This window comes from Corynebacterium sputi DSM 45148 (assembly GCF_000427865.1).
Lineage (GTDB): Bacteria > Actinomycetota > Actinomycetes > Mycobacteriales > Mycobacteriaceae > Corynebacterium > Corynebacterium sputi.
In genome coordinates this window covers 56,217-109,738 of the sequence record NZ_ATYV01000011.1, presented here as the reverse complement: position 1 = coordinate 109,738, position 53,522 = coordinate 56,217, and the positions used below count along the sequence as shown (strand labels likewise).

Sequence of the window (53,522 nt, the reverse complement as noted above, 5' to 3'; positions counted from 1 at the left end):
CTCCATTCGACGCGCCATTAAACGGCGTCGTATGCGGCATCATCAGTGCGATGTACGCGTCCATCAACGTGGATTTTCCGGAACCGGAACCACCACACAGCAGCGTGGCGCCCGGCGCGAACTTCACGCGGTGCGCTCCGTCGTAGCCGCCCCAGTTGATCAGCTGCAGGTCTTCGGCGAGCCATTGGTTGCCGCGGGAGTCCTCGGGGATAAGTCCGAAGAGGGTGTCGAGCATGGTCACTGGTGGTCAGCCTCCGAGGTGTGGACGAGGGCGTCGTCAAGCGGGTTGTTCTGCGCAGTAGCGCTGCGGTTTTGCTGCGTCAGCCAGTCAGTGAGCTCGCGCAGTTTGTCAGCGCTAAGGACGATCTCCACTAGGGAGCTGATCCGGAACCGGCCCTGGGATTCCTCGGTGACGATGCCTTCTCGGCGCAGGGTCTCCAGTGCCTTGTGGACCTTCGCCTGGCGCGCGGCAATATCGCCTTCGGTCTCAGGGAAGTAGGTGAGCACGTTCTGCTCGACCTCCTCCACATCCACGCGGGCGAAGGGCTCCCCGGCGGTGGATTCACGCTGATAGACGGTACGTAGGTAGAGCAGGACCAGCGTCTCGACGTCGTTGTACGGCGTATCACGCAGCAGCACCGGCACCTCAGCGTCGTCCGAGGTCACCTGCTGTTTGTAGGCAACGCCACGGGTGGTGTCCACCACCAAGTGCAGGAACAGGTCATGCAGCCGCGACTCCACGATCTGCTGATGCTCCATCAGCACCGCCCAGTCCCCTGGGTGCCGCTCGGCATCAAGGAACCGGCGCCGCAGGAGCTGGACCAGTACGCGGCGGACCTCCGCATCGAGAACTCCCCTATCCCCAGGGAAACACCCCGCATCATCGTTTTCGATGGCGACGGGCTCGACGAATGCCTCACTCATATCTGCTCCTTTTTGGTTGCTGTTCCATCTATGTCGTCCGGAATCTCCGGCGCTCCAGCGCGTACCTCGCCAAAGGCGAACCTTCGGGTGGTGCCGTCGGGTCGGGTCGTCTCAACCACGGAGACTTTCTCGCCTTCCACCAGACCGTTGCGGTTGGCGATTTCGAGGAGTCCGACGAGGTCGACTGGGCGTCGTAAAGCATCAGACGCAGAGGCGAATGCCTCGGCGACATCGAAGCCGGCGCCGAGACCTGCGACGTACTCTTCCAATTCCACGTACTGCGGTCCGCCCCAGGCGCGGGTATCAGCGTCGATGAATTCAGCGGAGTCACCGTCATCGGTGAGCGGTTCTGGCCGGCTGTGCGCATGCAGAGAATCGAGGCTCTGTCGCAGATGCCCCACGTTCGCGCGCGGGAAGTGCCGTACTGGCTCGACCTTGTCGCCCTCATGCGGGGCCTGCATCCGCGTCTGCATTCCGGCCATCGCTTGCCGCAGCAAATCGTCAATCTCCCTGTCGCGCGCCGGATCGTGGGTGCGGACCTGCGCAGTAATGACGTGCGATGCACGTCGCTGCGCAGTGAGAACCTCCTGCACACCCTGTTCAATCCGCTTTGCGACGGCCACCAGTTCCACCCTCTCCCCCACGCTCAACCGGCGTGCGAACGGGTGGTTCATGAGGGCGTAGAGCTGGTCGGTCAGATCGTCGATCTGATCGGGGTCGCCAATGAGCTTCAACGCGCCGGCGAAGGCGCGGCCCTCGGGCGTCGAGTTCATCACGTGCTGGCCGCGATGCAGATACTCCCGGAGCACCTCGCCAGTTGGCCGGACATCTCGGCGCAGGTCGGAGACCACGTCACGCTGCATTGCGTTGATCGACTCGGAGACCCGCGCGAAGTCGGCCGGTAGCTCGCGAGAGAGGTGCAGCACGTTCTCTGCCTCTTCGAGAAGTTCCTCGTCAGCGGGCAGTTCCAATTCACCGCGCTCAAGTGCCTCGATGCGTTCGTTGAGAGCGTCGCGTTCTGCAGTCAGAGCGTCGATCCTGCGAGCGGGGTCGGTCTCGGTGTTCTGAGCCAGTGTCTCGACTGAGTCGAGCAAGGTACGCACGCGCGATCCGGAGACCTTATTGCGCCCGCCTTCGACGCGGCCGGCGATCTCCAATGCGGACACTGCCTGCGCCGATAGGCGATACACCTCGGTGCCGTCCTCGATCTGCGGGACTAGCCAACCAACGCGGACCCAGTAGCGGCAGATCTCCCGGCCATTACCCGACGGGAGCTCCTCGTATCCTGCCTGCCGAAGCTCGCGGGCAGTGTCGCCTACTTCCAGGTGTACATCGGTGACCGGGGCCGTTGGGCGGTCCGCGGTGAACACCGACGACAAGGCTGCGACCACGAACGGAGCGAATTTTCCGTGCAGCAACGTGAGCGTCGGGCTCTTAAACGCCGCGACGGTTCTCCGGTAGGAAGCCTCTGCCCGCATATTCATCACCGGAACCACCATAGCGGCGAAAAACCCCACGCTTTACGACGCCCACCTCTCCACCAACCACCCCACAACCGACCCTGGCGCTGAACAGTTCCTGATAACTCGTTCAGAATGTGGGCGGTGGGAAACACCACAGAAATACTCTCCACGGCATCGAGTTGCTGTTCACCGGCCCAGAGAAATCACACACTTCCTGAGAAGTCTGAACCTCATTTCCGTACAGCCGCTGACGTGGTTGCCGACACCCAAGTGCGTGCGTTTACTGGGCGTCACGCCCGAACACCACGGGCAACGAACACAGAAGAACGATCGAGGAGGAACAAGCGCAATGACGAACCTGAACGGTAAGCGTGTAGCAATTCTCGCGACGAACGGCTTCGAGGATTCCGAACTGACCGACCCGGTGGAGGCACTTCGCTCCAACGGCGCTGAAGTGGACATTGTCTCCACTGAGAGCGGCTCCATCGAGGGCAAGAACGGGCACAAGGAGTCCGTCACGGTGGTTACCTCTGACGCAGACGCCTCCAACTATGACGGTCTGGTTCTGCCCGGTGGCGTCACCAACGGTGACACCATCCGACTCGACGAAAAGGCAGTCACCTTCACCCGCGACTTCTTCAAGCAGCACAAGCCCGTCGCTGCCATCTGCCACGGCGGCTGGATCCTCACAGATGCTGATGTTCTAGAGGGACGCACCGTCACCTCTTTCCGCAGCCTGAAGACGGACCTGCAGAATGCCGGAGCGACCTGGGTTGACGAGGAAGTTGTCGTCGACCAGGGCCTGGTTACCAGCCGGACCCCGGACGATCTGCCGGCGTTTAACTCCAAGCTCGTAGAGGAGCTCGCCGAAGGCAAGCACGAGGGGCAGACGACCTAGCCTCTGGTCCGCATTCCCCAAAAGCCCGACGACCCGACACACGGTTATCCCCGGACCTGACATCCGGCGGATGATTTCCGTGGGCAGGGACGTCGGGCTTTTGTCATGCCCGGACGGGTCTCGGAGCACCTCGTAACCTGCCCCTGTCAGTACTAGGCAACTCAGGGTTCTGGCTACCCCTTTCTTCCCCGGACATGGTGAATACCTGACCGGCCCGCCACCTGTGGGTGCGGTTCATCTCACCACAACCGATTGAGAAGAGAAGAGCCCGATGGAAACCATCACTCAGGCAGAACGACGTACGGAACAACCACCTGCCGTTGTATCTCGTCGCACAGCCACATTCGCGCTGCTGGCGCTTAGCGTCGGCGGATTCGGTATCGGATTGACCGAATTCGTCATTGCCGGACTTCTCACCGGGGTCGCTACTGACCTGGGAGTTAGCATCTCCCAAGCTGGCCATCTCGTCGGCGGATACGCGCTCGCCGTCGTACCCGGCGCGCTGCTCATCACTCCGGTGCTCATGCGACGTCCTCCCAAATATGCGTTGGCACTCTTGCTAGCTTTCTTCGTTGCCGGAAACCTGTTGTCCGCATGGGCGCCGAACTACGAGGTGATGTTCACAGGCAGGATCGTCGCGGCTCTCGCGCACGGCGGATACTTCGGTATTGGAGCTGTCCTCGCCTCGTCCCTGGTTCCGGCATCGAAGCGTGCCTCGGCGGTTGCTGCTCTGTTCGCCGGTCTCACCATCGCCAACGTGCTCGGGGTCCCGGCTGGCGCCCTTATCGGGCAGCAGTTCGGGTGGCGGATGGTCTTCTGGATCATCAGTGCCCTCGGTGTCGTCGCACTGGCGGGAATCATCACGCTCGTACCGAGGACCGAGCCTGAAGGGGACCAATTGCCGGTCGCCCAGCAGTTCCGTGCACTTGCGCGGCCGCAGGTTTTGGCATCATTGCTGACCACGGCGCTGGTATTTGGAGGCGTCTTCGGTGTGTTCACCTACATTGAACCAATGCTGCGAGAGGTCACCGGCTATTCCGCCGCTGCCGTCCCGTGGTTGCTTGTGATCTTTGGTGCCGGCCTGTTCGCTGGGAACATCCTAGGTGGCAAGGCCGCCGACAAGAACCCCGATACCGCCGTACTTGTTCTGGCAGCATTGCTTCCAGTCGTGATTCTGACGCTGGGCGCCGTTGCCAGTCATCCCGTCCCCGTGGCGATTGGTCTATTCGTCTTGGGTCTAGTCGGGTTCGCCACTGTGCCTGGTCTTCAGGCTCGGGTGATGCGGCACGCGACCGGTGCTTCAACGCTTGCGTCAGCTACGAACATCGCGGCCTTCAATCTGGGCAACACCATCGGGGTGAGCCTCGCAGGGGCAGCAATCGCCGCCGGCTTCGGACTGCGCAGTCCAACAGTCGTTGGAGCAGGACTGGCTCTCATCGGCCTTGCTCTGGTCATCGCAGCCCGCCTAACTGCGCGACGAAACAACTGAACCGTCTGTGCGATGCAGTGGACTGTCCGAATTAGATTGCGGGGAGATCCGCTAATAAGCGTGCGTGTCTCGCGAGAGCTCGGTTAACTCGCGGTGAGCAACCGGAGCGCGGATTCTGAGGCGCTGCCGGGCTCCGCGGTGTGCGGCAGGATCCGCTGACCATTGCCCTCGGGAAGATGTAGCACCTCGTACCCAAGTGTCATCTCACCAACTTCTGGGTGACGGAACCATTTGGTGCCGCTAGTGCACAACCGCACGTCGTGACCTGCCCACAGGCGAGCAAACTCTGGACTTTTCACCGACAACTCCCCCACAAGCTCCGCCAGTCGCTGGTCATCGGCGAACTGCGCGGCGATGTAGCGCAGGGAGGACACGGCAAGTGCCGCTTCACTCTCCCAATCTGCGTGAAGATCCCGGGTATGCCGATCAAGGAACAGAAGTTTGATCTGATTCGGCCGGTGCTCCGGCAGCGATGGCGACTCATAATCAAGGTGGCCGGCGAGCAGGAGGTGCCCGGCGCGATTCCACGCGAGAATGTCGTTGAATCTTCCGAAAAGCACAGCGGGAACGTCCCCCATCGAGTGCAACAGACGCACCGCACCTGGTTTCGCTACTTCAGCCATCGCCTCGACGGGGCATGGCGCCGGAGCGCCCTGCGCTAAAGCATGCTGATGGGCGTGCTCGTCCGTATCAAGCTGCAAGGCTCCGGCCAATGCATCGATGATCGCGTCCGACGCGTTTTGCGACTGTCCTTGCTCCAGCCGGGTCAGGTACGTCACCGACACCCCAGCGAGCTGAGCGAGTTCTTCACGCCGCAGGCCCGGTACCCGGCGACGTCCGTAACTGTTGATCCCCGCCGCTGCGGGCGTGATCCGGTCGCGGCACCAGCGTAAGAATTCTCCGAGCTCCGTAATTGGGCCCTCGGAATCAACAGAGTGTGCAGTTGCCATCAATCCATTGTTCCGCATTCAGATCTCACATAGCCTGCCACTGTCAGTGACAGGCAAGGCTGTACCGTCACGGAAATCATGATGTGTCTTTGTCGGTGACCTGCATTAGCAGCGCGTTCAACCCCGCTATGACAATCACTTCCGGTTCCACCGTGTGGTCACGGTGCAGGGATGAATAGATGGGGGCTATCTCCGCATTCGCTGGTGCGGATCGTTCATCGTTCGACATCGATGCGGTGGTCGCGCTGCCGATGACGAAATTCGACAGAGTGTAAGCAGCACCGAGTGGGTCAGCTGCGCCTGCTTCCGAGAGCAGCACTACCATGCGCTCTGACAATCGGAGATACGAGGGGCCTCGTGGGGCGCGCATTGCGATCACTTGGCACGCCCAGCGATGCCGCTCAAGATGGCGGAAATAACTGAGCATCAGACCCGACAACTGCTCCTCGGTCAGTGCTGCGGCCACTGCTTGGTCGCTGCCTAACGCTTCATCGAGCGCAAGGTCGTAGAGGTCATCGATCGAGTCCACCCTGGAGTACAGACTTGCAGCAGCTACGCCGAGTTTTCCGGCGACCGACCGGACCGTCAGCGCGCGGAGCCCGCCCTCGTCCAGTAATTCAACTGCGGCGCGAGCAATGCTGTTCTCGTCGATGGCACGAATCCTCTGGACGGGCTTGCGATGCTCCCAGTAGCTCATTGGCTCATTTTAACCGAACAAAGTTCGGCCACTATCCGTACTATGTTAGTTTTGTGAGCATGGCATCCATCCCATCACCGTCGTTTCCTCGAGACACTGCACGTCTTCGCTTGCGACTGCATGAACCAGCAGATTCTGTGTGGCCGCAGCACATCTACTCCCAACCGGAGGTCTGTCGCTACCTGCAGGAAGAGCCATGGACCACTACTGACGCTGTGAAGAACGTCTCCGACAGGATGAAGAAGACCGATCTCACTGGACCCTCAGCAGCGCTGGCGATTGTGATAGAACACGACAGAACCCCGATCGGAGATGTCGCACTATGGCTCACGAATAAGGACTATGCAGTCGCAGAGATTGGGTGGGTCCTCGACCCAGAATTTAGCGGGAAAGGGTTCGCACGCGAGGCTGTCTCTGAGGTGTTGCAATTCCCTTTCGAGACCCACGGACTCCACCGTGTCGCTGCGCAGATGGATGCACGAAATATCTCGTCGGCGAAACTAGCGGCAGCTGTGGGGATGCGGCAGGAGGCTCATCTGCGACAAGACTGGTGGAACAAAGGCGAATGGACCGACACCCTAGTCTTCGCAATGCTCAATTCAGATCGGACGTGAGATGACAGAGTTCTGGCGCAGCGAATCGCTGCCTCATCTCCAGATCAGACGGTCCTGTGGAGAAAATTCTTGCTACCAGATCCACACCCCTAATGCTCTCTCCATCGGAGTGATCGACGAGGGAACGTCGGTATTCACAGGTGTCATCGACCGCGTAAACCGGTGCTCTCGTGGTCCTCAATCATCTGGAGGTATGTCTGGATCGGGACTGCTGCACGGTGAGAGTCCCCGCCACTAGAGCGCCTCCGGCAACCCCCGCACCAAGCCGTCATCGACAGCGGCGTCTCGCGAACCAGCCACGGCACCACCAAGAAAAGTGACAGGGTGCCAGGAAGCCAGGCAGAGCCAAAGAGCAGCATCCCGACGTCCTGTCCCCACACCGGATGCATCACCGCAAACGACGCCCATCCCCCACCGAGCGAGGCGATTCCGGCACCCACCGTGGCGAGCGCAATCAGCCACGCCACCGGGTGACTGCGGCGGGAGAGAATTACTGCTGCGACGCAGCCGTATACAAGAGCGACCATGACGTCGACAAATAGGAACAGTACATCCGGAGATAGCGGAACCCGACTAGCAATCTGCAAGACCATACCGGCGATCGCAGGTACCGCGGCAGCGACGAGGACGGCTATGGCGGCCCTAGGTCGTGCCGGGAACCGGTCTGACGGCGGCAACATGGAATAACTGTACTGCCAGGTACGACCCAGCGGTATACCCCGTCCGGAGGTACCAGAAGGGGCAAATCGCGAAGCCCTGAGTCGGCTCATCACCTGCGGTCGCCGAAGGTGAAACCGAGCGCGACAATCAACACCCACACCGGGCCAACGAACCCGGCCAGGTACTACAGCGGGGAAGCCTCGGTGAGGAGAATCAGGATTCCGAAGACCAGTGACACGATGCCGATCCAGCGCGGCACTGCGCGATACTTCAGCGAAGGCACCGCCACTGCGATTGCCGCCAGGCCTGATGCCGCCCACACCCACGGGATGGTCGCCACCCAGTCGGTATAGAAAGCTGCGGATTCTGGAACGTACGCGGACTGCGCAGAAAGGCCCAATACGAATTGCGTATCCAAGCCGCTACCGAGCAGCAGTGCACCGGCAGTGAGCAGCAGACCAGCGAAAGCCACCTGTCCGTAGAGGGACGCCGAAGGGGTCCGCTCATCCAGCCTGCGCTTTAGCCCTGCCCCGAAAACAGTGAGGCTCAGCAACGCCAGGACCGCCAGAACGTGGAACGCGAGATAGGTGCTCTGTTTGCCGGAGGCATCCATGAGCATGGCTTCAGCATCGCCTTGAGTCAGCTCCCAGTTCACCGATGCCATCCTCGGTGCCTGACTCGCTGCAATGCTGAGAATTCCAGCGGCGACACCGGACCATGCCCAGAGTCGGTTGGTCCGAATAATAGGAACGAATGACGTCTCCGCAGCCGGGATCGTCTCGTTCGAGCGAATGTCGGTGGTGTGGTGAGACATGATCTCTCTCCTGGATCGGGGACCCTGGGCGGGTCCTTCTGGAAATCATGTTCCGCCCGACCGCGTCCCGGGCACTAGGGCGCCGGGCCCGACTATCCGGGCAGTTTCTTCTACTACTCCGAAACAGCCTCAGCGCCGGTCGCAACGACAGGAGCAATGTAGAGATCCGGACGCAACGTGTCCTCCGGGCGCACGAGCGTCCAGCCGAGGGCCTCCCAGAACTTCTCAGAGCGGTCGTCGGCCAAAGCGATTAGCTGATGGTCCGGGTATTCCTGCTCCAGGTGCTGCACTGCCAGCGCGCCGATGCCCGATCTACGGTGCTTCTCGCGCACATCGATGAACTGAATCTCCAGCAAAGGCTTGCCCTCTGCCTCCATCGGGTACGTGCTGTCGATAAATGCCGACCGCTCGACCTCCAGGTCAAGCTCCAGTCGCGCCACTTCCTCGCCATCTTCCTTCGAGATCATGAACTGCTGGTAGCCGTCATCATCGCGGACGATGTGAGAGTCACGCCAGAAGTCTACGAATGAGTAGTCATCCGGGACGTTGTCGGCCTCTGCGGGGTCCAAAACCAGTGCTTTGATGATCAATCTCATGCCCTCGAGCCTACGGCCCGGCTCGACCACTACGACGGGGAGCCCTCACCCACGGCGAGAGCTACGCGAATGAACTAGTGGTCATTCTCAGCCGCAGATTCGGTCCGGGTTGTAATCCTGCCTAGTTCTGCCTCGGTCAAGGGACGGATCGGATTCGGCGTTGCCGTGGTGCGTGCCGGCGGGAGCGCATCGAGGACAAGGTGCAACATTCGCCGATGCAGATCCGGGTGTTCGGGTCCTCCGAATACCACCGTCGCCTGCACCGCTGCCGCGAGAACTTGGGCATCTGTGAGACCGACATCCTCACGCAACTGGCCAGCTGTCTTCGCCCGATATAACAACACCCGCATAGGAGTCCCGACCCCTGCATCCATCCTCTGGAGCAGTGGCAGAAGCTCTCCACTAGTCGATGACCACGACCAGATGGGAGCCTCGCCGAGCCCTCCCAATATGAACTCCCGGATTCCTCGAATTCATTAGCTGTGAGCGCCAATTCGGCCGCCTCATCAACACTGTCCCGATAGACCGCAGCATTCACCTCGTCGGTACTCGCGAACCTTCGATTGAGAGTTGCCATGCTAAACCCCCACTTTTAGCCGAGGAGGCAGGCCGATGCCCTAGTGGCTGGTGATCTCCCCCTGACCTCAAGCCGCATGCCGAAATCGGTCGTGATGGTCGAAGTCGCATGGCATCAGTCCGCCGACCGAGGCTCAAGACTCAACGAACGACTGTATGGACAGCAGATTACCGTCGGGATCAAGGAACCAGGCGACCTGCACCCCCGAGGGCGCGGTCCAAACTCCCAGGTGATCTTGGTCGAAGCCGTTGTAATGTTCGAACTCGATTCCCACTGCCACAAGTTCGGCGACCTTGGCTTGTACGTCAGGGACTGCCCAACCGGCAATCGTGAAAGGATGCGGGTTCAACTCGCTCACAATGGTCAATCGGAGCATCGTGCCGGCTGCGTCGAGGACCAAAGCAAACGATGACTCTTCAATCACTGGCAACCCGAGCACGCTCTCGTAAAAAGCCCGAGCTTTGGCCACATCGCGAATGGGAATGAACCCGACGAATGGCGCTTCGGTAAGCATGTCTGGAGCATATCGCAGGCCCGGGGCGCACTCTGAAACTCTAGGCAGACCGCCGACGCCTCAGTCGACTTGGAAACAACTTTCAGTGCAGGCTGCCACACAGAGGTTGAAGTGTGCTGACAGTGCACAGAAATGACTCAGGGCCACTTCCCGGTTTCCCGGAAAGCGGCCCTGAACTGTGCATTTCCTTGTGGAGCTAAGGGGAATCGAACCCCTGACCTTCTCGATGCGAATTCGCCCGTCTGGGCAAACGGTAAAAACCGACACCGTTGGACAGGACTATCACCGCAGATCAGCAGCATTGGTACCGTTGGCACGTACCGGACAATACCGACCCTTGTGCGGGATAAGTGCGGGATGCAACTACAGCCAGATCCGACCGGCCGCCGAGACCTACGCGCGGGCTGGTTTACGCCGGAATCGGTGAGAACCTCCCGGCTCTACGCCCGGTCGCCATGACCGTGGTTGCGCGCCTGTTCGAAACCAAAATAACGACTGTCGGCCACGCCATTATTCTTCACACAAGTCTCGATGGTCGAGGCAGGAAGAAGGCGGCAGATGCCTAAGAGAGCGTTTTATCCCAGATTCAAGTACGACACCGTCGTATTGGCAGAACGCAGGGAAGATGGAACCTGGGACGTGGAGGGCGGTTACGATTCCCCGGACGCTTGCACTGATGAGTTCTTCCAGCAGAGGTACAGCGGCGAACCTGGACGTAAGTTCGTCCGTCGTCGAAACCAAGAGAAGATCGAAGAACCCAACGCGTTCATAGACAAAGGTGACTTCTCGCTGATCCTCGTCGAAGACAGGGAAACCCTAGCTCGACTCCGGGACGAGAATCCGGACGCACTCATTTTCGACACCGAATTTGGCAATGTTTTCGATCTCAGCGAACTGCCGAACATGTGGTGCGGATTTAGGAAAGATGGTGAAGAATTTTTCACTGAAGAGAACGAGGTTTACTTCTTTCCTTACGTCGCACTAGTGGAGGAAAAGTAGTTGCCTCAGCCGGCGATATCTCAGGGCGGTTACCCTTCCTGACTCCCCGCCGCTTGCACAGTCAGGATTTTCTTCAGGGTCGCTGAAACTTCCAGGCTTACCTGCACAGGGCCTCATGCTGGGGCCGAATGATCCATCGGAGAGAGAGAAAGCCTGACTGCAAGCGGCGGGGAGTCAGGATGGGGCACCCCGCTAAGATTTCGGCGGGGTGCCCGCAGGTCAGCGGACCCAGCCGGCCTTGGTGGTGTCGTCGTGGATGTCGGGGTCCTGGTCGTGGCCAATGGCTTGTACGGGGATCGTATTCTTCGGCGCGGAACCATAGAGTTCGCGTCCGACCTTCGGATCTCGTGCCATCGCTGCTACGGCTGTGGAGCGGTAGGCCGGGTTCAGTCGGCCTTCTTTGATCCAGGTGTCGACCTCGTTGGCTCGTTCGGTCGCTTGCTGAGCAGCTCGGGCTTCCATACCTGCCTTAGCGGTGGCCATCAACTCGTTGTAGGTGACCTCGGACATGTTGACGGTGCCCTCCTCAATCTCGGTGAGGGACTTCACGGCTGATACCGCCTCGTCGGCTCCGGCGGAGGCCGGGTCGAGGTCGAGGGCGGCGCAGAGGTCGGACCACTGCTGCTGGTTGAACTCCATGTTCGTCTCCAATTGTGGTGTTGGTGCTTCTGCCCGTGAGCGGTACTTGAAGGCGCTCAACATGGCGAAAGCATGTGCTTTAGGTTTCGTTCCTGCCTGTACTTGGTCAGCCAGTCCAGCGGTGACGGCTTCATCAGCGGTGAACCACGTTTCAGCAGCCATGAGAGCAGCCCAGTGCTCAGGCGTTCCTCCGGCCTTCTCCGCGTAGATCTTCGCGATCGTGGAGCCGAGTCGTTCCAGGTCTGATGCTGCCTTCACGAGCGTTGGTCCATCGCCTTCAAGGCTCATCCATGGCGCGTGAATCATCATCTCTGAGTGCTGGTTCATCACAATGTGATCTGCGCCGCCGATGATGAGGAAACTTGCGGCTGATGCGGCCAGGCCGTCGACAACAGCGGTGACGCGGCCGGGGTACCCCCGGAGGGTGTTCATGATCGCGATGCCCTCGTGGACTGACCCCCCGGGGCTATTAACCCTGAGGGTTACTGGGGTATCGCCCTGGGGTAGTTTTCCCCTTAGCCACGCTGCTGATAGGCCCCCGGGTTCAATGATCCCGTCGAGGTGGATATCCATCTGCTTATCCCAGTGCAATGAAAGCGTCATCACCGGAGTCTGCGGAGTCCACGGCGATACCGACGATGTACGCGGCGGAGTCTCCTTCTTCCCCGGCAACGGCGACGGCAGCGCCATCTTCTCCGACTGCGACCGGGGTCCCCGGGGTGAGTGCGGACCCGGCGGTGATGGTCAGGACACGGTGCCCGCGGGCAACACCGACCTTGTCTCCGGCGGAGGAGTCGTACTTAGACACACCGAGAGGCTTAGCCCCGGCGGCGGCGATACTCACGGTGATCTGCCCCTTGTCGGTCCCGGAGGCGGTGACGAACCGCTTACCGGCGATGTCTCCGGCGGCGATGACGGTCAGGTCTGTACCCGGGTTGAACAGGTCCCGGGAAGCGTTGGTGAAAGACATGATCTCTCCTTTTTTGATCGTTGGGTTAGGTACCGAGGATGGCCAGGGCGGAGGGCATTGTGGAGCCCATTACCGGCATGGCGTAAGCCTGCGTCCACGTCTGTCGGTGGTGCTCGTCGCGCCACGTGGTGACGGTCAGACCTTCCTCGTACTGGATGAATCCGAAACGGGTCGGATCGACCATGTACGCGGTGTCAGCGGGAAGATGGTTAGACACCTTCGCCTCCAGGCCGTAGTCGCTCAGCATCGTGCCCAGGTCCGGGCCGTAGCAGATCCGAAGGTTCGAGTAGGCGTTAGGGGAGAGCACCAGGCGGGTGTAGGCCACTCCGAGTTCGCGGCGCTGAGCATCAGCCTGCGCAGCGGCGAACAGTGCGTGCGGCAACTGTCGCGGGTCCGACATTGAGGTGGGGTTGCCGGTGGCGATCGCCTCATCCCACGGAAGACCTGAAACTTGAAACATGTCATCGCCGGCGGCGGTAACCGTCGCGGTGACAGTCTCGATGGCGCGCTGGTTGATCTTGCGCACGATGGTGTTGGACAGCGCCTGAACCTCCGAGTCAAAATCGATGCTCTTGTTGCGCCTGCGTGCCTCATCGCTGGTGGGGAACTTTCCGCCGAAGTCCTGCACTCGTGCGATCTGTGATTCCGGGCGGGTGCGGAAGACCACGGGGTACTCGTCACCGGGGTTGCGGTCCTGCACATCATTGTCGGTGTACAGGTGCTTTTCGGTGATGGGGGCGAAGATGACGGCGCCGCCGTCGACCTGGCCGCCTTCGGAGAACAGGTTCTCCACGATCAGGTTCGGCTCGATGAGCTCGGCGAGCTTCGATTCGATGATGGTGGGGTCATTCAGCGCCTGGTCGACGGTGATGCGACCGGCGTCAATATCTGCGGATCCGGGATAGAAACCCATGGCTTAGACCTCCTGCCGGGTGTCGAGCAGACCGTTGGCGATCAGCAGGTTGCGTAGGTGTTCGCGTCCGGCGAAGTAGCCGTCCATCCATGCAGCCAGAGCCGCCGGGTCTTCGAAGGCAGGCACGTCAGGGCCGAAGGCACCGGAGTCGAGGGTGAAGCCGAGGCGCTGGTTGTGCTCGATGTTCTTTAGATTGGTGGGGCAGTTACGCATCACGTCGGTGGATTCGAGGGTGATGATGCCGCCGAGGGCGGTGGCGAATGATCGGGTGATCGGCCGGGTGTCCTCGTGCGGGTCGAAATAATCAGACATTGGTGTCCTCCAGGTTGGTTGTGCGTCCGGCGGCATATAGTTCGATCTCTTCTCGGTCGAAGTACCACCGGCTGTTGATTAGGGTTCCGGGGAGTCGTCCCCGGGTGGCCAGGTCCGTGACGTTGCGGGTAGAGCAGTTGAGAATCAGTGATGCTTCCCGCGTGGTGATCTGGCCATGGTGCTGATCGTGGTGTGACGGCCTGGAGAGAACTTCCGATGCGGTCTGGTCGGCAGTTCCGACTTCCGGGGCTGGTTGGAGGACGTCGGCGGCCAGACGTACTGCATCCAGGTTCGGGCCCTTCATCCCCGGGATGCGGGAGCGGATGAGGCTGAACTGCTCCTGATACGTCAGAACCGCCTTGGCCAGCCGGTGGGCCTCTTGTTCAGTGAAGGTGAATGTGGTGCCGGTGTTCCGTCTCATGCAGGGTCCTGTCGGAAGAGATTCCCGGCCCAGATCCCGGCTCGGTCGGATGGTGCTAGTTCGGCGGCGATGGCGGAGCAGGAGGTATTCACTGGGCAGCGCTGGCAGATCAGGGCGGCGACGCGGTGCCGCTCATCCCGAGCGCCGGTGGCCTCCCCGTGGACACTCTCGTCCCACAACGGCAGTGGGTACCCGGCGCACGCCGCACCATCAAGACGATGATCCCTACCAATGCAGGACAACTCCGGCATGTCCTCAATCTTCGGAGCGGCAGCAGCCCGGCCGGTTCTACGGGCCATATCAACCTCTACCAAACGGGCCTGAATATCCGGCTGAAGAATACTCCGATGTTTCACGTGAAACATTTATCGCGGCTCCCAAGATTCGACGGCATCAACAATTTTGTCAGCCAATCTCATTGACTGATGCTCATTAATGAGAACTTCATTGTTGCCTACCCGAAGAGCAATTCCACGCTTGTCCGGTCGGCGCATTATTTCGACGCGTGCTTTTCTTTTTGACAGGGCCCAAATTGCCCGTGCTGATGGCATGGTGTTAACTCCAAAATTGTCTGTAGGTGTCCGATTGTCGGATGTGGGTGAAAGTTGGGGAGTGAAGTTGCTAAAAACGTGTTCCTGACGTTCCTGCTGGTCAGGCGTGTTCCGCCGGTGTTCCAGAACATGGGGAACATGTTCCGTTGTGTTCCGGAACATGCCCCTTAACGCTCTGGCCTGCATGAACATCAGGAACATGTTCCTGGCAGGTTCACGCAGACTTCACGTGCGCGGCGGAGGGAAACCCGGCAGGCTCCCTGATCCCGAATATGTATCGACTCTTTTTATCCTCCCCATTAATGCGAGTGTTTTTCGCTTTAATATTCGGGTCAATCGCTCCGATTTGGCGGAAGAATTCAATCTGAGACAATGGCTTCGTACCCATATCATCGCAGTGATTCCGGTACTTTCGATGCACCTCTGACACTGGAATAATGTCGTTCTCATCGCCCGTTACGTCGTATCGATCATTGACGAATACCTGAAGTGGCGATGCGCTATCGGCCATTATTTCTGTGACCTGATCGTGCGTTCCTGGGATTGTGAATCGGCCTTGCTCGTCTAGGCGCTGCAGGCCAGCCAAAGCCCAGTTGAAGATCCCTGGGAGCTCGGCGGTGAGTTTGTTTCCGAGCTCGACATCTTCTCGTCCTCGGAAGGTCTGGGTCAGTTGGACGGCGATGAATCGGCTTGCGATCGCGGCGGAGGTGTCTACGAAACGTGGGACCTCATTGGAGACGATCATCATGCGCGTGGGTAGCGTGCCGTTCCAGTACTCATGGTTCTTGCGGTTGATGCTGACCGCATCGTTGCCGATGATGTTCAGCAGTACTTCCACTGCGCGACTGGACCCGCGGGTGTCGTCCCTGCGGGCATCCTCGATGACAGCGAAGGGCATGCCGATTAACTCGGCCAGACCGAACTCGCTGCCTAGGGTGTGCAGCGATGGGCTAGCGGTGTTTTCCACGCCGACAAGTTGCTTGATGATCCGGGAGATGGTGCCTTTGCCGGCTCGTCCCGGCCCGATGATCGCAAAGCCTTTGTGCTGCTCCATTCGTCCGCTGATGAGGTACCCCATGAACTCTTGTAGGGACAGCGCTCCGTGGGCGTCGTGGGCGAAGATCTCGGAGATGAACCGCTGCCATACCGGACAGGTAGCGCTGTTGTCGTAGTCGAAGGGCAGTGCCCAGGTGGAGAAAAGCTCCGGGCTGTGCGGCTCCAGTGTCTTTGAGGGCAGGTGCAGCATTCCGTTGTTCATGACGACGTACTGATCGGCTGGGTCTTGGTCGTCGTAGGTGTTGATCCAGAACGGGGCATCAAGGCGGTCAGGAAGAAGGTCGTGCTCCAGTGACTCGATGCAGTCTAGGACGTTGGCGACTTTCGCCCTGGTGGGATTGAACGGCACTGGTACCTCATCCTTCGGATCGAAGTAGTTGGCCACTTCCAGTACGCGGTAGAGCACTGATTTGAGGTCTTTGCCTTTGGGGTGGGCGTCTTGCCAGTAGCGACCGTTGTAGCGGTATCGCCCGTCCCTCCAACTTCCGATGGTCTGGATCTTCCGGTCAGCGGCGGCATCGATCGTGATCGTCGCAGTGAAGGTGTCAGCGATGACACGACGTGCGACAGACATCGGGGTGTTCGGTGGCGGGTAGAATTTCTCGGTCATCGGTTAGCTCGCCTCCTTCATCTCGGTGTCGTAGACCTGACTGATTCCTTGGAAGGTTGGCCATGCTTCTCGGAGGATCTGATCGAGCTGGCGGATCGGTACGGTCCTCCAGGACTCCTCTAGGCGCTTCCCGAGATCTCGAGCTAAGTGGCGGTAGCGCTGTTCGATGACCATGCGAGAAAGGGACTGGGCTTCGGCGGCGCCGGTGGTGGCGTGGGTGATATCGGCCAGCCGGTCAATGACACCGCGTTTTTCAGGCCCGTCGAAGTGCCCGTTGTTTCGGAGCCAGTCTCCGACAGCGGTGAGGAAGTACTTCTTATCTCCCAGTTCGGGCATGTGGCTGATGCAGGATTGGTATCCGGTGATGATGGTTCGGTCGGCGTACGCTCGGAAGTCGGTGTTTGGGTGTTTTTCCAGAAGTGGTTTTAGTTCTCGGTGGCCGCAACCGGCCATGGCCTCCAGCAGTGTCGCTGCCGGATCAAATACAGTCATCGTGTCCCCCGTGCCTTTCTTTCGGGTACTCTGTGTGCCCCTGAGAAGCGTTTGGTCATCGTTGTGTGTGTCCCGGTGGGCGCTATTGCGTCTGCGGGCTTTCCCCTGGCCGTCGTGTACGGCCGCGTTTCTCAACCTCGGAGTTTCCGAGGTTGTCGTGCCTGGGAGAAGAGTTGAACTTCTCCTACGACCATCCAGGCGACCTAGCGTTAGATCTGGTCGAGGTCGAGTTCAGCGAGAAGGAGCACGCCGTCCATTTCTTCAAGCAAGGAATCGCAGATCATCGCTGGCCCTCCAACCTGTCGAGTGCGTCCAAGAGTGTGAGCATCTTGGCGGTGCCTGTGCTCATAGACTCTTTGAAGTGCCGTTCCCACTTAGCGAGGTCACACGAATCGCATCGCTTCGCGCCGATAGGTCCGGGGCCTGATCGTTCAGTACTAGATCCACCGCAGTAGTAGTAGACGGTGCCGTCTTCACTGGCAGCGCGGATAACATGCACCCGCCGGGAGTCGTCCGCAACAGCGGTGGCCTGGGTGTCGGGGTTGGGGGTAGGCTGGGTCATACAGATTCCTTCTTCCTTGGTCGGTGGTTGGTGCTGGGCCTCGGTGCGTTGCTGCGCACCGGGGCTGTTTTTGTTGGGGGTCATGACGCTGCGGGGAACGGCGTCGGCTCTTCGAGGGAGAGCGCGGCTCGATCAGTGATCGCTGCGGCGACCCGCACCGCTTGAGCAGCCGGGAGTACAACCGTCGCGCCGGTGCTGTCAGCGATGGTGACGTTGCCCTCAAACCAGGTGACCTCCCAAGCGGAATCCCCCTCAGGAATCTGCTCATGCATCTGGAGGAAGTCGACCAGGGCGCTGACACCGAACTCGGATAGCCAGCGGGTCAGGGAGAAGTCGGCCGGTGCGACACCCAGGTCCTTCAGATCGGATGCAAGTTCTTCAGCAATCGGCCGGTACGCGGTGTCCGGGACGTTGATGCCGTCTTCTTTTGCAATAGCCGGGTACAGGTCCTTAACGATCTGCTCGACACCAACGCGGTAACTATCGGTATCGGGGTGGATATGTGAAACGGACATGATGGGTCTCCTAGGTGAGGTTGGTTTAGGCGGCGGTGTCGCCGGTGACAGTTGCGTCGTACTGGGCTTGCATCCAGGCTTCGAGATCAGAGCGGCGGTACATCACCCGGCGAGCCCCAATACGAAAAGATGGCGGACCTTCATCGCGGGACCTCCAATAGCGCAGCGTCCCCTCGGGCACACCGGACTCTTTCGAGGCCTGAGAGGTGGTCAAATTTTCCATGTCGATGCCCTCCTATGGACAATTGAATGTTTCCGACACCGCAAACGCTAGCAACGTTGACAGCAAACGGCAACCCATAACAGACAATTGTCGATAGAGGTTAGCAAAGGTGCACGTCGGAGCACATTAAGGAACACTGGCGAATATGGACAACCAAGGGTTTACGACTGACATCAGGGCTCAGTTCCTCCGGCGCATGCGCATATCCCGTGAAGCGACAGGCATGAAACAGTCAGATGTCGTCAGTCACCTGAAGAAGTACGGCATCGAGATGGGGCCATCTACCTTCGCCAAGATCGAGCGCGGTGAGAGGAAGATCGACTTTGCAGAGGCACTTGCCATCGCACAAGTTCTCGGGATTCCCATTTCAGATATGACCCCAAAAATCATTGACCCAGCCCAGCAGCTGACCCGTGAAGCATCAAGGGTCTTCATGACCGCTCAAGATGCGCAGTCGACTTTGTTCGAGGGCATCATGAAGGTTGAATCCATCTGCCGGGGCCTAGATAAGCTGAAGTCTGTCTATGCAGCGAATGGCGACCATGTTGCAGACGCTGAAGACAGGTGGATGCTCGAAGAGTTGACCGACTCGAAAGTTCGAGACGCGGCCCTCCAGTGGTCCAAAGACCTTTACAAGGTTTTCGACCAGCTAGAGGAACTGAAAAATCTCGATTCTCTGCATCACCTGAAGAAGTCCAGCCCTGATTTATTCACCACTGATCCCGATGGCTCCGAATCGTAATCCGGGGGCTGCCAGGGTCCTGGACCGGTGGAAGAAGGCTGACGGCACCCCGTCGAAGCGTGACGGTATCGGCTTGCGATGGTTCGTCCGATGGAACGACACCGACGGCGTAGAGCGAGAGAAGAGCTTCCGGACCAAAGCGCTTGCTATCAAGTTTCGGGAAGAGGTCACCGCGCAGCTCGCCCGTGGTGAGTACGTCTCCCCTGAGCACGGGAAGACCACCGTGAAGGCGGTCTACGACCAGTGGGAGCCGACCCGTGTCCGAGTCAGCGAGAAGACGAAGAAGGATTACAAGTCCTCCTGGTCCAAGAATGTCGAACCGGTATGGGGGAACAAGCACGTCGGAAAGATCCGAAAACCCGATGTCGCCGCGTGGGTGGCGGATCTCGTTGAAGAGGGCAAGAAGGCGGCGACGATTGAGAAAGCGCTCGGAGTGCTCCGTCAGATCCTCGGGTACGCCGTCGACGCCGGGTACATCCGCTCCAACCCATGTGTCGGCGTGACTGCCCCGCGACGTGCCCAGCAGCCCCGTCATTACCTGACCGTGAAGCAGGTTGAGGCCCTGGCGTCGAAGGTCGAGCACGGCGGCGATGTAATCCGACTCCTTGCGTTCACCGGGCTGCGGTGGACGGAGATGGCGTCCCTGAAGGTGCGTGACGTCGAGCAGGGTCGTAGGCGGCTGTTGGTGGGCACTGAGCGGCACACAAAGACCTATAAGACACGCTCAGTCCCCTACCCCGCATATCTGGATGACGCGATCGAGAAGGCCACCGTCGACCGCAGATCGACCGAGTTCTTGTTCACCTCAATCGAGGGGAAATACCTCGACGGAGACAACTATCGGAAACGATATTTCGAGGACGCGCTGAAGGCCGTGAAATTCGATGCAGAAGAGGCCGGCACCGAGTTTCCCACGGTGACGCTGCACGATCTAAGACATACGGCTGCTTCTTTGGCGATCCGCTCGGGGGCGAACGTTAAGGCAGTCCAGGCGATGCTCGGACACAAGAAGGCCTCAATGACCCTGGACGTATACGCGGATCTGTTCCCCGATGACCTGGACGCCGTGGGGGTGGCGATGGACGCTCTAATTCAGGCGGACAAGTAGCCGTGCGGGATCAGTGCGGGATGAAATGACTCAGGGCCACTCCCCGACTTCCCGGAAAGCGGCCCTGACCTCGATCTTTAAGAGTGGAGCTAAGGGGAATCGAACCCCCGACCTTCTCGATGCGAACGAGACGCGCTACCAACTGCGCTATAGCCCCTCGGCACTTTTCCGATCATACGCCCGTGCTCTGGAAGGGTAAAAACCGGGCGATGAGCAGGAAAAGTGGATTTAGCCAACCGCGCGACGATCGAGTTCGTACTCGTCGTCGTAGACGGCGTAACCCAGGTCCGCGAACTCCGGATCCTCGTCGTCGAGTTCGACGACGATGGCACCGGGGCGACGCAGACGATCCGGGAGTGACTCATCGAAGTCGGAGGTCTTCACGCCGAGGCGTCGCCTCTTGAGCATCTGAATCCGCTTCGCACGCAGTTCACGCTCGACGACCACGGTACGGCGCAGCGTCAGCAGGTAACCGACCAGCGCGGAGACAGCAGCCACTGGTGCGAGCCAGACCCAGCCACCAAGCCAGATCGCCAAAGCAACGGCGACAACAGCCACAGCGGAGAGAACACGGACCCAACGGCGACGGCGAGCGAAACGAATACCCGTGTACTGGGCGTCGAGCTCCGGGTCATATCCGCCACGACCGCGGTGGGTGGCGGCGTACTCGAAATCGTCGTCGTCCATCTCAGTGCTCATTGATGTGCCCTCTGCTCCATTATCTGCAGCGACATCAGAAGTATCTGCTGCCTGTTCGGCGTAGATCTCGTCTGGATCCATACCTGCGGCGTAGAGGATCTCGAACTCTTCAACTTCGAGGTCGTCCTCGTCCAGATCGAAGACATCACCGAGCTGCTCAGTGAGTTCCTCCAGCTCGACGGTCGTCATGTTCGTGAGGTCAACGACATCCTCACTGAACTTCTCCCGGAGCTTGCCGATGGTCGTCCGCGAATCAGGCTCGACAGTCAGGGTCGAGCCGTAGCCGGCGGCGAAGACCGCTTCATCGTCGTGAAGTGAGTCCTCTCCGCTAGCAGAACGGATCGACACGACGTCCGCGCTTACTGCGGACTCAGACGAGCCAGTGCGGTCGATGATCTGTGTCAGATCACGTCCGCCGCCATCCGCGATGACGCGAGGGTTATCCGCCGACGCCTCGGGAATATCGGTCTCGTCTAGGTCGAACTCATCAACGAACTCGCCGTCAACGGCAGCGCCCTCTTCGAGTTCGAGAAGGAGCTCACCGTCAATGACGCCATCGAGGTGATTTACGGGAGCATCATCGATCAAGACGTCTTCGTCGACGCCGTCGGGCTCAAGTTCCGCCTGGACGGTTTCCACCGACAGGTCAGCGTCGATGTCCGCATGGCGGCGCACATCATCAGCGGTGAAACGTGGCCGGGGCCGCGCTTTGACACGCTGACCGCCAGAATGCAGAAGCCTTGTACGTCCGAGGGCTTCGGACGTTCGGCGGATGGGTTCTCTGTTTCGCACCACCAGTGGAGCGAGCACGAATGCCCACACCACGATGAGGAGCACGAAGAGAAGCGAACTAGGCATGCCGGATTCTCCTCCTGTTTTACGTACGAACCAGGTCCTTCCCCGACCTGACTACCTGCCATCACACTACTTGTGAATCCTGTTTGGTGGCGCACGGCACGCCGGTCCTTTAGCTCACATCCCTTGTCTGCGCAGCTCAAGTACCCTAAATACGGGTAACCCGAAGTTAATTTTTCACCCGTATTGCGTGCAACTGCGGTTCACATTGATGTTGAAGTTACGAAAGGTGCGATCGCGCCTCAAGTAGTTGATGTGACAGCTGGCCACTTGGCGGATCACAGTAACCACCATTGACCCACTCAGATGACAGGACGATAAACTGCGTTCACTAAAAATCGAATATGAGATACCATTATTCTCAATGATTTTCGATACCGGGTAGTTCTTCTCCACGCAGGATTGAGAGATGTCCACTTCGATCCAAATGAGCCACCGTCGGAGACGGCGGATCAGCCGCCAGACGCGCGACTAGGATGTGGTCTCGCCACCGGCCGTCGATGTTGAATAACGACCGCGCTACCCCTTCTTCCTGGAATCCACATCGCGCCAAGATCGCCCGGGAGGCCACGTTCTCCTCCAGAACCGTGGCCTCAATCCGATGAATGCCCATCGCCCGTGCGTAATCGACGGCCAGCGCTACCGCCGCCGTCCCCACTCCCCCACCTGCGTATTCCGACGAGACCCAGTAGCCGATCCAACAGGTGGAGGACGGGAACCCTCGGACCCCACCGAGGGTCAGCTCCCCGGCGAATCTGCCGTTGACTTCGATGACCGCCACTACAGCAGTGTGCTCCGCCTCCATCTTGCGGGCGGTCGACAACAACTTCCGATAGCGCCGCTTTGTGTTCGCCACCTCCCACGGATCGGAGATGGTCGGCTCTACCTTTTCCAGTGCGTCCCGATCGCGCAGGCGGGCGATGCTCCAGGCGGGGGCGTCGGAACGCTTCCCTGGGCGAAGCCTCACGACGCCCGCACCTACCTTCACCCGTTCGGTGCGCATGGTCTCAGTCAGCCGAGTCTGGACAGGAACAGGACGTCGACGGAGTCACCCGCACGGACCCCGGGAGAATCTTCGTCGATCACGATGAGGCAGTTGGCCTCAGACAATCCGGCGAGCAAATGGGTCTGCCGTCCGTCACTGCCGCTCAATGGCTGGACCAGGTAGTCGCGGGTCTCACGGTCACGCATCAGCCGGGCGCGAATATATCCACGACGGCCCTCAACGGAATCGAGGTTGGACATACACCTGGCGCTGACGGTGCGGCGCCGTGCATTTCTCTTGCCGAGGGCAATGCGAATCAGCGGACGGACCATCACCTCGAAGGCGACCAGCGCACCGATCGGGTTGCCGGTAAGCAGGAATGTAGGAACGCGGTCCTCGCCCAGGAAGCCGAAGCCCTGAACCGAACCTGGATGCATAGCTATGCGGTTGTACTCGATGGTCCCGAGCTCCTCGAGGACTTGTCGGAACTCCTGGCCTGCGTCGCCACCAACGGCGCCGGCGATGATGAGGACCTCGGAGCGACGCAACTGCTCTTTGAGCAAGTCTCGAATGTGCGCCGGCTCGCCTACAGTGATGCCGACACGAGTCACATCCGCACCGGCATCGCGGGCGGCCGCAGCAAGGGAATACGAGTTCACGTCATAGACCTGGCCCTGCTTCGGCGCGCCACCGAGATCAATGAGTTCCTGCCCGATCGACATCACCGACACCCGCGGGCGCGGATGCACCAGAACCTTGGCGCGACCCACCGACGCCAGCAAGCCGATCTGTGCCGGGGAGATGACCTGCCCAGCGGAGACCACGATGTCTCCGACCTGCACATCATCGCCTGGCCTGCGCACGAAATCACCTGAGGACACCGACCGGCTGACCGTGATCCGCGATCCGGCACGCTCAGTCCAGTCCAACGGCAGCACTGCGTCGGCCAATGTCGGCAAAGGCGCCCCGGTGTAAACCCGAACTGCCTGATTGGGCTGGAGCTTCAGCGGTTGAGCTGAGCCTGCAGGGACCTCACCGACGACAGGCAGTTCCACGGCACCGCGACGGGGCTCTTCCTCATCCCGCTGATCGCCACGCCTGGCGAAATCACCGTTGATGTCAACGGCGCGGACGGCGTAACCGTCGATGGCAGCCTGCGAGAACGCTGGCATCTGAATTTCGGACACGACATCTTCGGCACTCATTAAACCAAGCGCCGAGGAAATGTCGAGCCTCACCGGATCCGGCATCGCAGCCGCGGCGGTCACAGCAGAAAGCTGCTCCTCCACCGATCGCATCAAGCTTCCTCTCTCACGGACATTGAGCCCGGCAATGTCCTAGTGCTCGGGAATGACTGATTCGTCGGATTCCTTGATCCGAGCCTCGATGTAGCGACGCAGACCGGGGCCGTACTCATCATCACGCAGACCGAAGTCGATGCAGGCGCGGATGAAGCCGCCGGGGTTACCCAGGTCGTGGCGGAAGCCCTGGTGCACAACGATGTGGACTGGGTGACCTTCGCTGATCAGCAGCTCAATTGCGTCCGTGAGCTGGTACTCGCCACCCTTACCGCGGGGGATACGACGCAGCGCATCAAAGATCTTGCGGTCCAGCAGGTATCGGCCAATCGCCGCGAAGTTGGACGGAGCGTCCTCCGGGTCTGGCTTTTCCACCATTCCAAGGACACCGCGGGTGTCGTCCCACCCTTCCGGCAGCTGCTCAGACTCATCGAGAGTGAATACGCCGTAGCTGGAGACCTCTTCGCGCGGCAGCTCAATCGCACAGAGCACCGAGCCGCCGAATTCCTCACGGACCTGAATCATGCGCTCTAGGACACCCATGGGCATAACCATGTCGTCCGGAAGCAAAACTGCAACCGCATCTTCGTCGCCGCCGAGCAGCGGCTCAGCAACAAGCACCGCGTGGCCAAGGCCCAGCGGCTTTTCCTGAATCACGGACTCCACGTCAATAACCTCGACTGCACGGTTCACCTTGTCGGCGATAGAGTGCTTGCCGCGCTCACGCAGGGTCTCCTCCAGGTCCGGGCGTGCCTTGAAGTGATTGAGCACGCCATCCTTGTGGGGCGCGGTGACCACGGCTAGGCGCTCGGCGCCTGCAGCATGCGCCTCCTCCGCGATGAGCTCGATGCCCGGGGTATCAACGACGGGCAACAACTCCTTCGGCACGGTCTTCGTAGCCGGCAGGAATCGAGTTCCCATGCCGGCCGCGGGCACGATTGCCGTGCGGATCGCGTTGCGGGTGGGCTGGTCCGTGGAAGTTGTCGAGGAAGACATAGTGAAACTCTACCCTGTCGTCACATCAGTCACAGGAAGGTAACACTCGTGTCGAAGCTAGGCTTCTGACATGAAAGCCACCCTCCGCGCGCACGTGCTTGAGCGCCGACGTCAGTTGACCGTCGACGAGCGTTCGCTTTACGACGTTTCCCTCTCCCACCACCTCCACACCCTCCTCACGGACCTTGCCCGAGAGTCTGATTCGCTAACCGTGGCGGCACACGTGCCGATCGGCACAGAGCCCGGCGCGACTGTGGATTTCGTGGACGACATTTCTGCAATTGCCGACACGGTGTTGCTCCCGGTCTGTCCACCGGGCCTTCCCGCTCCGCTGTTATGGGGCACTTACAACGGTGCGCTAAGGACCGGGCGCTTCGGACTCGCAGAGCCAGCGGGAGAGACTCGACCACCTACTGCCTTGGCCGATGCGGACGTCGTGTTGCTCCCTGCGTTGGCCGCAGACGTCACCGGAATGCGCCTGGGCCGCGGCGCTGGCTATTACGACCGGAGCCTTCAGCACGCAACTGGCCTGCTGGTTGTGGTCGTGCACAGCGGCGAGGTGGTCGAGTCAGTGCCGTTCGACGACCACGACCGTCCAGCCGACATGATCGTCACCGCAGACGGAATTCTCACCGCCGGAGGAAATTCGGGAACCTGAGCCCCTGTCCGTCACGTCTAACTGAGTGAAGGGGCAGGTGGACGAAGGGGGAACAACGGTGGATATGTCGATGGTGACTGGGCCGGGTCCGCGTGCTCGGCAGCTACGTCGCAGAATCCTTGCCGGGGTGCTGCTGGCAGTGGCGGCGGGGGCATTGGTCGTTGATGCGATCGGACCTAGTCGAGGAATGACGCAAGTCGTCGTGGCATCGCGGTCTTTCGACGCCGGGACAGTGCTGGAGGACTCCGATGTAACCATTCGGGAGTTTCCGACGGAGTCTGTACCCGAGGGCGTGGTCGACCGAGAGGCCGCCACTGGCCGGTACGTAGCAGGACCGGTCGCAGCCGGGGAGATTCTCACCGAGCAGCGCCTGGCCGGTGGCCGGCTGGCGGAGCTCCTCACCGCAGACCCAGAGGCTGACGTCGTGGCGGTCACGCCACAGGACTCCGGATTGACCCCGATGCTCCGCACGGGCGACCGGGTGGACGTCCTCACTGCCGGTGAAGAACCCGGCTCCGTGCTGGCGATCGCACGGGGCGCCCGGGTGATCTCAACACCCACCGACGGGCGGCTCCTCCTAGCGACTGATCCCGACTCCGCAGCGGCAATAGCCGCCGCCGGGCTGGGACCTGGGCTGACGGTAATTCTGTCTCACAACGGTTGAATGTCTGCGGATTCCATCACTTTTTCACTATTGCCTGTAACAAAGGTCAGCGTCTGGCGACTATAACGGTGTTCATACCCCTCCCGATAACTACACCCTCCATTCGACGTTAGGACACTCCATGTTCAAGGGTTTCAGAGACTTCATCATGCGCGGCAACGTTATCGACCTCGCGGTCGGTGTCGTGATCGGTGCGGCTTTCACCTCCATCGTGAGCTCGTTTACCGACCAGCTGATCCAGCCACTGATCAACGCCGCCGGCTCGATCGGCAACGTTGACCAGGCGACCGCCGGACTGGGCTTCTACATCATCCCGGGAACCGAAGGAACCTACCTGAACTTCGGCGCCGTGATCACCGCAGCGATCAACTTCCTGCTGGTCGCCGCTGTCGTCTACTTCGTCATCGTGCTGCCGATGAACAAGCTCAACTCCTTGCGTGAGACCAAGGAGGAGCAGGGCGAGGCAGAGGTGGTCACCGAGACCGCACTGCTCACCGAGATCCGCGACTTGCTGGCGCAGTCGGCAGAGGGCGCTCCGGAAGGCCGCCACGCCTTTCCGTCGGATGACTCAACGGCGATCACTGCCAAGGACATCTCCCCTGATTCGGTAAAGGATACCGACCAGAAGTAGGCCCGTTCCGAGCGCCACCTCAGCCCCAGTGCGGTGGCTTCTCTCGGTCCCAGAACTCGCGGTCGAAAGTCCCGTCCCCTGCACCGGGACGCACGGATTCGCTATCGGCCCCGTGATTACCCCCGGTTACCGCGGTAGAGGAGGCCACCTCCCTTTCGGTGCGCCGGGACTTTTTCAGGTCCCCGTACTCCACCCGGCGCCGTGGCCTCCGCGTCACTGCACGCTCCAGCGACCCAGATCATCGCAGAGGTGCTTCACCATCGGCAGGACCGTGGCCATTCCATCCCGGATGGCTGAACGAGAGTCCGCCAGGTTCACAATCACGGTCTGACCAGACACACCGGCCATTCCTCGAGACAGCCCGGCCTCAAAGGATCCCACGGCTAGACCTGACGAACGCACTGCTTCCTCAAGGCCCGTGACACGCATGTCCATGACCTCACCGGTGGCTTCAGGCACCTGATCTCGTGGCGCCACGCTGACACCACCAACAGTGATCACCAGATCAGCACCACCGACGACGGCAGTCTCCAAAGTCTTACGGACGCTATCGACGTCCGGCGCAGCGGTAACAATGGCGTCGACGCCGAAGCCCTCTTCGTCGAGAAGCTCCGCCATCAATGTTCCGGTGCGGTCGTCCCCGAGCACCCGGTCCCCCACGAGCACTACAAGTGCCCGCCGCTTGAGGAGCTCGTCCTCAAGGAGACCTTCTACCTCAGCCAAAGAACCTTCATCAGGTTCAAAACCCTCGACTAAGCCGTCCTCGATGTGAATGTCCTGCTCAGTACCGTTAAACACGGGAACCTCCGTCAAAATGATTTTTGTGATGAAGTAGCCTGTTCAGCATTCAACAGTTCTCCACCCGACACAACCCCTGATATTTGCGTGACTATTCACGCGCGGCTTCCAAAGTGACGGGAACCTCACGCTGCTCACCGTTCTCGGTGTTTTCGACCGTCAGGGTGAGGGTGTCCCCAACCTGCTGGGATCGGATAGCTGCGATCAATGTCAGACCAGAATCAATGCGGCGACCGTCCACTTCAGTGATCAGATCCCCGGGCTGAAGTCCAGCGCCGGCAGCAGCACCACCGGGGAAGACCTCTCCGACCAAAGCCCCGTTGACTGAGCGAGTATCAATCTGTGCGTTAATTGCGGGCATTTGCACCGACTGCGTGTCGATGAGTTCTTCGGCGATCCTGCGGGCCTGATTCACCGGTATGGCGAAGCCGAGACCAATACTTCCGGCCTGGCCAGCGGCATCCGTGTTGGACGCAATTACCGAAGGAACACCGACGAGGTTGCCTTCCATGTCGACGAGAGCACCACCGGAGTTACCCGGGTTAATCGCTGCATCAGTCTGGATTGCGTCGATCACTGAGGCCTCACCGTCCTGGCCCATCGCGGTGACCGGGCGATTCTTGGCAGAGACGATGCCGGAGGTGACAGTCGATGACAGACCCAACGGTGAACCGACGGCAATGACGTCCTGTCCGACCTGGACCGAATCGGAGTTGCCGAGGGTGATCGGCTGCAGATTACTCACGCCCTCGATCTGAATCACTGCAATGTCCGACTGAGCGTGGCCGGCGATGTAGGTGGCTTCGTGGACAGAGCCGTCGTACAGCAAGACCGTCATCTGAGAGCCTTGAGCGTTTGCGTTGGCAACGACGTGCTCGTTCGTCAGCACCTTGCCATCAGAGGACAGAATCGAGCCTGAACCCGACTCGGTGCCAGCAGGGGTACTGACCTCAATGGAGACAACGCTCGGCAACACTGCCTGAGCGACCTCCTCCACCGAGCCTTCTGGGGCCGGTTCACTACGGTCCTGGCCCGGCCGCTCTAGGGAGTTGCCCTGGCTAACGTTCGTCGGCGCAGCCTGATCGCCATTGCTAGCGACGAAACCGCCTGCCACGCCACCTACAGCCGCAGACCCGATCATCAGAGCGGCAATGGCCAATGCGCCGAGGCCACGGCTCTTCTTCGGTTCTGCGGGAGAAGCCTGCTGCGGCGGGGGCGGAGCCTGCACGTAATTCGGGTCGGTGAACCCGGGGGCGGGGTTCCCCTGCGTCGACCAGTCGCCACCATTTCCACTTCCGCTCTGTGTCATGGATGCCAGCATGCACCCCGCCCCTGGCAGTTCGCTGAGAACTTCCCGGAAGTTTAAGCAGAGCGTCACAGCATGAGCTCCCGACTCGGTTTTCACCGAGGTCGGAGGCGCTATTCCTCCACCGAGACCGACACAGTCAACTGTTCATCGGACGAATTCGGCGATCCGGGCAGGCACACCCGCATGAGGGCACCTCCGTCTGCCGACTCCTCCACGTTGATGGTGCCGCCATGGCGAGCAATGACCTGGTGCACGATCGCCAGGCCGAGGCCGGAGCCGGGCATAGAGCGAGACGACAACGATCGATAGAACCGCTCGAAGACCTTCTCCCGGTCCTCCTCAGGAATACCGGGGCCGGAGTCGGCAACCGTGAACTCCACGAGGTTGTCCGACACCGGAGCCAACCGGACCCGAACAGTGCCGTCTGCAGGCGACCACTTCGCGGCGTTGTCCATCAGGTTCAGCACAGCGCGGCCAAGCGACGCAGGATCACCGAAGATGTACCAGTCGACCGATTCCACGTCGAAGGTCACATCTGGGCGACGTCGCTCAACTCTGCTGAGAGAGTTGTCCAGCACGTCCCGCAGGTCAACTTGCTCGATGACCTGCTGGGAGCCATCTTCCCTAGCCAAGTCGACGAGGTCGCCCACCAAAGTAGACATCTCCTCAATCTGAGCCAGGACGTCAGACTCCAGTGCGTCGCGGTCTTCCTTCGGGATCGGAACGGCACCCGGGCGACTGGCCATCATCAGCAGCTCCACGTTGGTGCGCAACGAGGTCAGCGGGGTCTTAAGTTCGTGGCCAGCGTCAGCGACGAGCTCCGACTGTCGCTGACGGGAGGCCTGGAGGGCCTCGAGCATCTCGTTGAAGCTTCGGGTGAGCATCGCCAGCTCATCGTCACCACGGACCGGGATTGGCCGCAGCTCATCCGTCAACGCGATGCGTTCAGAGGCGCGGCGAAGCGCCGCGACAGGTCTCAGACCTGCCGTCGCGACAGTGATGCCGGCACCCAATGCGAAGAAGATTCCGAGCATCGAGATACCCAGCAGCACAGATCCCAAGGACCTCAACAGAGAGTCAGTGGAATTCATGTCCTGGGCGAGAATCATCGTGCCACCGTTGGAGTCATTCAAGGCATAGATACGTTTGTTCGTCGCCTCGTCCGTACGCAAAGACTCGACCCGATTGCCACGAATCACCGCGAGTTCCGGTCCTCCGAGGGTGATGACCCCGCCGTTGCCGGCCATGTTCTGGTTCGGACCGAAGAACATCGCATCGAGATCCGGGTTGAGGATCTTCAGTGCTTCAGGGGTGACCGCCGGCTCGAGAGCGAACTCAGAGCTGTACGGAGAGTTGAGGAGCTGCGTGGCCTGGCGCTGGAGATTCTCATCGACCTGGTAATACAGCGAGGCACGCACCGCGAGGAACGCTGCGCCAGTCATCAGTGTCATCGCCGCAGCGACGATGCCCGCAGTCAGCAGCGTCAACCGCCATCGCAGAGTCATCCGGCCGCTGCCGAACACACCCCGTGCGACCTGCTCCTCGGGGTCCTTCTTGTCAGGCTTCTTCTCCGCCGGTCGCGGAGCGGAAGCCCCACGGCGGAGTATCACGGAGCGCTCTCCCGCAGGACGTAACCGACGCCTCGGACGGTATGGATCAGACGAGTTTCACCCTCAGCTTCGGTCTTGCGGCGCAGGTAACCGATGTAGACCTCTAGGGCGTTTCCGGATGTCGGGAAGTCGTAGCCCCAGACGTCCTCGAGGATCGCGCTACGAGTGAGCACGCGGCGCGGGTTGCTCATCAGCAGCTCCAACAGGGCGAACTCGGTGCGGGTCAGCGAAATGTTCCGAGATCCACGGAAGACCTCACGAGTGTCCGGATCAAGGCTGAGGTCTTCGAAGGTCAGAACTGCAGACTCGGCGTTCGTGGAGGGATCCAGGGCTGCACGTCGTAACAAGGAGCGCACGCGGGCGAGCAGCTCCTCCAGAGCGAAAGGCTTCGGCAGGTAATCGTCCGCACCTGCATCCAGTCCCGAGACACGCTCCGAGACGCTGTTCCTCGCGGTCAGCATCAGCACGGGAATGTCATCGCCACGCGAACGCAGCTCGCGGCATACGTCGAGCCCGTCCATCTTCGGCATCATGACGTCAAGGACGACAAGATCCGGACGGTCGGCGGAGATCTGATCCAGCGCCTTCTCTCCGTCTTCCGCCATCGTCACCGTGTATCCGTTGAAGGACAGCGAACGACGCAAGGAGTCACGTACCGCTTGGTCATCATCGACTACGAGGATTTTCATACTTACATAGTGCATCCACTCTATGAGTGTCCGCTGAGAATCCACCCGCAACTGCGTAAAGGGGGGCGGTTTACCGCCCTCAATCAGTGTCGATTCGCGTCCGATGGGCGCGGTGGAGGTGTCGATCAGGACGTCGGGAAGCGCTGGAGGAGTTCCCGGGCTCGGGTCACACTACTGCTGCGCGCGCAGCTGCGCCGCCGCATCCGGGGCGAGGAAGTAGAGGCCACCGATCGTCTCATCGGCGCGGAACGCCAGCCGTGCGACGAAGTCTTCCTTCTCGAAGTGCATCAGGGTGTCAGTCACCGTGACGTCATCAACCTGGAGAGCCTCTGGGCTCTCAGTGGACTCGAGCTCGCCTCCATGCTCGAGAACCTGGGCCCAGACGCCGGCGAGAGTATCGGCGTCGAGGCCTTCCTTCATCTGGTCGTCGAAGCGGGTGGTGACCGCGGACCAGTTGCCGGCGATCAGGTCCGCCAGCACGTCACGGGTCATATCAACTGCGTTGGGCAACATGTCAATCCTGTTCGTCGGGAAATCACTCGGAACTACTCTAGAGCATGCAAAAACCCCGGCTCCTCAAAGAGGAACCGGGGCTCGAGCCAAGATTTAGTACTGGTTGATGTCAACCAGGCCCAGGCGTGCGGCCTTGACCAGGCGACGCGGGATCTTGACGGTCTGGCCGTCGATCTTGACTTCCTGGAGGGCGACGTTGTCAGCCTTCCACTGTGAACGGCGAGCGCGGGTGTTAGCCCGCGACATGCGGCGCTTCGGAACTGCCATGGTTCTTTCCCTCCTCTATTAGTCGGTCTTCTGACCGCGACGAACGCGGTTGCCGTAACGGCGCTGGAACTTCTCGACACGGCCGGCGGTGTCCATGACACGCTGTGCGCCGGTCCAGAACGGGTGCGACTCAGAGGTCACGTCGACGACGATGAGCGGGTACTCGTTGCCGTCTTCCCACTCAACGGTGCGAGCCGAGGTGGCGGTGGAGCGGGTGAGGAACTGGGTTCCGGTGCCCGCATCCTGGAAGACCACCGGGTGGTAGTCGGGGTGGATGTCCTTCTTCATTACTCTCGATTCCCTCAGGATTGAACTTCAGGTCGATACCCCACCGAGCATGCTCAACGGGACCGTGCCTGAGTTGGGTTCGTTTATGAGTTTGCACCGCCAGCGGACCGACGATGAACCTTCAATACTGTACACGTGATATGCCGAATCCTAAAAACGGCCGAATGAGCGTCGACCTGCAACGCCCCGCAACCACAGCAGGGAGATACCTTCTCACTAGAGCGCGCTAGAAGCTTCGAGCTCTACCTGCGTCCGACCGCTCCGTCATCTTCTCTCCAATGAGAACTGAAGAGACTGGAGCCTCAAGCTCCCATTAATTGGCGACAACCCCAAGTTGCTGACAGGTCAGAGGCACTGCGGAATTAGCCGCCCCAGAACATCTCAACAATGAGGGGCCAAATCAGCGTTCCCCGCACGTCCCAAACCATCATGGACGGCTCGAGAACAACCGTGAGATCGCGGACCAGCTGTACCTAACGGAGGGCACCGTGAAGAACCACGTCAGTGCACTTCTACGCAAAATGGGAGCTCGAGATCGGACCGTCCTGGCGCTCCGCCTGTCGGACTCCTTACCTTCGCGGAGTCCAGATTAGAAATTCACGCCCTGTCCATGTAGGCTTTCCCCTTGCTGTTGTCGTAATGAATCGTAATCGTCCGACCAGCCCATTTTCTGCGCCCCGAGACCTCTGGACAAGGCTTCGGCGCGGCGCACACCGGGCACCTTGGTAGGGCGACAGAAAGTAAAGGAAGGCCTATGTCGGCATTTTGCCAGGTCACGGGACGGAAGCCGAGCTTCGGCAAGTCCGTTTCCCACTCCCACCGGCGCACCTCGCGCCGTTGGAACCCGAACATCCAGCGCAAGACGTACTACCTCGCATCCGAGGGTCGTAACATCACGTTGAACGTGTCCCCCAAGGGCATGAAGACCATCGACAAGAACGGCATCGAGGCTGTTGTGGCCCAGATCCGTGCACGTGGGGAGAAGATCTAAATGGCACGTAATGACATTCGTCCCATCATCAAGCTGAAGTCCACTGCGGGCACCGGCTACACCTACGTGACGCGTAAGAACAAGCGGAACAACCCGGATCGCATCACTCTAATGAAGTTCGATCCGATCGCCCGCAAGCACGTCGAATTCCGCGAGGAGCGCTAAGTTATGGCCAAGAAGTCGAAGATCGCCAAGAACGAGCAGCGCAAGGAGATCGTCGCCCGCTACGCGGAGCGTCGTCAGGAGCTCAAGCGCATCATCAAGTCCACCGACTCCACGGACGAGCAGCGCGCAGAGGCTCAGTACGAGCTGAACCGTCAGCCGCGCGACGCTTCCCCGGTCCGCGTTCGCAACCGCGACGCAGCCGATGGTCGCCCCCGCGGTTACCTCCGCAAGTTCGGCCTGTCCCGTGTCCGCGTCCGTGAGATGGCCCACCGTGGCGAGCTCCCGGGTGTCCGTAAGTCCAGCTGGTAAGGGAGACACCAATGAAGCGCAACAACTCCAACAAGAAGGCACGGCTCGAGCAGTCCCGTCGCCCGAAGAAGAACCCGCTCAAGGCCGCTGGCGTTGAGACCGTGGACTACAAGGACATCAACCTCCTTCGTCAGTTCATCTCCGACCGGGGCAAGATCCGCTCCCGTCGCGTCACGGGCCTGACCCCGCAGCAGCAGCGTCAGGTTGCTGTCGCGGTCAAGAACGCCCGCGAGATGGCTCTCCTGCCGTTCACCAGCCGCTAAATCGGCCCTGAACAACGGCTGCTTTCGCGCTGGGATGCGCACGATCGTGCGATAACAGCGTCCACGGACCCGCCTCCACCGAATTTCGGTGTCGTAGGCGGGTTCGTTCTTTTATTTCCTATTCCGGTTGGCCGGACGCGGTAACTCCGCATGGCCGCCTGCTCAGATAAGAGCCTCAGATCAGGAGGGCCTGCCAGTGAACGATCTCGGGAGCATTCTCTCCGGGTTCGGATCCGTAGCTGTCGTCATCGCGATTGGTTGGCTCCTCGGCCGCAGTGGTGTGCTCGGGGACAAAGGTGGCCCCGCACTCAATCTGGTCGTCTACTGGGTCGCAATGCCGGCCCTTCTGATTCACACCCTCGCGACGATGGATACTGGCAGCGCAATGGGCGTGACATTCGTCGTCGCGGCCGCCTCTGCACTATTCACCGCGTGTGTTTACTCCATCATTGCCCGCTGGACGTTGAGGCAGCGCGGGCCCGATCTTGTCGTCGGCGGTATGAGTGCCAGCTACAACAACGTGGCGAACCTCGGTATCCCGATTGCGGCGGCGGTCCTCGGCGATGCCACCGCTGTGGTGCCCTCACTGGTTTTCCAGATCGCGTTCTACGCTCCGCTGTGTCTGACACTGCTGGACTTCCTCACCACCTCCGGCAAGGTGAATTTCCTGCACACCGTGTCGATTCCATTGAAGAATCCGGTGTTCATCGGTGCGATGCTCGGCCTGCTGGTCTATTACATCCCCTATGACATGCCGCAGGTCGTCGCGGACCCAGTGAGCCTGCTGGGACAGGCTGCTCCGCCGATGGCGCTGCTGGCATTTGGCATCAGCCTGTACGGGGCGCCACTTCTGCGTAAGGGAGTCTCTCCCCGGCGAGCAGTGGCTCTATCGAGCGGGTTGAAGTTGATCCTGCACCCGCTGGCAGCATGGGCGATTGCGCATTTCATCTTTGGATTCGAGGGATATGCGTTGTTCGCAGTAACTGTCGTCGCGGCATTGCCGACGGCGCAGAACGTGTTCACCTTCGCCTCACGGTTCGGCCGGGGCACGGTCCAGGCGCGTGATTCCGGAGTTGTCACCACCATGATGTGTCTGCCGGTGATCATCACTATCGCGGTGCTACTCGGATAACTTTCCGTCCGGGTATCCCGCTTTTCCGTAATCTGGCGGCTGTGGAACTCCTGAAACGACTTCTCTCCTCCGACGGATCTGTGCCGCGTCTTACCGCCTACGATGAGACGACCGGCGGCAGGACCGACTTGACCGCGGTAACGCTCGACAACTGGGCGTCGAAGATCGCGAACATGCTTCACGACGAGTTCGATCTCGACGCCGGCGACACCGCTTGGATCGACCTGCCCGAGATCTGGCAGGCCGCGTGCCTCGTTCTCGGCGCGGAGCGGGCGGGTGTGGAGCTTTCTCCGGCAGACCCAATGGTGGTTTTCACGACCTCCGCGAAGCTGTCCGACTGGGAGGATGCTTTCCCTGAGGCGTACCTCGCGGTAGTGACGGACGATGTGTTCGGTCGGGGCGTCGTGGAAACCGGCGGCAGTATCCCTCCCGGAGTCATCGACTTCGGGCCGGAAGTGCGCATGTACCCGGATGCATACCTGGGCTCCGGTGCGGGACCAGAACAGCCATTGATCGACGGCCGTTCAGCCGCCGATCTGACTACCCATGCGGCGCAGCTCGCTGCCGAAGGCGAATTCGCCGACGCTCAGAGGATTGTCACCAACGGCTGGGGCACCTCGCTGTCCGCTGAAGGCTGGATGGAAACTGTGCTGGCTCCGTGGACAGTTGGAGGCGCCACGGTGATCGTTCGAGGAGCGACTCCGGAACGAATGGCGCAGATCGCCGAAATCGAAAAGGCCTCTGTTGTGCAGAGGCCTTCCGACTAATCAGTTACCGCACGTCCCTGCGGGTGGCGGTGACGATTCCCACCGCCGCGATGACCGCAGTCCAAGTGCCCAGCACGATCCAAGCCTGTGCGTTGCTGACACCCAGGTCCATGAATCCGAGCAACTGACGGCCGGAGGTCCACGGCAGGAACCGCTCGATGTTGTTCATGAAGTCACCGAACGGGAGCATTGGGAGAATTCCCTCGATGAGCGCGATCCACACCAGCGGCGCCGCCACGGCAGCCGCCGTAACGGGGATCAGCATGCCGATGCCGGAACCGATCGCGGTCCAGGCCACAGCCAGTGCGATGACAACTCCGACGGTCTGTGCGGCGTCGACGATCTCCACTCCCCCGGTGGCGAAAATAATCCAAGCGACCGCGGTGCCGACCGCGAGCATTGCCAGCGAGAACGCGAGCTGTGCCAGGAACCTGGCGGCGTAGCCGGTCCACCGACCCTGTCGGGTGAGGTACCCATAGGCGATGTTCCTGCCTGAGATGGCTCCGGCGGAGTCAGCAGCCGCGAAAATGATCGCGACAAATAGGAAGAAGTCGATCCCTACAAAGAGCGTGCCGCTCTCCACTCCGCTGAGATAGGTCTGCAAGACAATCGGACCGAAAATCGCCCCGGTCAGCAGGATTGCGTAGATGTACGTCGAGCGCAGGCCCGCCAGCCGAGTGAATTCTCCAGCGAGGGCATGTCCCAGGTTCGGTACCCGAAATCCGGTAGTGGTCTGTGTGTCGATGGTCGCGTTGGGGGATATGTCGGTGGAGGCGGCGGGGACTGATGCGGTAGCCATGGTCTGTTCCTTCTGCGGTGTCATGCTGTGGTGGTGGTCGGTATGGGGTGTCGGATCAGGCGACGGCGTTGTATTCGGTGTGCGTGCTCGCAACCGCCCAGTACGCCTCTTCGAGGTTCGGGTGCCCCTCCATCAGGTCGGCTTTGTCCCACTCCCCGACTAGTCGGCCCTTGCCGATGATGACCAGTCGATCAGCCATCATTTCCATCTCGGCGAGCAGGTGTGAGGACACCAGGACAGCGCGTCCCTCGTCTGCCAGTCGGCGGATCATTTCTCGGATCCATCGGATGCCATCGGGGTCGAGGCCATTGACCGGCTCGTCGAGCACCAAGTGGCTCGGATCGCCGAGCAGTGCAGTGGCAAGGCCCAACCGCTGCTTCATGCCGAGGGAAAAGCCTCCGAGCCTTTGCTTCCCGACGTCTCCAAGCCCCACAATCTCCAAGCACTCATCCGCACGCGCCGTGGAGACTGCTGAGCCTCGCGCAATGCTGCGCAGATGGGTCCGGGCAGAGAGTTTCGGGTTCATCCAGGTGGCGTCGAGCATGGCGCCGACCTGACGCGCGGGGGTGCGGTAGGACGTGAACGGCCTGCCGTTGACCAGTGCAGTGCCGGAGGTCGGCCGGTCGAGGCCGAGCATGCAGCGCATGGTGGTGGATTTGCCGGAGCCGTTGGGTCCGAGGAAGCCGGTGACCGCGCCGTCCGGGACGGTGAAGGACACATTGTCGATGACCGACTTCTTGCCGTAGTTCTTGGTGAGATCAGTGACGATGAACATGATTCCATCGTCGTGCCCGCGGCCTTCGGAAACATCGGCCTACGGGATGGTCTCTGTGACTCTTCTTCGTGCGCGGAGTCATACCCCGGTCGGTACTGATCTCATACCGCGGTATGAGAGGCAGCAGGTGGGATGTTTAGCGCGCGTCGCGAAGCTGCTGCAAGGAGACCCTGCCGGTGCTGAAGGCGAACAACACCAAATGCACGCGGTCGCGGACTCCGGTTTTCGACAGCAGACTACTGACGTGGCTTTTCACGGTAGGCATGGAAATGAAGAGCTCCTCGGCGATCTCCGGGTTGCTCAGACCGAGCGTGATGAACCTCAGGACCTCTTCTTCGCGTTGGGTCAGCTGTTCTACCAAGTCGTCGGCAACCTCAACAAGGTCCGCCTCGCGCTTGCCGAGCATTGGCCGAACTGCAGCGAGTAGCCGTGCCGCGGATCTGGCAGAGAGCGCAGAGTCTCCCGCCGCGACGTCTCGGATGGCCGCCAGCAGCTCTTCGGGTGCGACGTCCTTGAGCAGGAACCCTGAGGCACCGGCAGCGATCGCTCGGGTGACGTACTCATCGGCATCGAAGGTGGTCAGCACCAGCACCCGGATACCATCAGCCCGCCCTTCCACGATCTGCGTAGTCGCCTGTATCCCATCGAGCACTGGCATCCGAATATCCATGAGGATCACGTCCACCGGGTCTGACTCCGCCAACTGCACAGCGGCGGCACCGTCATCGGCTTGCCAGACGATCTCCATATCGTCCTGGGAACCAATGACCATGGCGAAGCCGGCCCGGACCAGCTGCTGGTCGTCTGCGATTCCGACGCGGATCGGGGTGTTCATTGTGGCTTCTCTCCTACTTGACCGGAATCCAGGCGGTGACGGTGAATCCGTCGGTGTCGTCCACGTCGAGAGATCCTCCGTGCAGGGACACCCTCTCCCGCATCCCGACGATTCCACGTCCGGCACCCTCAACATTGCCCGACACTCCCGGGGCATTGTGCACTGTGATTTTCAGAGCACGCTTCGTCCAGGTCAGAGACACAAAAACATCGACTCTGCCTGCGTGTTTCAGCGCGTTGGTCAGGGATTCTTGGACGATCCGGTACACCGTTAATTGGGAGATCGCGTCCAAGTCCCTCCGATCTCCCTCCTCGGTAAACGTGACCGTCAATCCGGCGCTTTCTGAGTCTCGAACCAACTGTGGGACCGCGTCCAGTCCTGGGATGGGAGTGGTGTCGGGGTGGGTGGAGGCGTCGGGAAGCGAATCGTTATCCCGCAGCACCGACAAGAGCTCGCGCAGCTGCGCGAGTGACGACCTGGAGGTCGCGGCGATCGTTTCGAGCGCCTCGGTGGCCTTAGCCGGATCTTTCGCCGCGATATAACGACCACCATCGGCCTGGGCGATGACGGCGGTGAGCGAATGCGCGATGATGTCATGCATTTCGCGGGCGATCCGGGTCCGCTCGGAGATCGCCGCCAACTCAGCCTTTGCGTGCAACGACTCCATCTCCTGATCCCGACGCCTGCGGGAGGCGCCCACCATCCAAAAGAACCCCAGCATCAACAGCGACACCACAAGAACATTCGCGGAGAGGATGAGATCCGTGCGCAGCAGCTCCTCGGAACGGAAGAACACAGCGATCGCCACCCCCGTCACTGCGGCGAGCCACGCCGGACGACGCCACTTCGGCGGGGCGTATCGACCCAAGTGGAGCATCGTCCAGCAGGTCACCACGATCGCGGTGTAACCAGTCATGAATGTGATGAGATTGACCAACAACAACGCGGGGAGGATCACCGTCATCGGACGGGGAAACACTCCGGTAAGAGCCAAGGCAAGCCCGGCGATCACACACCACACAGTCAGCCAGAGCTGCATAAACAGTCCTTCGTACTGGCTGCCCAACGCGATGTCATAGGCCAAGTCCAAGTTGCGTGCCATGAGCAGCACTAAAAAGGCTAAGGCGGCGCTGCCAAGCACAGACCGGACAGCGGCACCACCGGTGAGCGCCGGGCGCCAAAAATCCGGAAGGGTCATGATTCCAGGGTATCGGGGTGGATTCAGGTGGTCGTCATACCAGGGTATGAGGGTTGTAGCGAACAGCCTTTGCTAGTTTGAACAACTATGGCGACCGTCACTTTTGAGCATGTGCAGCTCACGTATCCCGGCGCGGACGCGCCGACCGTCAAGGACCTGAACCTGGACATCGCGGACGGTGAGTTCCTGGTGTTGGTCGGGCCCTCCGGCTGTGGCAAGTCCACGACCTTGCGGATCCTCGCAGGATTGGAGCCCGTCACTGACGGTCATGTGCTTATCGACGGCCAGGATGTGACCGGCATCGACCCCAAAGACCGCGACGTGGCGATGGTGTTCCAGAACTACGCGCTCTACCCACACATGACGGTGCGGGAGAACATGGCATTCGGCCTGAGCCTGGCGAAGAAACCCAAGGCAGAAATCGCCGAGCGGGTGGATACGGCCGCAAAGATGCTTGGGCTCGATGAATACCTCGACCGCAAGCCGAAGGATCTCTCCGGTGGTCAGCGACAGCGTGTGGCAATGGGGCGGGCAATCGTGCGCGAACCGCGTGTCTTCCTCATGGATGAGCCGCTGTCGAACCTGGATGCGAAACTGCGCGTGCAGACCCGTACTCAGGTCGCCGCGCTGCAGCGCGAACTGGGCGTGACCACGGTGTACGTCACGCACGACCAGGTCGAAGCGATGACGATGGGAGATAGGGTCGCGGTCCTCGATTCGGGTGTCCTGCAGCAGGTGGCTCCGCCGAAGGAGCTCTACCAGCGTCCGGCGAACATCTTCGTTGCCGGTTTCATCGGTTCTCCCTCCATGAACTTGCTGAAGGTCACCGCGGAGAACGGCAAAATTGCGTTCGGGGCGCAGACGCTGGACACCGGTTCGACGGTCCACGGACCAGTCGTCGCCGGCATTCGCCCCGAGGACACAACTCTCGGCTCCGGCGGACTGGACGGCACCGTGGTGCTGGTGGAGGAGCTCGGAGCGGACTCGTACGTCTACGCCCGAGTCAACGGCGCCCCCGCTGATGCTGATCCCGTCATCGCTCGAGTAGGTAGCGCGGATGTCCCCGCTGTCGGAGACCCGGTGTCGCTGGTCGCAGGTGAGCGAATCGTCCACCTCTTCGATGTGGCTTCTGGCACCCGAATCAACTAAATCTCAGGTCCCCCCTTTCATCCACACAGCAAACACTTAGTATGTATGAAGTACCCCGCAACCGGGGGCAAACCGAAAGGAAGTTCACGATGGTCTCCAAGCGTAAGGCGCTCGTCGCCAGCCTCGCCGCCACCGGTCTAGTCCTCGCCGCCTGCTCGAACGACGGTGATAACTCAGCCAACCCCGCTGCCTCCGAGGGCACCGACTCCCGCGGTCCCATCACTTTCGCGATGGGCAACAACGACATCGCGATCATGCAGGACATTGCTGAACGCTGGAACGCCGAGCACCCGGACGAGCAGGTCACCGTCCACGAGCTCGCCGGTGAAGCAGACGCTCAGCGTGAGTCCCTCATCCAGTCGCTGCAGGCCGGCTCCGGCGACTTTGACGTCATGGCGCTGGACCTTCCGTGGACTGCAGAGTTTGCCGCTGCCGGTTACCTCGCCCCCATCCAGGGCGACCTAGACGTGGATGTCAGCGGCCTGCTGGAGCCGTCCGTGGACTCCGCTACGTACAACGACACGCTGTACGCGGTGCCGCAGAACACCAACGGTCAGCTCCTGTACGTCAACAACTCGATGATTCCGGAGATGCCCTCCAACTGGGATGAGCTCGTAGCAGCCTGTGACGAGATCCCCGAGGGCGAAGGCTGCCTGACCGTCCAGCTCAGCCAGTACGAAGGCCTGACCATTAACACCCTGGACTTCATCTACGCCTGGGGCGGTGAGGTCGTGAACTCGGAGAACGAGGTCGTGGTCGACTCCGACGAGTCCCGCGAGGGTCTGCAGGCTCTGGTCGATGCTTACGAGAACGGTGTCATCACCTCCGCTTCCACCGGCGCCACCGAGGAGGAGACCATGCAGGCCTTCTCCAACGAGCAGTCCGCGATGGCCATCAACTGGCCGTACATGTACGAGGCATCCAACGGCACCGATGTCGAGGGCAACTTCGACGTCTCTCCGCTGGTCGGCCCGGACGGAATCGGTGTCTCCACCCTGGGTGGATACAACAACGGCATCAACGCCTACTCCGAGAACAAGGCCACCGCGCGTGACTTCGTCGAGTACGTCATCGGCGAGGAGTCGCAGAAGCTCATGGCCGAGCAGTCCTTCCCGCCGGTGCTGTCCTCCATCTACGACGATGAGTCGCTGATCGAGGACTACCCGTTCCTCCCGGCTCTGAAGGAGTCCCTGGAGAACGCACAGCCGCGCCCGGTTTCCCCGTACTACGCCGCGATGTCCAAGGCCATCCAGGACAACGCCTACGCAGCAATCAACGGCACCAAGTCCGTTGACGACGCGATCACCGACATGCAGTCCGCTCTCGAGCAGGCCGGTCGCTAACTAGCGATCGTGTCAGTCCCCGCTCCGGATCTTCCGGCGGCGGGGTCTTTACTTCCATGAGGAGAATGTCATGAAGTCCAGGTTCCGGCCGCTGCTGTTGGTCGGCCCAGCATTGGCGGTGCTCGCGGTTGTCATCGGCTACCCGATCTTCCGAGCGATCTTCCTGTCCTTCCAGGCCGATCGGCACATCGACCCGGACTCGGGCATGTTCGTCGAGGGTGGTTTCGCTGGACTTCAGCACTACATGTACTGGATCAACCAGCGATGCATGCTCGGTGACGGCACGATCGGCGCCTGCGCCCCAGGAACTCTGGCGACGGACTTCTGGCCCGCGGTCGGTGTGACCCTGTTCTTCACGGTGGTCACCGTCTCCCTCGAGACGGTCCTTGGCCTTGCGATGGCTTTGGTCATGGCGAAGACATTCTTCGGCCGTGGCATGCTCCGTGCCGCCGTGCTGATTCCGTGGGCTATCCCCACCGCTGTTACCGCGAAGCTATGGCAGTTCATCTTCGCCGATTATGGCATTGCAAACTCGCTGCTCTCCCCGTTCCGGGATTCTCCGATTCACTGGACCACGGACCCGTGGGCCGCTCGATTCGCGGTCATCATCGCGGATGTGTGGAAGACAGCGCCGTTCATGGCGCTGCTTATTCTGGCGGGTCTGCAGATGATCCCGAAGGATGTCCAGGAGGCCGCTCGCGTAGACGGCGCGAATGCCTGGCAGCGATTCATCCGAATCACGTTGCCACTGGTCAAGCCCGCTCTGATGGTCGCGGTCCTCTTCCGCACCCTGGACGCGCTGCGCATGTATGACCTCCCGGTCATCATGATCTCCTCGTCCTCCAACTCCCCCACCGCGACGATCTCGCAGCTGGTCGTGGAGGACATGCGTCAGGGCAACTTCAATTCCGCGTCGGCCCTGTCCACGCTGATATTTCTGCTCATCTTTGCGGTCGCGTACATCATGATTAAGTTCCTCGGCGCTGACGTGTCGGGCACTACGCGGATCAAAAAGAAAAAGAAAAAGGATTCGCTTCCCGTCGACCCCCTCCCCACACCACCCGACCCCACAGACGACCTACTAACTCTCGATAAGGGGGCCGTGCGATGACCACCGGAAAGCGCATCCGCCAGTGGGCGGGAAATTACCTCGCGGTGATCCTCATCTTGGTGTGGGGGCTGGCACCGTTCTATTGGATGACTGTCACGGCCTTCCGAGCCAGTTCCAACACGTTCGACACCACTCCGTGGTTCACCCACGTGACGTTGCAGAACTTCCAAGATGCCCTGGCTACTGACCGTGGCAATAACTTCCTCGCCGCTATCGGTAACTCACTGATCATCGGCGCGGCTACGACCCTGACGGCACTGGCTGTCGGTGTCTTCACTGCCTACGCCTTGGCTCGTCTGGACTTCCCGGGCAAGGGGTTCGTCACCGGCATCATCCTGGCGGCCTCCATGTTCCCTGGCATCGCCCTGGTGACTCCGCTATTCCAGCTTTTCAGCGACATCGGCTGGATCGGCACCTACCAAGCGCTGATCATCCCGAACATCAGCTTCGTGCTGCCGCTGACGGTCTACACGCTTACCTCGTTCTTCAGGGATCTTCCGTGGGAGCTGGAGGAGGCCGCCCGAGTCGACGGTGCTACCCGTGGCCAGGCTTTCCGCAAGGTCATCCTGCCGCTGGCCACGCCGGCTCTCTTCACCTCAGCGATCCTGGCATTCGTCGCAACATGGAATGAGTTCATGCTTTCCAACCAGCTCTCCAACACTCGCACTGAGCCGGTCACTGTCGCCATCGCCCGCTTCACCGGGCCAAGCGCCTTTGAGTACCCCTATGCGGCAACCATGGCTGCCGGCACTCTAGTGACGATTCCCCTGGTCATCATGGTCCTGATCTTCCAGAAGTGGATCGTCTCCGGTCTGACCGCAGGTGGTGTGAAGTCGTGACCGACCACGTCGACCCGAAGGTCCGTCGGATGCGGATCGAGGCGATCGGTGGATTCTTGGTGTTCTGGACTGTCATCGTGGCAGTCTTCGCCATCTGGCGAATCGCCACTGGTGAGCCATCCGTCGGCGCAAGCATAATCTTGCTGGCCTTCGTCATGGCTGACTGGTGGGTCTACAAGAAGTGGCGCGCCGTCACCTGACCGCCTCACTGAACCTGTGCCTTTAATCCCCATCCCAGCACTGCACCCTCTTTTCGTTTTCGCCGAAGATCACAGATACTCCATTTGAATTTGGACCCGAGTTACCCGAAACGCCCTGACCAGCAGATTTAGAATCTGCGCGATTATGAGAAGAGGTAATGGTCATCGCAGCCAAAAACGATATGAGGGTGCAGTGCGGATGGGTGCCGGTGCGCCAAGCAACCGCACAGGGCAGGAGCCGTTCTCAACTGCCAATCAGCCTGCATGGGTCAGCCCGCGAGCCGGGCTAACAAGGGCTGAGATACTCCACCCGATCGCTGACGGTGCGGGCATTTCCTCCGTAGGTCGATAGCCCCTGGCATAGGCGGGAAGTGTCGAATCCATAGTCGACGAACACGGGGTAAATATCCTCATTACCCAATGACGCCCGCAGCGACGGGCAACGGCCTGGGTTAGTGAAATGCACCGTCTCCCCCGAGACAGTTCGACTCCACTTATCCACTGAATTACCAATGGTGGAGGATATGTCGATCCCCTCGCCGACCATCACCGATTCCAGGATGAGAATTCCTCGGCCGTCGCATTCGATGGGTTGGCCGCAGATGTCGGTGCCGTCGGGGAGCCATGCATGGTCCTGCCCGAAGCCCCTACGAGGTCCGCAGTCACTTGCGCCGGAACTAGCGGCTGCTCGAGCCTGCTCTGATGGAGAAAGCCAGTCGCCGATCGGGGCAGTGTTGGTCGGTGGCTCTGCAGCAACCGTGACCTCGTGCTGCGCGGCTTCGGTCGTCTCTTCAGCGAGAACAACCAGCGCTTCGGATTCTTCAGCCGCCGACGGCGAGTTCGCCGACCTCAGCAGCAGGACTACAGCCACAGCAGTCACCGCAATGATCATGACGGCCACCACCGCAACAATGGCCACTATCAGTCCGGTTCTGCGCTGGTTCATCTCGCAAGTATCCGGCGGCCCAGAGCACCGATCAAGGTGCCGCGCCGACATTCACCCGGGTGAAAACTGCGGTGTTTAACCCATCAAGGATTCGCGCAGGTTCTTGTCCTTCTCCAGGACTGCGTCGCGCATGTTCTCCTGGTATTTCTCCATTGCCACGATCAGTTCTGGGAACCCTGCGGAGAGAATTCGCACGGCAAGCAGGCCGGCGTTTTTCGCCTGGCCAACACCGACGGTCGCGACGGGCACACCACCGGGCATCTGCACGATGGACAGCAGCGAGTCCACGCCGTCGAGCTGATCGAGCGGACGCGGCACACCAATGACCGGCAGCGGGGTGGCAGAGGCGACCATGCCCGGCAGGTGTGCGGCTCCACCGGCACCGGCGATGATGACCTTCAGACCACGATCGGCGGCACCCTTGGCGTAATCGAGCATGCGCTCAGGGGTGCGGTGCGCGGAGATGACACCCACCTCGAAGGGGATCCCAAACTCTGCGAGGGCCTCGGCGGCCGGCTGCATCGTCGGCCAATCCGAATCTGAGCCCATGATGAGGCCTACCAGCGGGCCGTTGACGTTCTCCATGTTCATTCCTTTCCGCACCAGGTGCGGGTCAGTTGGTCCAGCCGTCAGCCCAGAGGGCATTCACAATGAAACCTGCAGCAAGCTCTGCTTCCCGACGTGTACGTTCCACATCCACACCACTCACATTCACGTGACCGAGCTTGCGTCCGGCGCGGTGCCCCTTGCCGTACCAGTGGATCTTCACGTGCGGGAAACGCTCCCAGACCTTGGCGAAGCGCTCGCCGACCGGCAGTTCCGGGTCCTCGGCGGCACCGAGGGTGTTGGCCATGACGGTGACAGGAGCAGTCGGTTCGGTCGAGCCGAGCGGCTGGTCGAGCACGGCACGCAGGTGCTGCTCGAACTGGCTGGTCACGCAGCCATCCTGAGTCCAGTGTCCGGTGTTGTGCGGGCGCATGGCCAGTTCGTTGACGAAGATCTCCGGCTGGCCGGACGCGTCACGGGTCTCGAAGAGTTCCACGGCCAGCACACCGGTCACGCCCAGTTCGGTGGCGATGCGGGTGGAGAGTGCGGAAGCGGCGTCGTTAAGCGCGTCCGAAAGATCCGGTGCCGGGCACACTGCTTCCCAGCAGATGCCGTCACGCTGGACGGACTCTAGGACGGGCCAGGCGGCGACTTCACCGGACGGGCGGCGGGCGCACATCGCAGAGAGCTCACGAGCCAGGTCGACCTTCTTCTCGGCCATCAGCGGCACGCCATCGGACAGCAGCTTCCCGACGAGCTCTTCGATCTCATCGCGCTTCGGGAACCAGACACCATTGCCGTCGTAGCCGCCGCGCCGCGCCTTCAGGCAGATGGCGCCGTTCATGATGTCGGCGAACTCCAGCGCCTCCTCGACGGATTCGATGGCCGCAAACGGCGGAACCGGCGCGCCCATTTCGCGGAGTTTCTTGCGCATATCGAGTTTGTCTTGCGCGTACACCAGCGCATCTGGTCCCGGCTGGACGGACACCCCGGCGTCCTTCAGAGCGTGCAGATGCTCAGTGGGAACATGCTCGTGGTCGAAGGTCACCGCGTCGGCTCCGGCGACTGCATGCTTGAGATCGTCAAGATTCTTGTAATCCCCGATCACTACATCGGCGCACACCTGCGCTGCCGAAGAATCACGGGAGCCGGCGAGCAGTCGGATGGACTGGCCAAGTTCGATGGCGGAGGTCTGCATCATCCTCGCCAACTGGCCGTCACCGATCACCGCGATGACGGGCACGCCCGGGGCGTGGGCGCCCGGGACCTCGGTGGACTGTCGGTCACTGGTGTTCACGTCGCTGGTGGTCACCCGACCATCATAAAGGCCGGGCATTCCCTCGGACGGAATCCCCACGCACTAGGCTCAGATGTCATGCCGCAACACGCAACGGGATTCGACCGGGACCTGTACATTTCTCTCCAGTCCAAGCACATCCGCGAGCGGCGGGAGTCCATCGGAGGGAAGCTCTACCTGGAAATGGGCGGGAAGCTTTTCGACGATATGCATGCCTCCCGCGTCCTGCCCGGATTCGCTCCGGACACCAAGATCGCGATGCTGGAGCGCATCAGCGACGAGATGGAGATTCTCATCGCCATCAACGCCCAGGACCTGCGCCGCAATAAGGTCCGAGCTGACCTGGGTATCAGCTACGAAGATGACCTGCTTCGGCTCGTCGATGCCTTCCGCGACCGGGGATTCCTGGTCCAGCACGTGGTGATGACGCAGTTCGAGGAAGGCGACAGCCTCGCCGAGACCTTCCGCGACCGGTTGCAGCGGCTTGGGCTGACCGTGTCTCGGCACTACGTGATTCCCGGCTACCCGGCGGATGCCGAGCGGATCGTTGGTGAGGACGGCTTCGGCAAAAACGAGTACGCCGAGACGACCCGCGACGTCGTCGTGGTGACCGCCCCCGGCCCCGGCTCCGGCAAGCTCGCGACGTGCCTGTCGCAGGTCTACCACGAGCACATCCAGGGCAGGGACGCCGGATATGCGAAGTTCGAGACGTTCCCGGTGTGGAATCTCGCGCTCGATCACCCAGTAAATATGGCCTACGAGGCTGCCACCGCTGACCTTGACGATGTCAACATGATCGACCCTTTCCACCTGTCCGCCTACGGCGAGCAGGCAGTGAACTACAACCGCGACGTCGAGGTGTTCCCGCTGCTCAAGCATCTGCTGGAGCGGATCTCCGGCCAGTCACCGTATGAATCGCCCACTGACATGGGCGTGAACATGGCCGGCTTCGCAATCTCCGACGACGAGGTGTGCCGCCGGGCCGCCGAACAAGAAGTGGTCCGCCGCCTATTCAAGGCACTGGTCGACGAGCGCCGCGAAGACAAACCGCCACTGGTCTCTGAGCGAATTGCCATCACGATGGGCAAGCTCGGACTGTCACTGACTTCGCGGCCGGTCGTAGAACCTGCTCGGGCCGTCGCTGAAACCACCGGAGCTCCCGCGTCTGCCATTCAGCTCGCCGACGGAACCATCGTCACCGGCAAAACCTCCACGCTCCTCGGCTGCTCCGCCGCGATGGTTCTCAACGCGCTTAAGCACTTGGCCGGCATCGACTCAGAGGTCAATCTCCTGGCCCCGGGTGCGATCCGCCCGATCCAACGCCTGAAGACCGATCACCTGGGCAGCAAGAACCCGCGACTGCACACAGACGAGGTGCTCATCGCCCTATCGACATCCGCAGATACCGACGACAATGCGCAGCGAGCACTAGATGAACTGCACAATCTCCGTGGCTGCGATGCTCACACCACCACTATTCTCGGTTCAGTGGACGAGGGAATATTCCGCAACCTCGGCATCTTGGTGACCTCCGATCCGGAGTATCAGGTCAAGAGTCTGTACCGAAAGCGTTAGTCGCCCAGTTCCGAGATCTCCGGTCGATAATGCGGGAGATTTTGCGCGCGGAGGGGACGTCGTAAAGCACGATTGGTGGAGCGCCTGCGGCGCGAACCCGCACCTCGGAACCCTTCCGGTCCACTGACCGGATTGCGCGCAGTTCCACAGAACTGACGCGAGAGCCATCCCGCATCAGCAGGCGCCGGTCGGTGACGACGGTGCGCTCGCGCAACCACCGCAGAACCGGCAGGCCCACGCGCCACGCGATCATTGCGACCCAGCCAACAAGAAGCATCGTGCGCACGCCCATGAGGTCGCCGCTGCCGATGTACGGCCCATCGATGAAGCCGATGAGAATCCAGGCGACACCGGTGATGAGGATCAGTTCCATCGTCGGCATGAACAGCCTGCCGAAGACTGGGTTGAGGTCGAGCAGGACTTCTTCGTCCGGGTCCATGTTGTCGTACGGGAATGCCATGTCAGCCTCCGTAGCCGCCGGATCGAGGGCGGACGTGGCGAACATCGCCGGCGGTGACGGTGTGTCGAACCCCCGACTGGTCGACAACCTCGAGCTCCCCATCGGTCAGGATCGAGGTCGCGGTGCCCAGGATTTCCTGTCCGTTGGGTAGTTCCACACGGACGTTGAGGCCCACGGTCACGCAGTTCTGACGGAACTCTTCCATCAGTGCCCTGACATCGGTGCGCCACTGGACGGTGCGACGGTCCAGCGCGTGAGCCAGTGCGATGACCAGATCTTCCTTATCCATGCTGGCACCCTGCAGACGCAAGGACGTGGCGTGCGGAACCGGAAGTTCATCCTCGGTCAGATCCACGTTCAGGCCCACTCCCGCGACAAGGACGGGAGGCTGCAAAGATGCCGCTTCTACGAGGATGCCGCAGAGTTTGCCGCCGTCGACTAGGACGTCGTTAGGCCATTTGAGCTGAGCCTGAATACCTGCGACCTCGTGCACCGCATCGACCACCGCCAGGCCGCAGACCAGCGGCAACAAACCAATCCTGGTCAGCGGAACCGAATCTGCCCGGATTAGCGCCGAGAAGGCTATGTTCGTGTGTTCCGGCGCCGTCCACGGCCGGTGCATCCTGCCACGGCCGGAGTTCTGGATGGAGGTGACCACGATGCTTCCACCAGGTGCGCCCTCTGCCGCCAGCTGCAGCAGATCCGCATTGGTTGAGCCAGTTGAATACGGCACGGTGATCGTCCGTTCCGGCATTGCCTCGCGGATCCTGTCGGCGTCCAAGGGGGCACGGTGGAATGTGGTCATAGTTATTGATTCTAGACATTCACTACATCGTGACCTGTGCGTGACCGGTTTCACATACAAAGAGCTTTGCACGACAAGAGCATCGAGACTAAGTTCGTAAAACATGACTGAACCCTCACGTTTGCTTCGCGCCGGCGGCACCGCCACCGATGACCGCCCGACCGACAACCGACCGGGAACCCCCTCGGCCGCAGCCTCGCCGGCCGGAGCCCCGCGCGGCGGACGCACCGCCGTCCCTGCCCCGCAAACCACAGCGCAGAAGAACGCAGAACTTCTGCGTCGCCGCGAGGAGTCCTTCGCACCGGTGGGCACCAAAGCTCACGACAAGGTCCGCGACAAGGGCCGACTGACCGCCCGTGACCGCATCGACCACCTGCTAGACGAGGGCTCTTTCGTCGAACTCGACGCACTGGCCCGCCACCGCACCGAGGCCTTCGGCATGGGCGCTCGTCGCCCGCTCACCGACGGCATCGTCACCGGCTGGGGAACCATCGACGGCCGCGAGGTCTGTGTCTTCTCCCAGGACGGCACCGTCTTCGGTGGCGCCCTCGGCGAGGTCTACGGCGAAAAGATGGTCAAGCTGCAGGAGATGGCAATTGCCACCCGCCGCCCGATCATCGGCCTGTACGAGGGTGCCGGCGCGCGCATCCAGGACGGCGCAGTCTCCCTGGACTACATCGCTCAGACCTTCCGCTCGAACGTGCGAGCTTCCGGTGTCGTGCCGCAGATCTCCGTGATCTTCGGCGCCTGCGCTGGCGGCAATGCCTACTCTCCTGCCCTGACTGACTTCACCGTCATGGTTAAGGACTCCTCCAAGATGTTCGTCACCGGCCCGGACGTGATCCTCACGGTCACCGGTGAGCGCGTCTCTCAGGAGGAGCTCGGTGGCGCCAACCCGCACATGACCTTCGCGGGCAACACCCACTACACCGCTGATGACGAGGAAGACGCCCTCGACTGGGTCCGCGACTTGCTCGAGTTCCTGCCGAACAACAACACCTCCATCGCCCCGCCGACCGAGGACGCAGGCGCTTCTGTCGATCCGGAATGGGCCGAGCCCAACGCCGACGACCTGGCGCTGGACAGCATCATCCCGGACTCCGCGACGATGCCGTACGACGTCCGCGACGTCATCTGTGCACTCACCGACGACGGCGACCACTTCGAGATCCAGGCCGACCGTGCCGAGAACGTCGTCTGCTCCTTCGGTCACATGGACGGCCGGTCCGTCGGCTTCGTCGCGAACCAGCCGCTGCAGTTCGCCGGCTGCCTCGACATCGACTCGGCAGAGAAGGCCGCACGTTTCGTGCGTACCTGCGATGCGTTCAACATCCCGATCGTGATGCTTGTCGACGTCCCCGGCTTCCTTCCGGGTACCGACCAGGAGCACTCCGGCATCCTGCGTCGTGGCGCAAAGCTCCTCTACGCCTACGCCGAGGCGACCGTCCCGAAGGTGACTGTCACCCTGCGTAAGGCCTACGGCGGCGCGTACTGCGTTATGGGCTCCAAGGGCCTGGGCGCTGACGTAAACCTGGCATGGCCGACTGCTCAGATCGCCGTGATGGGCGCTCCGGGAGCGGTCGGATTCATCTACCGTCATGAGCTCCGTGCGGCTCGCGAGTCCGAAATGTCCGAGCAGGACTACCTCGACATCGTCGCGGCCCGCGAGAAGGAGTACGAGGACCACATGCTCAACCCGTACATCGCGGCTGAGCGCGGCCTGATTGACGAGGTCATCCTGCCTTCTGAGACCCGCGGTCGCGTTGCTCGCCACCTGCGACTTCTCGATGGCAAGCACTCCACCTGGCCGCAGCGCCGACACGGCAATATGCCGCTGTAGAGCACCAGGACACACTGCACAACGGCGTTTCGGGTGGGACAGTGTCAGCACAGCACCACAGGTTTATTTGTAAACGGGGGGTTATTTCACCCGATGAATATCCTGAAGTTCCGCTGACAAGGCCCCCAGCCGTAGGATGGAATCCATGACTTCTGCCGCTACCGCAACCGGCACCGCGCCGGACAAGAACACCACCGCAGGGAAGCTCGCCGATTTGCGCGCGCGCCTCGCAGAGGCCAATGCCCCCATGGGCGAAGCCGCTGTGGAGCGCGTGCATGAGAAGGGCAAGCTGACTGCCCGTGAGCGCATTGAGCACCTGCTCGATGACGGTTCCTTCGTCGAGATCGATGCTCTGGCCCGACACCGCTCCACGAACTTCGGCCTCGACTCGAAGCGCCCGCTCACGGACGGTGTGGTCACCGGTTACGGCACCATCGAGGGACGTAAGGTCTGTGTTTTCTCTCAGGACTCCAGCGTCTTCGGTGGAGCCCTCGGTGAGGTGTACGGCGAGAAGATCGTGAAGATCATGGACCTGGCAGTGAAGACCGGTGTTCCGATCATCGGCATCAATGACGGTGCCGGCGCGCGTATCCAGGAGGGTGTTGTCTCCCTGGGCCTGTACTCGCAGATCTTCTTCCGCAACACCCAGGCTTCGGGCGTCATCCCGCAGATCTCCCTGATCATGGGTGCCTGCGCCGGTGGCCACGTTTACTCCCCCGCGCTCACCGACTTTGTCGTCATGGTCGACGGTACCTCCAAGATGTTCATCACCGGACCGGACGTCATCAAGACTGTCACCGGTGAAACCGTCACTCAGGAGGAGCTCGGCGGCGCCGGCACGCACATGTCGACCTCGGGTACCTCGCACTACACCGCCTCTGATGACGAGGACGCGCTCTCCTTCGTCCAGGAGCTGGTCACCTACCTCCCGCAGAACAACCGCGCGGAGGCACCCCGGGTCGAGGCCGAGATCATGGAAGGCTCGATCAAGAACAACATCACCGATTCCGACCGCGAGCTCGACACGCTGATCCCGGATTCGCCGAACCAGCCGTACGACATCAAGAACGTCATCACCCGCATCACCGATGACGCGGAATTCCTGGAAATCCAGGAAGACTACGCCCAGAACATCGTCATCGGTTTCGGCCGAGTCGAGGGCCGCTCGGTTGGCTTCGTCGCTAACCAGCCGATCCAGTTCGCCGGTTGCCTGGACATCAACGCATCGGAGAAGGCCGCACGCTTCGTCCGCACCTGCGACGCCTTCAACGTCCCGATCGTGATGCTTGTCGACGTCCCCGGCTTCCTCCCCGGCACCAACCAGGAGTTCGACGGCATCATCCGCCGCGGCGCCAAGCTGCTGTATGCCTACGCTGAGGCAACCGTCGGAAAGATCACCGTCATCACCCGCAAGGCCTACGGCGGAGCGTACTGCGTCATGGGATCCAAGGACATGGGTGCGGACATCAACCTCGCGTGGCCGACCGCGCAGATCGCCGTCATGGGCGCATCCGGCGCCGTCGGCTTCGTGTACCGCAAGGAAATCAAGGCTGCTGCCGACGCCGGTGAAGACGCCGTCGATGTCATGAAGCGCTACGAGGCTGAGTA

At 61.1% G+C, this 53,522-nt stretch carries 64 protein-coding genes, 1 tRNA gene and 1 pseudogene (2 of these 66 cut by a window edge); 24 read left to right on the top strand and 42 right to left on the bottom strand.

What is annotated here, in order from left to right:
• The 3 genes in view from YWU_RS0107475 to YWU_RS0107465 are tightly spaced (at most 2 nt apart) and all read right to left on the bottom strand, a layout consistent with a single transcriptional unit that may run on beyond the window.
• A protein-coding gene (locus YWU_RS0107475; RefSeq protein WP_240484082.1) for an ATP-binding protein crosses the window boundary here: on the bottom strand, positions 1–235 show its 5' end (the start). 3,092 nt of this gene lie to the left of the window's left edge; the window shows 235 of its 3,327 coding nt (coding positions 1–235); its start codon is at positions 233–235; its stop codon lies off the left edge, out of view.
• Between the two features lie 2 nt (positions 236–237).
• On the bottom strand, positions 238–924 hold the full coding sequence (locus YWU_RS15775; RefSeq protein ID WP_051260155.1) for a DUF4194 domain-containing protein: 687 nt from the start codon (positions 922–924) through the stop codon (positions 238–240).
• Positions 921–2,408, bottom strand: a complete 1,488-nt coding sequence (locus tag YWU_RS0107465) for a DUF3375 domain-containing protein (protein WP_240484081.1) — start codon at positions 2,406–2,408, stop codon at positions 921–923. The genes YWU_RS15775 and YWU_RS0107465 overlap by 4 nt, the downstream gene beginning before the upstream one ends.
• A gap of 328 nt (positions 2,409–2,736) precedes the next feature.
• Between YWU_RS0107465 and YWU_RS0107460 the strand changes: the two genes are divergently transcribed.
• Entirely contained in the window at positions 2,737–3,285 is a 549-nt protein-coding gene (locus YWU_RS0107460) for a type 1 glutamine amidotransferase domain-containing protein (protein ID WP_027019984.1), read from the top strand.
• A 271-nt stretch (positions 3,286–3,556) separates the two neighbouring features.
• Complete coding sequence (locus YWU_RS0107455) at positions 3,557–4,774, top strand: MFS transporter (protein ID WP_084141940.1); 1,218 nt, start codon at positions 3,557–3,559, stop codon at positions 4,772–4,774.
• Positions 4,775–4,857: 83 nt separating this feature from the next.
• Here the strand turns inward: YWU_RS0107455 and YWU_RS0107450 are convergent, their stop codons facing one another.
• Complete coding sequence (locus tag YWU_RS0107450) at positions 4,858–5,724, bottom strand: helix-turn-helix domain-containing protein (protein WP_027019982.1); 867 nt, start codon at positions 5,722–5,724, stop codon at positions 4,858–4,860.
• Positions 5,725–5,800: 76 nt separating this feature from the next.
• Complete coding sequence (locus tag YWU_RS0107445; protein WP_084141938.1) at positions 5,801–6,421, bottom strand: TetR/AcrR family transcriptional regulator; 621 nt, start codon at positions 6,419–6,421, stop codon at positions 5,801–5,803.
• 59 nt (positions 6,422–6,480) lie between these two features.
• Between YWU_RS0107445 and YWU_RS0107440 the strand changes: the two genes are divergently transcribed.
• Positions 6,481–7,035, top strand: a complete 555-nt coding sequence (locus YWU_RS0107440) for a GNAT family N-acetyltransferase (RefSeq protein ID WP_034647404.1) — start codon at positions 6,481–6,483, stop codon at positions 7,033–7,035.
• Between the two features lie 143 nt (positions 7,036–7,178).
• Here the strand turns inward: YWU_RS0107440 and YWU_RS0107435 are convergent, their stop codons facing one another.
• The 5 genes from YWU_RS0107435 to YWU_RS0107415 all read right to left on the bottom strand — a co-directional run bounded on the left by YWU_RS0107435 (position 7,179) and on the right by YWU_RS0107415 (position 10,196).
• Complete coding sequence (locus YWU_RS0107435) at positions 7,179–7,715, bottom strand: hypothetical protein (RefSeq protein WP_156892759.1); 537 nt, start codon at positions 7,713–7,715, stop codon at positions 7,179–7,181.
• A gap of 164 nt (positions 7,716–7,879) precedes the next feature.
• Positions 7,880–8,509, bottom strand: a complete 630-nt coding sequence (locus tag YWU_RS15770) for a hypothetical protein (RefSeq protein WP_205618307.1) — start codon at positions 8,507–8,509, stop codon at positions 7,880–7,882.
• A gap of 113 nt (positions 8,510–8,622) precedes the next feature.
• Positions 8,623–9,105, bottom strand: a complete 483-nt coding sequence (locus tag YWU_RS0107425) for a GNAT family N-acetyltransferase (RefSeq protein WP_156892758.1) — start codon at positions 9,103–9,105, stop codon at positions 8,623–8,625.
• A gap of 74 nt (positions 9,106–9,179) precedes the next feature.
• Positions 9,180–9,479, bottom strand: a complete 300-nt coding sequence (locus YWU_RS18915) for an SbtR family transcriptional regulator (protein ID WP_420805298.1) — start codon at positions 9,477–9,479, stop codon at positions 9,180–9,182.
• Between the two features lie 336 nt (positions 9,480–9,815).
• Positions 9,816–10,196: a VOC family protein gene (locus tag YWU_RS0107415; protein ID WP_027019976.1), complete on the bottom strand. Its 381-nt coding sequence runs from the start codon at positions 10,194–10,196 to the stop codon at positions 9,816–9,818.
• 531 nt (positions 10,197–10,727) lie between these two features.
• Between YWU_RS0107415 and YWU_RS0107410 the strand changes: the two genes are divergently transcribed.
• On the top strand, positions 10,728–11,195 hold the full coding sequence (locus tag YWU_RS0107410; protein ID WP_156892757.1) for a hypothetical protein: 468 nt from the start codon (positions 10,728–10,730) through the stop codon (positions 11,193–11,195).
• A 219-nt stretch (positions 11,196–11,414) separates the two neighbouring features.
• On the opposite strand, the gene YWU_RS17545 is transcribed toward YWU_RS0107410, so the two are convergent.
• The 11 genes from YWU_RS17545 to YWU_RS0107355 all read right to left on the bottom strand — a co-directional run bounded on the left by YWU_RS17545 (position 11,415) and on the right by YWU_RS0107355 (position 18,459).
• On the bottom strand, positions 11,415–12,437 hold the full coding sequence (locus YWU_RS17545; protein WP_169718891.1) for a head maturation protease, ClpP-related: 1,023 nt from the start codon (positions 12,435–12,437) through the stop codon (positions 11,415–11,417).
• Positions 12,412–12,804, bottom strand: coding sequence for a capsid cement protein (locus tag YWU_RS0107400; RefSeq protein WP_034647403.1), 393 nt, complete (start codon positions 12,802–12,804; stop codon positions 12,412–12,414). Before YWU_RS0107400 ends, YWU_RS17545 begins: the two co-directional genes overlap by 26 nt.
• Before the next feature lie 25 nt (positions 12,805–12,829).
• The gene (locus tag YWU_RS0107395; protein ID WP_027019972.1) at positions 12,830–13,717 is read right to left on the bottom strand and encodes a major capsid protein; all 888 of its coding nucleotides are present in this window, start codon (positions 13,715–13,717) and stop codon (positions 12,830–12,832) included.
• Positions 13,718–13,720: 3 nt separating this feature from the next.
• Entirely contained in the window at positions 13,721–14,029 is a 309-nt protein-coding gene (locus tag YWU_RS0107390; RefSeq protein ID WP_027019971.1) for a hypothetical protein, read from the bottom strand.
• On the bottom strand, positions 14,022–14,450 hold the full coding sequence (locus YWU_RS0107385) for a helix-turn-helix domain-containing protein (protein WP_027019970.1): 429 nt from the start codon (positions 14,448–14,450) through the stop codon (positions 14,022–14,024). The genes YWU_RS0107390 and YWU_RS0107385 overlap by 8 nt, the downstream gene beginning before the upstream one ends.
• Positions 14,447–14,749 carry a WhiB family transcriptional regulator gene (locus YWU_RS0107380; protein ID WP_027019969.1) on the bottom strand — a complete coding sequence of 101 codons (303 nt, stop codon included), beginning with the start codon at positions 14,747–14,749 and terminating at the stop codon, positions 14,447–14,449. The genes YWU_RS0107385 and YWU_RS0107380 overlap by 4 nt, the downstream gene beginning before the upstream one ends.
• A gap of 466 nt (positions 14,750–15,215) precedes the next feature.
• Entirely contained in the window at positions 15,216–16,667 is a 1,452-nt protein-coding gene (locus YWU_RS15760) for a DNA primase family protein (protein ID WP_051260154.1), read from the bottom strand.
• Positions 16,668–16,670: 3 nt separating this feature from the next.
• Entirely contained in the window at positions 16,671–17,159 is a 489-nt protein-coding gene (locus YWU_RS0107370; protein WP_027019968.1) for a hypothetical protein, read from the bottom strand.
• A gap of 280 nt (positions 17,160–17,439) precedes the next feature.
• Complete coding sequence (locus tag YWU_RS0107365; protein ID WP_027019967.1) at positions 17,440–17,721, bottom strand: hypothetical protein; 282 nt, start codon at positions 17,719–17,721, stop codon at positions 17,440–17,442.
• Between the two features lie 80 nt (positions 17,722–17,801).
• Positions 17,802–18,236 carry a hypothetical protein gene (locus YWU_RS0107360; RefSeq protein WP_027019966.1) on the bottom strand — a complete coding sequence of 145 codons (435 nt, stop codon included), beginning with the start codon at positions 18,234–18,236 and terminating at the stop codon, positions 17,802–17,804.
• A gap of 25 nt (positions 18,237–18,261) precedes the next feature.
• Positions 18,262–18,459 carry a helix-turn-helix transcriptional regulator gene (locus tag YWU_RS0107355; protein WP_027019965.1) on the bottom strand — a complete coding sequence of 66 codons (198 nt, stop codon included), beginning with the start codon at positions 18,457–18,459 and terminating at the stop codon, positions 18,262–18,264.
• Positions 18,460–18,604: 145 nt separating this feature from the next.
• On the opposite strand from YWU_RS0107355, the gene YWU_RS15755 reads away from it, so the two are divergent.
• Both YWU_RS15755 and YWU_RS0107345 read left to right on the top strand, forming a co-directional pair.
• Entirely contained in the window at positions 18,605–19,201 is a 597-nt protein-coding gene (locus YWU_RS15755; protein ID WP_034647401.1) for a helix-turn-helix domain-containing protein, read from the top strand.
• Complete coding sequence (locus YWU_RS0107345) at positions 19,185–20,309, top strand: tyrosine-type recombinase/integrase (RefSeq protein WP_034647400.1); 1,125 nt, start codon at positions 19,185–19,187, stop codon at positions 20,307–20,309. The genes YWU_RS15755 and YWU_RS0107345 overlap by 17 nt, the downstream gene beginning before the upstream one ends.
• Positions 20,310–20,393: 84 nt before the next feature.
• Here the strand turns inward: YWU_RS0107345 and YWU_RS0107340 are convergent.
• The 5 genes from YWU_RS0107340 to YWU_RS0107320 all read right to left on the bottom strand — a co-directional run bounded on the left by YWU_RS0107340 (position 20,394) and on the right by YWU_RS0107320 (position 25,142).
• A tRNA-Ala gene (locus YWU_RS0107340) sits at positions 20,394–20,466 on the bottom strand.
• A 71-nt stretch (positions 20,467–20,537) separates the two neighbouring features.
• Positions 20,538–21,866 carry a divisome protein SepX/GlpR gene (sepX, locus tag YWU_RS17540; protein WP_027019963.1) on the bottom strand — a complete coding sequence of 443 codons (1,329 nt, stop codon included), beginning with the start codon at positions 21,864–21,866 and terminating at the stop codon, positions 20,538–20,540.
• Between the two features lie 358 nt (positions 21,867–22,224).
• Complete coding sequence (locus YWU_RS15745) at positions 22,225–22,830, bottom strand: GNAT family N-acetyltransferase (RefSeq protein ID WP_169718890.1); 606 nt, start codon at positions 22,828–22,830, stop codon at positions 22,225–22,227.
• A gap of 44 nt (positions 22,831–22,874) precedes the next feature.
• Entirely contained in the window at positions 22,875–24,146 is a 1,272-nt protein-coding gene (gene glp, locus YWU_RS0107325; protein ID WP_027019962.1) for a molybdotransferase-like divisome protein Glp, read from the bottom strand.
• Positions 24,147–24,185: 39 nt separating this feature from the next.
• Positions 24,186–25,142: a UTP--glucose-1-phosphate uridylyltransferase gene (locus tag YWU_RS0107320; RefSeq protein WP_027019961.1), complete on the bottom strand. Its 957-nt coding sequence runs from the start codon at positions 25,140–25,142 to the stop codon at positions 24,186–24,188.
• 70 nt (positions 25,143–25,212) lie between these two features.
• On the opposite strand from YWU_RS0107320, the gene YWU_RS15740 reads away from it, so the two are divergent.
• The 3 genes from YWU_RS15740 (at position 25,213) to mscL (ending at position 27,095) form a co-directional block, all read left to right on the top strand.
• Positions 25,213–25,800: a 5-formyltetrahydrofolate cyclo-ligase gene (locus tag YWU_RS15740; RefSeq protein ID WP_034647398.1), complete on the top strand. Its 588-nt coding sequence runs from the start codon at positions 25,213–25,215 to the stop codon at positions 25,798–25,800.
• Between the two features lie 37 nt (positions 25,801–25,837).
• A complete protein-coding gene (locus tag YWU_RS15735; RefSeq protein ID WP_156892756.1) occupies positions 25,838–26,464 on the top strand; it encodes an SAF domain-containing protein in 627 nt (208 codons plus the stop codon).
• Positions 26,465–26,585: 121 nt separating this feature from the next.
• Complete coding sequence (gene mscL / locus YWU_RS15730) at positions 26,586–27,095, top strand: large-conductance mechanosensitive channel protein MscL (protein ID WP_051260151.1); 510 nt, start codon at positions 26,586–26,588, stop codon at positions 27,093–27,095.
• 213 nt (positions 27,096–27,308) lie between these two features.
• Here the strand turns inward: mscL and YWU_RS0107300 are convergent, their stop codons facing one another.
• The 7 genes from YWU_RS0107300 to YWU_RS0107270 form a co-directional block, all read right to left on the bottom strand.
• Positions 27,309–27,893, bottom strand: a complete 585-nt coding sequence (locus tag YWU_RS0107300) for a MogA/MoaB family molybdenum cofactor biosynthesis protein (RefSeq protein ID WP_084141932.1) — start codon at positions 27,891–27,893, stop codon at positions 27,309–27,311.
• A gap of 91 nt (positions 27,894–27,984) precedes the next feature.
• Positions 27,985–29,202: a S1C family serine protease gene (locus YWU_RS15725; RefSeq protein WP_240484079.1), complete on the bottom strand. Its 1,218-nt coding sequence runs from the start codon at positions 29,200–29,202 to the stop codon at positions 27,985–27,987.
• Positions 29,203–29,312: 110 nt separating this feature from the next.
• The gene (locus tag YWU_RS15720; RefSeq protein ID WP_051260160.1) at positions 29,313–30,707 is read right to left on the bottom strand and encodes a sensor histidine kinase; all 1,395 of its coding nucleotides are present in this window, start codon (positions 30,705–30,707) and stop codon (positions 29,313–29,315) included.
• Positions 30,708–30,808: 101 nt separating this feature from the next.
• Positions 30,809–31,501, bottom strand: a complete 693-nt coding sequence (locus YWU_RS0107285; protein WP_027019959.1) for a response regulator transcription factor — start codon at positions 31,499–31,501, stop codon at positions 30,809–30,811.
• 171 nt (positions 31,502–31,672) lie between these two features.
• Positions 31,673–32,014: a DUF3887 domain-containing protein gene (locus tag YWU_RS15715; RefSeq protein WP_051260149.1), complete on the bottom strand. Its 342-nt coding sequence runs from the start codon at positions 32,012–32,014 to the stop codon at positions 31,673–31,675.
• Between the two features lie 93 nt (positions 32,015–32,107).
• The gene (gene rpmF, locus YWU_RS0107275) at positions 32,108–32,281 is read right to left on the bottom strand and encodes a 50S ribosomal protein L32 (protein ID WP_027019958.1); all 174 of its coding nucleotides are present in this window, start codon (positions 32,279–32,281) and stop codon (positions 32,108–32,110) included.
• Positions 32,282–32,299: 18 nt separating this feature from the next.
• Positions 32,300–32,569, bottom strand: coding sequence for a type B 50S ribosomal protein L31 (locus YWU_RS0107270; RefSeq protein ID WP_027019957.1), 270 nt, complete (start codon positions 32,567–32,569; stop codon positions 32,300–32,302).
• A gap of 443 nt (positions 32,570–33,012) precedes the next feature.
• On the opposite strand from YWU_RS0107270, the pseudogene YWU_RS17880 reads away from it, so the two are divergent.
• The 7 genes and pseudogenes from YWU_RS17880 to YWU_RS0107240 all read left to right on the top strand — a co-directional run.
• Positions 33,013–33,162 (top strand): annotated as a pseudogene (locus YWU_RS17880) (LuxR C-terminal-related transcriptional regulator); the annotation flags it as partial.
• Positions 33,163–33,323: 161 nt separating this feature from the next.
• Positions 33,324–33,560, top strand: a complete 237-nt coding sequence (rpmB, locus tag YWU_RS0107265; RefSeq protein ID WP_027019956.1) for a 50S ribosomal protein L28 — start codon at positions 33,324–33,326, stop codon at positions 33,558–33,560.
• On the top strand, positions 33,561–33,725 hold the full coding sequence (rpmG, locus tag YWU_RS0107260; RefSeq protein WP_027019955.1) for a 50S ribosomal protein L33: 165 nt from the start codon (positions 33,561–33,563) through the stop codon (positions 33,723–33,725). It begins immediately after the preceding gene.
• Between the two features lie 3 nt (positions 33,726–33,728).
• Positions 33,729–34,034 carry a 30S ribosomal protein S14 gene (gene rpsN, locus YWU_RS0107255; protein WP_027019954.1) on the top strand — a complete coding sequence of 102 codons (306 nt, stop codon included), beginning with the start codon at positions 33,729–33,731 and terminating at the stop codon, positions 34,032–34,034.
• A gap of 11 nt (positions 34,035–34,045) precedes the next feature.
• Positions 34,046–34,297: a 30S ribosomal protein S18 gene (gene rpsR / locus YWU_RS0107250; RefSeq protein ID WP_027019953.1), complete on the top strand. Its 252-nt coding sequence runs from the start codon at positions 34,046–34,048 to the stop codon at positions 34,295–34,297.
• Positions 34,298–34,493: 196 nt separating this feature from the next.
• Complete coding sequence (locus YWU_RS0107245) at positions 34,494–35,429, top strand: AEC family transporter (protein ID WP_051260148.1); 936 nt, start codon at positions 34,494–34,496, stop codon at positions 35,427–35,429.
• 41 nt (positions 35,430–35,470) lie between these two features.
• Entirely contained in the window at positions 35,471–36,196 is a 726-nt protein-coding gene (locus tag YWU_RS0107240; RefSeq protein WP_027019951.1) for a TIGR03089 family protein, read from the top strand.
• 4 nt (positions 36,197–36,200) lie between these two features.
• On the opposite strand, the gene YWU_RS17535 is transcribed toward YWU_RS0107240, so the two are convergent.
• The 4 genes from YWU_RS17535 to YWU_RS17530 all read right to left on the bottom strand — a co-directional run bounded on the left by YWU_RS17535 (position 36,201) and on the right by YWU_RS17530 (position 39,803).
• Complete coding sequence (locus tag YWU_RS17535; RefSeq protein ID WP_027019950.1) at positions 36,201–36,995, bottom strand: hypothetical protein; 795 nt, start codon at positions 36,993–36,995, stop codon at positions 36,201–36,203.
• Positions 36,996–37,050: 55 nt separating this feature from the next.
• Positions 37,051–37,770 carry an ATP-binding cassette domain-containing protein gene (locus tag YWU_RS15705; protein ID WP_034647397.1) on the bottom strand — a complete coding sequence of 240 codons (720 nt, stop codon included), beginning with the start codon at positions 37,768–37,770 and terminating at the stop codon, positions 37,051–37,053.
• Between the two features lie 136 nt (positions 37,771–37,906).
• Positions 37,907–38,605, bottom strand: coding sequence for a response regulator transcription factor (locus YWU_RS0107225; protein ID WP_027019949.1), 699 nt, complete (start codon positions 38,603–38,605; stop codon positions 37,907–37,909).
• Positions 38,606–38,618: 13 nt separating this feature from the next.
• A complete protein-coding gene (locus YWU_RS17530) occupies positions 38,619–39,803 on the bottom strand; it encodes a sensor histidine kinase (RefSeq protein ID WP_051260147.1) in 1,185 nt (394 codons plus the stop codon).
• A gap of 87 nt (positions 39,804–39,890) precedes the next feature.
• Between YWU_RS17530 and YWU_RS0107215 the strand changes: the two genes are divergently transcribed.
• The 5 genes from YWU_RS0107215 (at position 39,891) to YWU_RS0107195 (ending at position 44,445) form a co-directional block, all read left to right on the top strand.
• The gene (locus tag YWU_RS0107215; protein ID WP_027019948.1) at positions 39,891–40,952 is read left to right on the top strand and encodes an ABC transporter ATP-binding protein; all 1,062 of its coding nucleotides are present in this window, start codon (positions 39,891–39,893) and stop codon (positions 40,950–40,952) included.
• Positions 40,953–41,041: 89 nt separating this feature from the next.
• A complete protein-coding gene (locus tag YWU_RS0107210) occupies positions 41,042–42,295 on the top strand; it encodes an ABC transporter substrate-binding protein (protein WP_027019947.1) in 1,254 nt (417 codons plus the stop codon).
• A gap of 70 nt (positions 42,296–42,365) precedes the next feature.
• A complete protein-coding gene (locus YWU_RS15695) occupies positions 42,366–43,406 on the top strand; it encodes a carbohydrate ABC transporter permease (protein WP_084141928.1) in 1,041 nt (346 codons plus the stop codon).
• Positions 43,403–44,245, top strand: a complete 843-nt coding sequence (locus YWU_RS0107200) for a carbohydrate ABC transporter permease (protein ID WP_027019946.1) — start codon at positions 43,403–43,405, stop codon at positions 44,243–44,245. Before YWU_RS15695 ends, YWU_RS0107200 begins: the two co-directional genes overlap by 4 nt.
• Positions 44,242–44,445, top strand: coding sequence for a hypothetical protein (locus tag YWU_RS0107195; protein ID WP_027019945.1), 204 nt, complete (start codon positions 44,242–44,244; stop codon positions 44,443–44,445). Before YWU_RS0107200 ends, YWU_RS0107195 begins: the two co-directional genes overlap by 4 nt.
• 286 nt (positions 44,446–44,731) lie before the next feature.
• Here the strand turns inward: YWU_RS0107195 and YWU_RS0107190 are convergent, their stop codons facing one another.
• From YWU_RS0107190 to YWU_RS0107180, 3 genes are all read right to left on the bottom strand, one after another.
• A complete protein-coding gene (locus YWU_RS0107190) occupies positions 44,732–45,391 on the bottom strand; it encodes a hypothetical protein (protein WP_027019944.1) in 660 nt (219 codons plus the stop codon).
• Between the two features lie 75 nt (positions 45,392–45,466).
• On the bottom strand, positions 45,467–45,976 hold the full coding sequence (gene purE / locus YWU_RS0107185) for a 5-(carboxyamino)imidazole ribonucleotide mutase (protein WP_027019943.1): 510 nt from the start codon (positions 45,974–45,976) through the stop codon (positions 45,467–45,469).
• Positions 45,977–46,004: 28 nt separating this feature from the next.
• Positions 46,005–47,273, bottom strand: a complete 1,269-nt coding sequence (locus YWU_RS0107180; RefSeq protein WP_084141926.1) for a 5-(carboxyamino)imidazole ribonucleotide synthase — start codon at positions 47,271–47,273, stop codon at positions 46,005–46,007.
• Between the two features lie 39 nt (positions 47,274–47,312).
• Between YWU_RS0107180 and YWU_RS0107175 the strand changes: the two genes are divergently transcribed.
• Complete coding sequence (locus YWU_RS0107175) at positions 47,313–48,809, top strand: DUF1846 domain-containing protein (RefSeq protein ID WP_027019941.1); 1,497 nt, start codon at positions 47,313–47,315, stop codon at positions 48,807–48,809.
• Here the strand turns inward: YWU_RS0107175 and YWU_RS15690 are convergent.
• Positions 48,784–49,269, bottom strand: coding sequence for a YdbT family protein (locus YWU_RS15690; protein WP_051260146.1), 486 nt, complete (start codon positions 49,267–49,269; stop codon positions 48,784–48,786). The genes YWU_RS0107175 and YWU_RS15690 overlap by 26 nt on opposite strands.
• Position 49,270: 1 nt before the next feature.
• On the bottom strand, positions 49,271–50,074 hold the full coding sequence (locus tag YWU_RS0107165; protein WP_027019940.1) for a biotin--[acetyl-CoA-carboxylase] ligase: 804 nt from the start codon (positions 50,072–50,074) through the stop codon (positions 49,271–49,273).
• Between the two features lie 103 nt (positions 50,075–50,177).
• Between YWU_RS0107165 and YWU_RS15685 the strand changes: the two genes are divergently transcribed.
• Both YWU_RS15685 and YWU_RS0107155 read left to right on the top strand, forming a co-directional pair.
• Positions 50,178–51,914, top strand: a complete 1,737-nt coding sequence (locus tag YWU_RS15685) for an acyl-CoA carboxylase subunit beta (protein WP_084141924.1) — start codon at positions 50,178–50,180, stop codon at positions 51,912–51,914.
• A 145-nt stretch (positions 51,915–52,059) separates the two neighbouring features.
• Positions 52,060–53,522 carry the 5' portion of an acyl-CoA carboxylase subunit beta gene (locus tag YWU_RS0107155; protein ID WP_027019939.1) on the top strand. Its footprint extends 163 nt past the window's final position, so the window shows 1,463 of its 1,626 coding nt (coding positions 1–1,463); the start codon lies at positions 52,060–52,062; the stop codon falls past the right edge of the window.

What these genes read in the sequence shown, in the direction of transcription:
- YWU_RS15775 (WP_051260155.1), bottom strand. Translation starts at nt 924, where the DNA reads ATGAGTGAGGCATTCGTCGAGCCCGTCGCCATCGAAAACGATGATGCG.
- YWU_RS0107465 (WP_240484081.1), bottom strand. Translation starts at nt 2,408, where the DNA reads ATGAATATGCGGGCAGAGGCTTCCTACCGGAGAACCGTCGCGGCGTTT.
- YWU_RS0107460 (WP_027019984.1), top strand. Translation starts at nt 2,737, where the DNA reads ATGACGAACCTGAACGGTAAGCGTGTAGCAATTCTCGCGACGAACGGC.
- YWU_RS0107455 (WP_084141940.1), top strand. Translation starts at nt 3,557, where the DNA reads ATGGAAACCATCACTCAGGCAGAACGACGTACGGAACAACCACCTGCC.
- YWU_RS0107450 (WP_027019982.1), bottom strand. Translation starts at nt 5,724, where the DNA reads ATGGCAACTGCACACTCTGTTGATTCCGAGGGCCCAATTACGGAGCTC.
- YWU_RS0107445 (WP_084141938.1), bottom strand. Translation starts at nt 6,421, where the DNA reads ATGAGCTACTGGGAGCATCGCAAGCCCGTCCAGAGGATTCGTGCCATC.
- YWU_RS0107440 (WP_034647404.1), top strand. Translation starts at nt 6,481, where the DNA reads ATGGCATCCATCCCATCACCGTCGTTTCCTCGAGACACTGCACGTCTT.
- YWU_RS0107435 (WP_156892759.1), bottom strand. Translation starts at nt 7,715, where the DNA reads ATGTTGCCGCCGTCAGACCGGTTCCCGGCACGACCTAGGGCCGCCATA.
- YWU_RS15770 (WP_205618307.1), bottom strand. Translation starts at nt 8,509, where the DNA reads ATGTCTCACCACACCACCGACATTCGCTCGAACGAGACGATCCCGGCT.
- YWU_RS0107425 (WP_156892758.1), bottom strand. Translation starts at nt 9,105, where the DNA reads ATGAGATTGATCATCAAAGCACTGGTTTTGGACCCCGCAGAGGCCGAC.
- YWU_RS18915 (WP_420805298.1), bottom strand. Translation starts at nt 9,479, where the DNA reads ATGGATGCAGGGGTCGGGACTCCTATGCGGGTGTTGTTATATCGGGCG.
- YWU_RS0107415 (WP_027019976.1), bottom strand. Translation starts at nt 10,196, where the DNA reads ATGCTTACCGAAGCGCCATTCGTCGGGTTCATTCCCATTCGCGATGTG.
- YWU_RS0107410 (WP_156892757.1), top strand. Translation starts at nt 10,728, where the DNA reads ATGGTCGAGGCAGGAAGAAGGCGGCAGATGCCTAAGAGAGCGTTTTAT.
- YWU_RS17545 (WP_169718891.1), bottom strand. Translation starts at nt 12,437, where the DNA reads ATGACGCTTTCATTGCACTGGGATAAGCAGATGGATATCCACCTCGAC.
- YWU_RS0107400 (WP_034647403.1), bottom strand. Translation starts at nt 12,804, where the DNA reads ATGTCTTTCACCAACGCTTCCCGGGACCTGTTCAACCCGGGTACAGAC.
- YWU_RS0107395 (WP_027019972.1), bottom strand. Translation starts at nt 13,717, where the DNA reads ATGGGTTTCTATCCCGGATCCGCAGATATTGACGCCGGTCGCATCACC.
- YWU_RS0107390 (WP_027019971.1), bottom strand. Translation starts at nt 14,029, where the DNA reads ATGTCTGATTATTTCGACCCGCACGAGGACACCCGGCCGATCACCCGA.
- YWU_RS0107385 (WP_027019970.1), bottom strand. Translation starts at nt 14,450, where the DNA reads ATGAGACGGAACACCGGCACCACATTCACCTTCACTGAACAAGAGGCC.
- YWU_RS0107380 (WP_027019969.1), bottom strand. Translation starts at nt 14,749, where the DNA reads ATGGCCCGTAGAACCGGCCGGGCTGCTGCCGCTCCGAAGATTGAGGAC.
- YWU_RS15760 (WP_051260154.1), bottom strand. Translation starts at nt 16,667, where the DNA reads ATGACCGAGAAATTCTACCCGCCACCGAACACCCCGATGTCTGTCGCA.
- YWU_RS0107370 (WP_027019968.1), bottom strand. Translation starts at nt 17,159, where the DNA reads ATGACTGTATTTGATCCGGCAGCGACACTGCTGGAGGCCATGGCCGGT.
- YWU_RS0107365 (WP_027019967.1), bottom strand. Translation starts at nt 17,721, where the DNA reads ATGACCCAGCCTACCCCCAACCCCGACACCCAGGCCACCGCTGTTGCG.
- YWU_RS0107360 (WP_027019966.1), bottom strand. Translation starts at nt 18,236, where the DNA reads ATGTCCGTTTCACATATCCACCCCGATACCGATAGTTACCGCGTTGGT.
- YWU_RS0107355 (WP_027019965.1), bottom strand. Translation starts at nt 18,459, where the DNA reads ATGGAAAATTTGACCACCTCTCAGGCCTCGAAAGAGTCCGGTGTGCCC.
- YWU_RS15755 (WP_034647401.1), top strand. Translation starts at nt 18,605, where the DNA reads ATGGACAACCAAGGGTTTACGACTGACATCAGGGCTCAGTTCCTCCGG.
- YWU_RS0107345 (WP_034647400.1), top strand. Translation starts at nt 19,185, where the DNA reads ATGGCTCCGAATCGTAATCCGGGGGCTGCCAGGGTCCTGGACCGGTGG.
- sepX (WP_027019963.1), bottom strand. Translation starts at nt 21,866, where the DNA reads ATGCCTAGTTCGCTTCTCTTCGTGCTCCTCATCGTGGTGTGGGCATTC.
- glp (WP_027019962.1), bottom strand. Translation starts at nt 24,146, where the DNA reads ATGCGATCGGTGGAGGAGCAGCTTTCTGCTGTGACCGCCGCGGCTGCG.
- YWU_RS0107320 (WP_027019961.1), bottom strand. Translation starts at nt 25,142, where the DNA reads ATGTCTTCCTCGACAACTTCCACGGACCAGCCCACCCGCAACGCGATC.
- YWU_RS15740 (WP_034647398.1), top strand. Translation starts at nt 25,213, where the DNA reads ATGAAAGCCACCCTCCGCGCGCACGTGCTTGAGCGCCGACGTCAGTTG.
- mscL (WP_051260151.1), top strand. Translation starts at nt 26,586, where the DNA reads ATGTTCAAGGGTTTCAGAGACTTCATCATGCGCGGCAACGTTATCGAC.
- YWU_RS15725 (WP_240484079.1), bottom strand. Translation starts at nt 29,202, where the DNA reads ATGACACAGAGCGGAAGTGGAAATGGTGGCGACTGGTCGACGCAGGGG.
- YWU_RS15720 (WP_051260160.1), bottom strand. Translation starts at nt 30,707, where the DNA reads ATGACTCTGCGATGGCGGTTGACGCTGCTGACTGCGGGCATCGTCGCT.
- YWU_RS0107285 (WP_027019959.1), bottom strand. Translation starts at nt 31,501, where the DNA reads ATGAAAATCCTCGTAGTCGATGATGACCAAGCGGTACGTGACTCCTTG.
- YWU_RS15715 (WP_051260149.1), bottom strand. Translation starts at nt 32,014, where the DNA reads ATGTTGCCCAACGCAGTTGATATGACCCGTGACGTGCTGGCGGACCTG.
- rpmF (WP_027019958.1), bottom strand. Translation starts at nt 32,281, where the DNA reads ATGGCAGTTCCGAAGCGCCGCATGTCGCGGGCTAACACCCGCGCTCGC.
- YWU_RS0107270 (WP_027019957.1), bottom strand. Translation starts at nt 32,569, where the DNA reads ATGAAGAAGGACATCCACCCCGACTACCACCCGGTGGTCTTCCAGGAT.
- rpmB (WP_027019956.1), top strand. Translation starts at nt 33,324, where the DNA reads ATGTCGGCATTTTGCCAGGTCACGGGACGGAAGCCGAGCTTCGGCAAG.
- rpmG (WP_027019955.1), top strand. Translation starts at nt 33,561, where the DNA reads ATGGCACGTAATGACATTCGTCCCATCATCAAGCTGAAGTCCACTGCG.
- rpsN (WP_027019954.1), top strand. Translation starts at nt 33,729, where the DNA reads ATGGCCAAGAAGTCGAAGATCGCCAAGAACGAGCAGCGCAAGGAGATC.
- rpsR (WP_027019953.1), top strand. Translation starts at nt 34,046, where the DNA reads ATGAAGCGCAACAACTCCAACAAGAAGGCACGGCTCGAGCAGTCCCGT.
- YWU_RS17535 (WP_027019950.1), bottom strand. Translation starts at nt 36,995, where the DNA reads ATGGCTACCGCATCAGTCCCCGCCGCCTCCACCGACATATCCCCCAAC.
- YWU_RS15705 (WP_034647397.1), bottom strand. Translation starts at nt 37,770, where the DNA reads ATGTTCATCGTCACTGATCTCACCAAGAACTACGGCAAGAAGTCGGTC.
- YWU_RS0107225 (WP_027019949.1), bottom strand. Translation starts at nt 38,605, where the DNA reads ATGAACACCCCGATCCGCGTCGGAATCGCAGACGACCAGCAGCTGGTC.
- YWU_RS17530 (WP_051260147.1), bottom strand. Translation starts at nt 39,803, where the DNA reads ATGACCCTTCCGGATTTTTGGCGCCCGGCGCTCACCGGTGGTGCCGCT.
- YWU_RS0107215 (WP_027019948.1), top strand. Translation starts at nt 39,891, where the DNA reads ATGGCGACCGTCACTTTTGAGCATGTGCAGCTCACGTATCCCGGCGCG.
- YWU_RS0107210 (WP_027019947.1), top strand. Translation starts at nt 41,042, where the DNA reads ATGGTCTCCAAGCGTAAGGCGCTCGTCGCCAGCCTCGCCGCCACCGGT.
- YWU_RS15695 (WP_084141928.1), top strand. Translation starts at nt 42,366, where the DNA reads ATGAAGTCCAGGTTCCGGCCGCTGCTGTTGGTCGGCCCAGCATTGGCG.
- YWU_RS0107200 (WP_027019946.1), top strand. Translation starts at nt 43,403, where the DNA reads ATGACCACCGGAAAGCGCATCCGCCAGTGGGCGGGAAATTACCTCGCG.
- YWU_RS0107190 (WP_027019944.1), bottom strand. Translation starts at nt 45,391, where the DNA reads ATGAACCAGCGCAGAACCGGACTGATAGTGGCCATTGTTGCGGTGGTG.
- purE (WP_027019943.1), bottom strand. Translation starts at nt 45,976, where the DNA reads ATGGAGAACGTCAACGGCCCGCTGGTAGGCCTCATCATGGGCTCAGAT.
- YWU_RS0107180 (WP_084141926.1), bottom strand. Translation starts at nt 47,273, where the DNA reads ATGCCCGGCCTTTATGATGGTCGGGTGACCACCAGCGACGTGAACACC.
- YWU_RS0107175 (WP_027019941.1), top strand. Translation starts at nt 47,313, where the DNA reads ATGCCGCAACACGCAACGGGATTCGACCGGGACCTGTACATTTCTCTC.
- YWU_RS15690 (WP_051260146.1), bottom strand. Translation starts at nt 49,269, where the DNA reads ATGGCATTCCCGTACGACAACATGGACCCGGACGAAGAAGTCCTGCTC.
- YWU_RS0107165 (WP_027019940.1), bottom strand. Translation starts at nt 50,074, where the DNA reads ATGACCACATTCCACCGTGCCCCCTTGGACGCCGACAGGATCCGCGAG.
- YWU_RS15685 (WP_084141924.1), top strand. Translation starts at nt 50,178, where the DNA reads ATGACTGAACCCTCACGTTTGCTTCGCGCCGGCGGCACCGCCACCGAT.